At 44.9% G+C, this 55,652-nt stretch carries 45 protein-coding genes, 3 tRNA genes and 2 pseudogenes; 29 read left to right on the forward strand and 21 right to left on the reverse strand.

Going from position 1 to position 55,652, the window contains the following annotated elements:
* Window positions 1-1,583 (reverse strand): retention module-containing protein (locus tag L4D76_RS20470; RefSeq protein ID WP_428442729.1); only part of this gene is annotated, 1,583 nt, incomplete at its 3' end.
* Between the two features lie 360 nt (window positions 1,584-1,943).
* Here L4D76_RS20470 and L4D76_RS20475 point away from each other — a divergent pair.
* The 5 genes from L4D76_RS20475 (at window position 1,944) to L4D76_RS20495 (ending at window position 9,496) form a co-directional block, all read left to right on the forward strand.
* Window positions 1,944-3,338: an HlyD family type I secretion periplasmic adaptor subunit gene (locus L4D76_RS20475; protein WP_428442730.1), complete on the forward strand. Its 1,395-nt coding sequence runs from the start codon at window positions 1,944-1,946 to the stop codon at window positions 3,336-3,338.
* 5 nt (window positions 3,339-3,343) lie between these two features.
* Window positions 3,344-4,657, forward strand: coding sequence for a TolC family outer membrane protein (locus L4D76_RS20480; protein ID WP_428442731.1), 1,314 nt, complete (start codon window positions 3,344-3,346; stop codon window positions 4,655-4,657).
* Between the two features lie 15 nt (window positions 4,658-4,672).
* Window positions 4,673-5,263 (forward strand): OmpA family protein, encoded by a 591-nt coding sequence (locus L4D76_RS20485; protein ID WP_428442732.1) that lies wholly within the window; start codon window positions 4,673-4,675, stop codon window positions 5,261-5,263.
* A gap of 163 nt (window positions 5,264-5,426) precedes the next feature.
* Window positions 5,427-7,373 carry a bifunctional diguanylate cyclase/phosphodiesterase gene (locus L4D76_RS20490; RefSeq protein ID WP_428442733.1) on the forward strand — a complete coding sequence of 649 codons (1,947 nt, stop codon included), beginning with the start codon at window positions 5,427-5,429 and terminating at the stop codon, window positions 7,371-7,373.
* Window positions 7,370-9,496 (forward strand): type I secretion system permease/ATPase, encoded by a 2,127-nt coding sequence (locus tag L4D76_RS20495; RefSeq protein ID WP_428442734.1) that lies wholly within the window; start codon window positions 7,370-7,372, stop codon window positions 9,494-9,496. Before L4D76_RS20490 ends, L4D76_RS20495 begins: the two co-directional genes overlap by 4 nt.
* Window positions 9,497-9,620: 124 nt before the next feature.
* Here L4D76_RS20495 and L4D76_RS20500 read toward each other — a convergent pair whose 3' ends face one another.
* Complete coding sequence (locus L4D76_RS20500; RefSeq protein WP_428442735.1) at window positions 9,621-10,001, reverse strand: VOC family protein; 381 nt, start codon at window positions 9,999-10,001, stop codon at window positions 9,621-9,623.
* 594 nt (window positions 10,002-10,595) lie between these two features.
* Between L4D76_RS20500 and L4D76_RS20505 the strand changes: the two genes are divergently transcribed.
* The 3 genes from L4D76_RS20505 (at window position 10,596) to L4D76_RS20515 (ending at window position 15,441) form a co-directional block, all read left to right on the forward strand.
* Window positions 10,596-12,530: a PrkA family serine protein kinase gene (locus L4D76_RS20505; RefSeq protein WP_428442736.1), complete on the forward strand. Its 1,935-nt coding sequence runs from the start codon at window positions 10,596-10,598 to the stop codon at window positions 12,528-12,530.
* A gap of 47 nt (window positions 12,531-12,577) precedes the next feature.
* Window positions 12,578-13,849: a YeaH/YhbH family protein gene (locus tag L4D76_RS20510; RefSeq protein ID WP_428442737.1), complete on the forward strand. Its 1,272-nt coding sequence runs from the start codon at window positions 12,578-12,580 to the stop codon at window positions 13,847-13,849.
* A 62-nt stretch (window positions 13,850-13,911) separates the two neighbouring features.
* The gene (locus tag L4D76_RS20515; protein ID WP_428442738.1) at window positions 13,912-15,441 is read left to right on the forward strand and encodes a SpoVR family protein; all 1,530 of its coding nucleotides are present in this window, start codon (window positions 13,912-13,914) and stop codon (window positions 15,439-15,441) included.
* A gap of 201 nt (window positions 15,442-15,642) precedes the next feature.
* Here the strand turns inward: L4D76_RS20515 and fadR are convergent, their stop codons facing one another.
* Window positions 15,643-16,494 (reverse strand): fatty acid metabolism transcriptional regulator FadR, encoded by an 852-nt coding sequence (fadR, locus tag L4D76_RS20520; RefSeq protein WP_428442739.1) that lies wholly within the window; start codon window positions 16,492-16,494, stop codon window positions 15,643-15,645.
* A gap of 499 nt (window positions 16,495-16,993) precedes the next feature.
* Here fadR and nhaB point away from each other — a divergent pair, with 499 nt between their 5' ends.
* The 4 genes and pseudogenes from nhaB to L4D76_RS20540 all read left to right on the forward strand — a co-directional run bounded on the left by nhaB (window position 16,994) and on the right by L4D76_RS20540 (window position 21,141).
* A complete protein-coding gene (gene nhaB, locus L4D76_RS20525; RefSeq protein ID WP_428442740.1) occupies window positions 16,994-18,586 on the forward strand; it encodes a Na(+)/H(+) antiporter NhaB in 1,593 nt (530 codons plus the stop codon).
* Between the two features lie 73 nt (window positions 18,587-18,659).
* Window positions 18,660-18,753 (forward strand): annotated as a pseudogene (locus L4D76_RS20530) (DDE-type integrase/transposase/recombinase); the annotation flags it as partial.
* A 195-nt stretch (window positions 18,754-18,948) separates the two neighbouring features.
* Window positions 18,949-19,659: an ion transporter gene (locus tag L4D76_RS20535; RefSeq protein WP_428442741.1), complete on the forward strand. Its 711-nt coding sequence runs from the start codon at window positions 18,949-18,951 to the stop codon at window positions 19,657-19,659.
* Window positions 19,660-20,562: 903 nt separating this feature from the next.
* Complete coding sequence (locus L4D76_RS20540; RefSeq protein ID WP_428442742.1) at window positions 20,563-21,141, forward strand: TetR/AcrR family transcriptional regulator; 579 nt, start codon at window positions 20,563-20,565, stop codon at window positions 21,139-21,141.
* A 92-nt stretch (window positions 21,142-21,233) separates the two neighbouring features.
* Here L4D76_RS20540 and L4D76_RS20545 read toward each other — a convergent pair whose 3' ends face one another.
* From L4D76_RS20545 to L4D76_RS20570, 6 genes are all read right to left on the reverse strand, one after another.
* Window positions 21,234-21,440: a hypothetical protein gene (locus L4D76_RS20545; RefSeq protein WP_428442743.1), complete on the reverse strand. Its 207-nt coding sequence runs from the start codon at window positions 21,438-21,440 to the stop codon at window positions 21,234-21,236.
* Window positions 21,433-22,689: an FMN-binding protein gene (locus tag L4D76_RS20550; protein WP_428442744.1), complete on the reverse strand. Its 1,257-nt coding sequence runs from the start codon at window positions 22,687-22,689 to the stop codon at window positions 21,433-21,435. The genes L4D76_RS20545 and L4D76_RS20550 overlap by 8 nt, the downstream gene beginning before the upstream one ends.
* Window positions 22,690-22,930: 241 nt before the next feature.
* Window positions 22,931-23,230: a hypothetical protein gene (locus tag L4D76_RS20555; RefSeq protein ID WP_428442745.1), complete on the reverse strand. Its 300-nt coding sequence runs from the start codon at window positions 23,228-23,230 to the stop codon at window positions 22,931-22,933.
* Window positions 23,231-23,248: 18 nt separating this feature from the next.
* Window positions 23,249-24,721 carry a reductive dehalogenase gene (locus L4D76_RS20560; protein WP_428442746.1) on the reverse strand — a complete coding sequence of 491 codons (1,473 nt, stop codon included), beginning with the start codon at window positions 24,719-24,721 and terminating at the stop codon, window positions 23,249-23,251.
* Window positions 24,722-24,774: 53 nt separating this feature from the next.
* Entirely contained in the window at window positions 24,775-25,404 is a 630-nt protein-coding gene (gene bamJ, locus L4D76_RS20565; RefSeq protein WP_428442747.1) for a BamJ family beta-barrel-assembly machinery protein, read from the reverse strand.
* A gap of 55 nt (window positions 25,405-25,459) precedes the next feature.
* Complete coding sequence (locus L4D76_RS20570) at window positions 25,460-25,969, reverse strand: cytochrome c (protein WP_428442748.1); 510 nt, start codon at window positions 25,967-25,969, stop codon at window positions 25,460-25,462.
* Between the two features lie 647 nt (window positions 25,970-26,616).
* On the opposite strand from L4D76_RS20570, the gene L4D76_RS20575 reads away from it, so the two are divergent.
* The 3 genes from L4D76_RS20575 to L4D76_RS20585 all read left to right on the forward strand — a co-directional run bounded on the left by L4D76_RS20575 (window position 26,617) and on the right by L4D76_RS20585 (window position 29,133).
* Window positions 26,617-27,195 (forward strand): TetR/AcrR family transcriptional regulator, encoded by a 579-nt coding sequence (locus L4D76_RS20575; protein ID WP_428442749.1) that lies wholly within the window; start codon window positions 26,617-26,619, stop codon window positions 27,193-27,195.
* Window positions 27,196-27,769: 574 nt separating this feature from the next.
* Window positions 27,770-28,714 carry a phospholipase A gene (locus L4D76_RS20580; RefSeq protein ID WP_428442750.1) on the forward strand — a complete coding sequence of 315 codons (945 nt, stop codon included), beginning with the start codon at window positions 27,770-27,772 and terminating at the stop codon, window positions 28,712-28,714.
* A 149-nt stretch (window positions 28,715-28,863) separates the two neighbouring features.
* The gene (locus L4D76_RS20585; protein WP_428442751.1) at window positions 28,864-29,133 is read left to right on the forward strand and encodes a LysR substrate-binding domain-containing protein; all 270 of its coding nucleotides are present in this window, start codon (window positions 28,864-28,866) and stop codon (window positions 29,131-29,133) included.
* A 107-nt stretch (window positions 29,134-29,240) separates the two neighbouring features.
* Here L4D76_RS20585 and L4D76_RS20590 read toward each other — a convergent pair whose 3' ends face one another.
* A complete protein-coding gene (locus tag L4D76_RS20590; protein WP_428442752.1) occupies window positions 29,241-29,816 on the reverse strand; it encodes a hypothetical protein in 576 nt (191 codons plus the stop codon).
* Window positions 29,817-29,941: 125 nt separating this feature from the next.
* On the opposite strand from L4D76_RS20590, the gene L4D76_RS20595 reads away from it, so the two are divergent.
* A complete protein-coding gene (locus L4D76_RS20595) occupies window positions 29,942-30,394 on the forward strand; it encodes a BRCT domain-containing protein (protein WP_428442753.1) in 453 nt (150 codons plus the stop codon).
* Between the two features lie 355 nt (window positions 30,395-30,749).
* On the opposite strand, the gene L4D76_RS20600 is transcribed toward L4D76_RS20595, so the two are convergent.
* The 3 genes and pseudogenes from L4D76_RS20600 to L4D76_RS20610 all read right to left on the reverse strand — a co-directional run.
* Entirely contained in the window at window positions 30,750-32,045 is a 1,296-nt protein-coding gene (locus L4D76_RS20600) for an OmpP1/FadL family transporter (protein WP_428442754.1), read from the reverse strand.
* 501 nt (window positions 32,046-32,546) lie between these two features.
* Entirely contained in the window at window positions 32,547-32,753 is a 207-nt protein-coding gene (locus tag L4D76_RS20605; protein ID WP_428442755.1) for a type 2 periplasmic-binding domain-containing protein, read from the reverse strand.
* A gap of 84 nt (window positions 32,754-32,837) precedes the next feature.
* A pseudogene (locus L4D76_RS20610) lies at window positions 32,838-32,921 on the reverse strand (IS6 family transposase); the annotation flags it as partial.
* Window positions 32,922-33,293: 372 nt separating this feature from the next.
* On the opposite strand from L4D76_RS20610, the gene L4D76_RS20615 reads away from it, so the two are divergent.
* The 13 genes from L4D76_RS20615 to L4D76_RS20675 all read left to right on the forward strand — a co-directional run bounded on the left by L4D76_RS20615 (window position 33,294) and on the right by L4D76_RS20675 (window position 46,038).
* Window positions 33,294-35,669 (forward strand): DMSO/selenate family reductase complex A subunit, encoded by a 2,376-nt coding sequence (locus L4D76_RS20615; protein ID WP_428442756.1) that lies wholly within the window; start codon window positions 33,294-33,296, stop codon window positions 35,667-35,669.
* The gene (locus L4D76_RS20620) at window positions 35,666-36,334 is read left to right on the forward strand and encodes a DMSO/selenate family reductase complex B subunit (RefSeq protein ID WP_428442757.1); all 669 of its coding nucleotides are present in this window, start codon (window positions 35,666-35,668) and stop codon (window positions 36,332-36,334) included. The genes L4D76_RS20615 and L4D76_RS20620 overlap by 4 nt, the downstream gene beginning before the upstream one ends.
* Window positions 36,327-37,175 (forward strand): dimethyl sulfoxide reductase anchor subunit family protein, encoded by an 849-nt coding sequence (locus tag L4D76_RS20625; RefSeq protein ID WP_428442758.1) that lies wholly within the window; start codon window positions 36,327-36,329, stop codon window positions 37,173-37,175. The genes L4D76_RS20620 and L4D76_RS20625 overlap by 8 nt, the downstream gene beginning before the upstream one ends.
* A 15-nt stretch (window positions 37,176-37,190) precedes the next feature.
* Window positions 37,191-38,090: a 4Fe-4S binding protein gene (locus L4D76_RS20630; RefSeq protein ID WP_428442759.1), complete on the forward strand. Its 900-nt coding sequence runs from the start codon at window positions 37,191-37,193 to the stop codon at window positions 38,088-38,090.
* Between the two features lie 27 nt (window positions 38,091-38,117).
* A complete protein-coding gene (locus L4D76_RS20635) occupies window positions 38,118-38,717 on the forward strand; it encodes a molecular chaperone TorD family protein (RefSeq protein ID WP_428442760.1) in 600 nt (199 codons plus the stop codon).
* A 234-nt stretch (window positions 38,718-38,951) separates the two neighbouring features.
* Entirely contained in the window at window positions 38,952-39,443 is a 492-nt protein-coding gene (locus L4D76_RS20640) for a PadR family transcriptional regulator (RefSeq protein WP_428442761.1), read from the forward strand.
* A 470-nt stretch (window positions 39,444-39,913) separates the two neighbouring features.
* Complete coding sequence (locus tag L4D76_RS20645; protein ID WP_428442762.1) at window positions 39,914-40,885, forward strand: AraC family transcriptional regulator; 972 nt, start codon at window positions 39,914-39,916, stop codon at window positions 40,883-40,885.
* A 302-nt stretch (window positions 40,886-41,187) separates the two neighbouring features.
* Window positions 41,188-41,439: a hypothetical protein gene (locus L4D76_RS20650; protein WP_428442763.1), complete on the forward strand. Its 252-nt coding sequence runs from the start codon at window positions 41,188-41,190 to the stop codon at window positions 41,437-41,439.
* A gap of 445 nt (window positions 41,440-41,884) precedes the next feature.
* Window positions 41,885-43,462, forward strand: a complete 1,578-nt coding sequence (locus L4D76_RS20655; protein WP_428442764.1) for a reductive dehalogenase — start codon at window positions 41,885-41,887, stop codon at window positions 43,460-43,462.
* A 12-nt stretch (window positions 43,463-43,474) separates the two neighbouring features.
* Window positions 43,475-43,753 carry a hypothetical protein gene (locus L4D76_RS20660; protein WP_428442765.1) on the forward strand — a complete coding sequence of 93 codons (279 nt, stop codon included), beginning with the start codon at window positions 43,475-43,477 and terminating at the stop codon, window positions 43,751-43,753.
* Window positions 43,754-43,880: 127 nt separating this feature from the next.
* Window positions 43,881-45,140, forward strand: coding sequence for an FMN-binding protein (locus L4D76_RS20665; protein WP_428442766.1), 1,260 nt, complete (start codon window positions 43,881-43,883; stop codon window positions 45,138-45,140).
* Window positions 45,140-45,340: a hypothetical protein gene (locus L4D76_RS20670; protein WP_428442767.1), complete on the forward strand. Its 201-nt coding sequence runs from the start codon at window positions 45,140-45,142 to the stop codon at window positions 45,338-45,340. The genes L4D76_RS20665 and L4D76_RS20670 overlap by 1 nt, the downstream gene beginning before the upstream one ends.
* The gene (locus L4D76_RS20675) at window positions 45,337-46,038 is read left to right on the forward strand and encodes a hypothetical protein (RefSeq protein ID WP_428442768.1); all 702 of its coding nucleotides are present in this window, start codon (window positions 45,337-45,339) and stop codon (window positions 46,036-46,038) included. Before L4D76_RS20670 ends, L4D76_RS20675 begins: the two co-directional genes overlap by 4 nt.
* 133 nt (window positions 46,039-46,171) lie before the next feature.
* Here the strand turns inward: L4D76_RS20675 and L4D76_RS20680 are convergent, their stop codons facing one another.
* The 8 genes from L4D76_RS20680 to L4D76_RS20715 all read right to left on the reverse strand — a co-directional run bounded on the left by L4D76_RS20680 (window position 46,172) and on the right by L4D76_RS20715 (window position 54,573).
* Complete coding sequence (locus L4D76_RS20680; RefSeq protein ID WP_428442769.1) at window positions 46,172-47,464, reverse strand: rhodanese-like domain-containing protein; 1,293 nt, start codon at window positions 47,462-47,464, stop codon at window positions 46,172-46,174.
* A gap of 396 nt (window positions 47,465-47,860) precedes the next feature.
* A tRNA-Cys gene (locus L4D76_RS20685) sits at window positions 47,861-47,934 on the reverse strand.
* 47 nt (window positions 47,935-47,981) lie between these two features.
* A tRNA-Leu gene (locus L4D76_RS20690) sits at window positions 47,982-48,068 on the reverse strand.
* Window positions 48,069-48,187: 119 nt separating this feature from the next.
* Window positions 48,188-48,261 (reverse strand) — tRNA-Cys (locus tag L4D76_RS20695).
* 225 nt (window positions 48,262-48,486) lie between these two features.
* Complete coding sequence (locus tag L4D76_RS20700) at window positions 48,487-48,735, reverse strand: hypothetical protein (protein ID WP_428442770.1); 249 nt, start codon at window positions 48,733-48,735, stop codon at window positions 48,487-48,489.
* A gap of 177 nt (window positions 48,736-48,912) precedes the next feature.
* Complete coding sequence (nspC, locus tag L4D76_RS20705; RefSeq protein WP_428442771.1) at window positions 48,913-50,046, reverse strand: carboxynorspermidine decarboxylase; 1,134 nt, start codon at window positions 50,044-50,046, stop codon at window positions 48,913-48,915.
* Between the two features lie 293 nt (window positions 50,047-50,339).
* Window positions 50,340-51,584, reverse strand: a complete 1,245-nt coding sequence (locus L4D76_RS20710) for a carboxynorspermidine synthase (protein ID WP_428442772.1) — start codon at window positions 51,582-51,584, stop codon at window positions 50,340-50,342.
* A 100-nt stretch (window positions 51,585-51,684) separates the two neighbouring features.
* Window positions 51,685-54,573 (reverse strand): pyridoxal phosphate-dependent class III aminotransferase, encoded by a 2,889-nt coding sequence (locus tag L4D76_RS20715; RefSeq protein ID WP_428442773.1) that lies wholly within the window; start codon window positions 54,571-54,573, stop codon window positions 51,685-51,687.
* Window positions 54,574-55,652: the final 1,079 nt, after the last annotated feature.

Genomic DNA, 55,652 nt, shown 5'->3' on the forward strand with positions numbered 1-55,652 from the left:
TCCACGTCGCTGATCGCAATGCTGCCGCCGGTTGTTACCGGCGCATCACCGATATTGCCTTCGGTCACCGCCCCGGTGAAAGTACCGGCCACTTCAGGTGCATCTTCGGTGCCGGTGATGGTCACTGTGATCTGCTGCTCGGTGCCGTCGGTCGCGGTAAAGGTGATGGTRTCTKTAACCTCRTCGCCCTGATCCAGCTGCTGCACCTTGGTTTGATCCAAAGTGTAGGTCCAGTTGCCGTCGACCAGCTYGAAGCTGCCGTAACCGTWRTCGCCGGCGGTGCTGTCCACATTATCAAAGCTTGGRKTGTCGCCGTTGTCCACGTCGCTGATCGCAATGCTGCCGCCGGTTGTTACCGGCGCATCACCGATATTGCCTTCGGTCACCGCCCCGGTGAAAGTACCGGCCACTTCAGGTACATCTTCGGTGCCGGTGATGGTCACKGTGATCTGCTGCTCGGTGCCGTCRGTCGCGGTAAAGGTGATGGTGTCTGTAACCTCATCGCCCTGATCCAGCTGCTGCACCTTGGTTTGATCCAAAGTGTAGGTCCAGGTGCCGTCGACCAGCTCGAAGCTGCCGTAACCGTTGTCGCCCGCGGTGCTGTTGACGTTGTCAAAGCTTGGGTTGTCGCCGTTGTCCACGTCGCTGATCGCAATGCTGCCGCCGGTTGTAACCGGTGCATCGCCGATATTGCCTTCGCTCACCTCACCGCTGAAACTGCCGCTCACTTCCGGTGCGTCATTAGTACCGATAACGGTGATCGTAAGAGTCTGAGTATTTTTTCCCCCATGTCCGTCATCAACCTGGTAGGTCACCTGAACATCTGTCGTTTCGCCTTCTTTCAGGCTGTTATAAACATCATGGGTCGGATCGAATGTGTAGGTGCCATCTTCATTAAATGAGAGGCCTGCGGGAATCACTTGATCCACCAGCTTATAGGTAAGAGTATCGCCATCAGCATCTGTGGCGGTGACTTTGCCGCTGACGATTTCACCGCCTTCTATCGCATTATCGGTCTTGGCTTGTGCTACAGGCGCTTCATTAACCATTAACGGAGCAGTTTCTACCGTACTACCTCGCTGTTCTTCCTCATCCAATCCCAAATCATCATTAAAGGTGGTATCGAATCCGGCTTCAGCCTGTACCTTGTCATAATCATAGTTAACAACCACAAACCCCTGATTCGAAGCACCAACGTTCGCAGAACCTGCTGCCGTTGCCTCTAAAATCTGAGTCGGATCCTGATCGGCTAAAATCGCCTGCTGAATTGCAGCCACATCATCGGCACCAAAGCTTGTTGCTTCGGCCACTTCCGGGCTAAATGAAACGGTGCTATCCAGCTTCGTAACCTTCACGCCGTCACCTGATAACATAATACATGTCGGGCATGGTTCATGGACAATGACAGGAACACCTTCTCGCAGCACCACAAAATTAGCGCCTGAATTAGCGACCACAACTTCATCAAGCTGCATCTGATACTCTGCTTTAACGGCAACCACCTGATTATCGCCCTTAATAACAAATGCAATTCCATCTAAAACCTTCACATCAGCTACTTTATTATTATCAATTTTTTCCATATCTGAATCTGACCACCAAGTAAGTATTCATCATTGCACCAATGCGCCACGACCATGATTGTGAACGTTGTATTATTTGTTTCTGTTCTTCGTGTGAAAATATGTGTCAACAGCTACCTTAATCATAAAAAACAGTATTTTTAACTGCACATATGAAACGTGATGACATCATCAAGCACCCTATTAATCAGCAGGTAATCCTGTCTTTTTACTTACAAAAGAAGTAAATAACACTTTACGTCAATATTTTGTCAGCTTATCATTTGAATTAATTTGTTACAAATATCCTATGAATAGCAAAATATTCACATGTCAGACGGCATATCAAAATATTAAGCTGCGAGCACATGAAAAGCATTAATGAATAAAAAACTTAACGCCATCTCAATATCTCATCTCGATTTTGTTGATGATAAAACAGCAGCACTGCTACTTAACACTCCGAGAAGTTCCCGCGTAATGCTTTGGGTAATCATTTTATTTTTTATCATTGCCATCGTATGGGCATCATTTGCAAAACTCGATAAAGTTACTGTTGGAGCAGGGAAAGTTATTCCTTCCTCCCAACATCAGATCGTCCAGAACCTTGAAGGCGGGATAGTCAAACAGGTCCTTGTTAAAGAAGGCCAGCAAGTCGAGAAAAATCAAAAGCTGTTGTTAATTGACGACACCCTCTTTCGTTCTGATTTTCGAGAAAGGGTATTGGATCTTGCCGGTTCTCAAGCAGATTCAATGCGCTTACGTGCGCTATTAAACAGCGTGACCGTCGATAAATCCAAGGCGAAAACCAACTGGCAAAACAGCGTTACTGTTACCAATCAAACACAGGTATTTGAGTCTGAATTTGCTAACGATCATCCAAAGCTAGTTCGTCGCCAGCGTAACGAATATGAAGATAAGATCGCTAACTTAGAGAACCAGTTTTCTGTAATGGCCGAACAAATAAACCAGAAAAAAAGAGAATTAATCGAAACCAAATCTAGAATCAGTAACTTACGTCGTAGTTACAACATCGCAAATAAAGAATATGCCATCACCAAACCACTGGCTGATGAGGGTGTTGTACCCGAAATCGAATTACTCAAACTGCAACGCCAGTTAAACGATACAAAGCGTGAGCTAAATTCGACTGAATTACAGATCCCAGTGATTAACGCCGCCATTCAAGAAGTCGTTTACAAACACATCGATATTGCATTGAAATTTCGTTCTGAAGTACAGGCAGAGCTCAATGAAACCAGCGACAAGCTGGCACGTTTATCTGAATCACAGATTGGACTTGAAGACAGAGTTAACCGAACTGTCGTTGTCTCACCGGTAAAAGGGACGATTCAGAAAATTCACGTCAATACGGTGGGTGGCGTCATTCAGCCAGGTATGCCCTTGGTGGAAATTGTACCCACTGAAGACAACCTGCTGATAGAAGCCAAAATCGCACCGCAAGATATTGGTTTCTTAAGACCAGGCCTAAAAACCGTCATCAAATTTAGTGCTTATGATTTCACTATATACGGTGGCCTGAATGGAATATTGGAGAACATCAGTGCTGACACTATTCAGGACGAAGAAGGTAACAGTTATTACCAGGTACGTATTCGTACCATTCAAAATAATCTGACCGGAGAAAATAGCGATCCTTTACCTATTATTCCGGGCATGACCGCATCGGCCGATATTATTACCGGTAAACGTACCGTTCTGGAATATCTGCTTAAACCTGTGCTCAAAGCGCGCCAGACAGCGTTAAGAGAGTGATGAGAATGAGAACCAAACAGCAAATTAAAAAACTAGCACTGCTTATCGGATTGCAGTGTATAACGATGCCAGCATCAGCTCAGTCTCTTGAACAAGCCGTAGCTCACACTCTGGCGTCAAACCCTGAGATCAAAAGTGCCTATAACGAATTCATGAGTCAGTACGAGTTGATTGACGCATCAACCGGAGACTATTTACCTTCGGTAGATCTGGAAGCCGGTGTTGGCTATGAAAACTACGACAATGAAGTGGGCAGCAAAGGCGATTTTAACCCCAGAGATGCGAAAATCAGTATTCGCCAACTTCTTTGGGACGGATCAATTACCTACAATGACATCCAGCGTAACAAAGCTGAAGCCGAAGCGCAGCGTTATCAACTGCTCTCAGACGCTCAGGATAAGGCGCTTGAGGCCACCGAAACTTACCTTGATATCCTCCGTGCACAAGAGGTGCTGGCACTATCAGAAGCCAATTACCAAGTACACCGGAAAATATTTCAAGACATCAAGAAACGTGCAGACTCCGGTATAGGTTCAACTGCAGATCTGGCACAGGTAGAAGGCCGTTTCGCACGTTCAAACACCAACTTGCTGTCAGCGCAAAGCAATCTCAATGATAAAATCACAACCTTTTTACGCACCGTTGGCACATATCCGGAAAATCTGATGAAACCGGAAGTGGATAGTAATTATGTCGCCACTTCTCTTAACGATGCACTGGAAAAAGCAAGAAAAAACAACCCGGTTGTACATGTAGCCACTAATGATATTGACGCTGCCCAGGCTCAATATAAGCAGGCAAAAGGTAACTTCTATCCAACCTTTACTGTCGAAGCCTCACAGCAATGGGGAGAAGAGCTGGACGGTTCTCGGGGAGATACTGACGAATTTAAAGCCATGCTAAAAATGCGCTACAACCTCTTTAACGGTAATTCAGATGTAGCGAAAAGCCGTCGTGCCGCCTACCAGCTGAATAAGTCTAAAGACATTCGTGACCGTGCCCACCGCATGCTTGAAGAAGGTACCCGTTTAGCCTGGAGTGCCATGGAGCTGGCCAACAATCAAACCCAGTTTCTGCAACAGCACGTCGATGCTTCAGCCCGTACGGTTATCGCTTATGAAAAGCAATTTAAAATTGGCAAGCGTACCCTGCTGGATGTACTAAATACTGAAAACGAACTGTTCGAAGCAAGAAAATCGTACTTACAAGCGCACTACAATGGGATTTTGGCTAAATACCGCCTTCTCAATGCTACCGGCCTGTTACTGTCAGAGATGCGTGTTGACGTTGCTGAAAGCTGGTCAAATACTGTCAAATAATAGGAAATAATGACAATGAAACGAACTGTAATCGGTTTATTAACCCTTTTCCTATTCGGCTGTTCTGTTCAGCCGGCGGAACAACCCGTCGCGGAGCAATCACAAGACCTGAACGATTTAGATAGTGATGGCGTTATTAATGCCCGAGATAACTGTGCCGACACGCCATTATCTTCCGTAGTTGATAATAATGGCTGCCCCGTTCATGTGAACCGTGAAGAAGAAAATGGCGTGCAGGTGTTGTTTGCTAATGACTCAGACATTACTCCAGATTCTTTCTTACCTGAAATCAAGCGAATGAGCCAGTTTCTGAATCAATACCCAGACACTTTCATTGAGCTTAAAGGCTATGCCAGTCCAGTTGGACGTCACGACTATAACATCACCCTGTCGCAGCGCCGTGCAAAAAGGGTTCGTAACCAGCTTATCGCCGATGGCATTGATCCTAACCGGATACAAACCGTGGGCTTCGGGGATGCTGAACCAATAAAAGCGGATTCAAAAGAAGCGACAAATACCCTGAGTCGCCGGGTGGTAGCTAAGGTAGTTGGCTCAGAAAGCAATGTGGTTGAAGAGTGGACTATTTTCACTGTACGTGACAACTGATCTCCCAGAATAAACAGAGGGCCGAGGACGAAATTACAACCTGGGGCTTTTGCATATTGCTCTCAGTTAACGCCATTGCGCTGGCTGAGAACAATTTGAATCGAATCAATAAAACCACCCCATCAGCACACAAACCACAAATTAACTTTGATGAATAATCACGATGACACTATACCGAAAACTCCTGATATGGATGCTGATTGTATTTTTTGCACTTATCACCTCCGTGTTTGTTATCCAATTTAATACGACTCGTGACTTTCTGCGTGAGCAGCAGTCAACAGAAATAGAGAATGCTATCAGTGCTATTGGTATGGCGCTGTCACCAGCTCTGGCATCTGACGATAAAGTCTTGGCTGAATCCGTTATCAATGCAGCCTTCGACAGCAGTTTTTACAGCGACGTCACACTGGAAATGTTGCAAGGCAATGACGAATACAAGCGTACCTACCCTTCGGCAGTCACCGATATTCCGGAATGGTTCCGTTGTATTATAGTGCTCCATCCCATCATCAAATCAACAATGCTTACCAGCGGGAGAGTGCAACTTGCTACGCTTTCTGTAACCAGCAACCCCACTTATGCCTACCTTCAGCTCTGGCAAACAACACAGCAACTAGCCATTGATTTTCTGGTGTTCTTCCTGCTCGGTGCTGTCGTTCTTGCGCTTATTCTGTCGAATGTATTAAAACCGTTAAAAGCCATTCAACAGCGTGCCAATGAAATATCTGACAACCGATTTGATCAGCTTTTATCTATTCCTCATACCCGTGAGCTGAGGGATGTTGTCAGGGCCTTCAACCATATGAGTGCCCAGCTCAAAGTGCATTTTGACCAACAAGCCCAGGAGGCAGACAAACTCCGCGTGCGTGCTTATCAAGATCCCGTATCGGGCCTGGCTAATCGTAGCTACCTGATCACCCAGCTAAGCTCTTGGCTTTCAGTACCTTCTAAAGGTGGGGTGGCCTTGCTAAAAGTGGATTTGATCAAAGACAGCTACCAGAACAGAGGCTATGAAGCTGGCGACCAACTGGTACAGAAACTGGCTGGCCGAATGAAAGATCTCGCTACCGATGACTATACCATCGCCAGACTTAGCCAATCTGAGTTTATGCTCATGGCACCGAATATCTCGGCGATTGAACTGAAAAAGATTGGCCGTTCCATGCTATATATGACTTCAGAACTTCAGCACGACCCGCTCGATGTTGCCCCTGTTCAGGCAGCCGTTGGCCTTGTAATGCGACGCGTTAACGACAATATCACGACCATTCTGGCTCAGGCCGATAACGCTTTAATGCAAGCCAGACAACAAGCTAAAGAGCCATTGATGCTGTTTGATGCCATGCAACCATCATTAATGGACAAGCAGCAATCAGCTATGGGAAAACAACAATGGAAAGCGCTGGTTGATGAAGCAATCGCCAACAATCTGTTCAAGTTTAACTTCCAGAAAGCAGTCAACAACAAAGGCGAGTCTTTACATCAGGAAGTCTTTGCCTATATCCAAAAAAGCCATCAACGTTATTCAGCGGGCCAGTTCTTAGGGGCTGTCGAACATTTTAATGCTGGTACTCAGCTGGATATGCACATCCTCGAGCATATGTTCAAGAAACTCATCACCGACCCTGAACTGGGGCCAGTAGCCGTCAACATTACCCAGAGTAGTATCAACGACACTGGCTTTATGCGCTGGCTGGCCAATAAAATGCAGTCTTATCGCTCATTGAGCCACCGCATTCTCTTTGAGCTGCCCGAAATTAGCTTTCTCAAAAACAGTGATAACACCAGCCTGCTGTGTGAAATCATCAATCAAAATAACTTCCATTTTGGTATTGACCATTTTGGCCATAACTTCAGTTCGATTGGTTACCTGAGCAAATTCCGACCGGCTTATGTCAAACTGGATTTTGCCTACACCAATCAAATCGATGACCAGATTAAAGCAGACGTACTGGCATCAATTACCCGTACTGCCAATAATTTGTCGATCACGACCATTGCATCACGGATCGAAACAGCAAGCCAGCAAGAGAAACTCGCACAGCTGATGGTAAAAGGTTTCCAAGGTTATGTTGTCGATAACATAAAGAGCGAGAAAACGGTATGAAAGACCCCCTACTGCAATCTTTAGTCTACGTGAGCCGCTATTACGGACAGGCCAACTCGCCTGATGCATTGACTGCGGATTTGCCACTGGCTGACGGGCTTCTGACCCCGTTCTTGCTGCCAAGGGCCGCTGAAAAAGCCGGTCTGCAGGCTAAAGCCAGCAAGATGGCACTGACTGAGATCCCCCCGCTGCTGTTTCCGGTTGTTGCCCTGCTTAACGGGGGCGATGCTTGCGTGATCCTCAGTATTGATACCGAAAAAAACGAAGCAGAAGTGGTCCTGTCTCAAGCCGATAGCACACAGCAATGGATCAGCCTTGAGGAATTGGACAATCAATACTCCGGTCACCTGTTCCTGATCAAAAAACGCTTTCAATATGACGAACGTTCACCGGAAATTCTGAAAACCCGTGATGGTCACTGGTTCTGGAGCACCCTGTGGGAATCTCGTTCAATTTATCGTGATGTCTTTATCGCTTCCATACTGATCAATATCTTTGCGATTGCAGCACCATTGTTTACTCGTCTGGTTTACGACAAGATCGTACCCAATCTTGCCTTCGACTCCTTATGGGTACTGGCTATCGGTATCACCGTCATCTTCGCCTTCGACCTAATACTGAAGTCAATGCGAAGTTACTTTATTGATTTAGCAGGTAAAAAATCTGACCTGCTGATCTCGGCAAAAATCTTCAGCAAAGTCATGGGCATCCGTATGGAGGCCAAACCGCCATCAGTGGGTGCTTTTGCCCGTCATATGCAGGAGTTTGAGTCCATTCGGGAGTTTTTTACCTCCGCGACTGTTTCTTCATTAATCGACCTGCCATTTGCCCTGATGTTCTTGCTATTCATCTGGTTTGTCGCCGGGCCATTAGCATTCGTGCCACTCATTGCGGTAGCGATTCTGGCACTCTACAGCTTGCTTATCCAACGTCCGTTACGACGTACTATCGAAGAAGGCTCCCGTTTATCTTCACAAAAACACGCCAACCTGATTGAAAGTCTGAGTGGTTTAGAAACCGTAAAAATGTTCGGCGCTCAAAGTCAGTTCCAGTACCGCTGGGAAGAAGCCGTTGCTCATATGGCAAACTGGGGCATTAAATCTCGCCGCCTGACCGACTCAGTGCAAAATACCGCAGGCTTCCTACAACAGTTTGTATCTGTTGCCATGATTGTCTTTGGTGTCTACTTAATTGCTGACGGCCTGTTAACCATGGGGGGATTAATTGCCGCAACCATGCTAAGCGGACGTGCCGTGGGGCCAATGGTTCAGTTATCTTTGCTTTCAACTCGCTACAATCAGGCAAAATCAGCCATGACGATTATCGAACAGCTGATGCAGATGCCAACCGAACAAGAAGACGGTAAACGCTATATTCACCGCCCGGTGATCCAGGGAAAAATCGAATTCGATAAAGTCAGTTTGACGTACCCAAACACCCAGGTTGCAGCACTGAAAGAGATCAGCTTTGCCATCAACCCCGGTGAAAAAGTCGCCATTATCGGTCGTATCGGCTCAGGAAAAACCAGCATTGAGCGCCTGATTATGGGGCTTTACCGGCCGACAGAAGGCTCGGTACGCATTGATGATACCGACATCAACCAGCTCCATCATATCGATGTTCGTCGTAATATTGGCTGTGTTCCGCAAGATATCATGCTGTTCTTTGGCTCAATTCGCGACAACATTACCCTGGGTCGCCCACTTACCAGTGACAAGGAAATACTTCTCGCAGCTGAACGTGCAGGCGTGACCAGCTTCACCCAACAAGATCCGGCCGGTTTGGAAAAACAAGTGGCTGAAGGTGGTAGTGCTCTGTCTGGAGGTCAACGCCAGTCAGTCGCTATTGCCCGCGCACTCGTCGGAAACCCACCAGTCCTGGTGATGGATGAACCAACCAGCAGCATGGATAACCGCTCTGAAATGTTCATCAAACATCAGCTCAACAGCCTATCGAAAGATGAGACCCTGATATTGATCACACATAAAACCAGTATGTTGGATATCGTCGATCGGCTGATTGTCATGGAGCAAGGGCGCATCATCGCCGATGGACCGAAAGAGCAGGTATTGAATCAGCTACGTGAAGGCAAGGTTACTCGAGCAAAAGCGAGTAACGAGTAACGAGTAACGAGTAACGAGTAACGAGTATTGAGTATCGAGAAACTAGAATAAAAAAATGTGAAACACTTTCGCAGATAACGTTGGTGTTTCATCCTTTTTACCATCACTACGACAATCTTTTGGGTTACGCCAGCATATGCGAATTCGCTTCGATGAGTACCCAACCATTACCATCAGGATCGGCAAAAGTGGCAAATCGTCCCCCCATCAAGGTGACAATTTCTGATAATGTCACGCCCCTACCCGTTAATTCGCTATAGGTAGATGAAATATCGTCGGTTTGTACCACCAGCCCCTGAACAGATCCCGCTTTCATACCCGCAAAAGGGATAACTAAACTAATCATTGTTTCCGCCCCTTTCGGCGCCAACTGGATCCAGCGTTTGTCATTTGTTGTCTGATGATCACGAATTAATTCAAAGCCCAATGCATCACGATAAAACAACAATGCCTGGCTCTGATCGGACACAGGGATCGAGACAGTGTCAACGCGTGAAATACTCATAAATCCAGCTCCCCCTCACGATTATTTTTTCCGCTGCTACTTATCAAGCTTAAATCAGAGGTGTTGATTTCGCTTACAAATAACGCTCATTTCTTGGCCTTTTAGCCTCGATTCTCTGAATTAATATACGCCCCTGATCTGCAGATTAACCAGGTTCGAATAACAGGGCTAATCATGATTGCAGAATTTGATGCGGTCAAAAAAAAGACCTATCACTCTAAGAAATCGTACTGTTTCATCTCAATAATAATGTCTACTCCTATGTATTTCAGCTAAGTATGCTCATTTTGAAAGATTATGCGGTTATAACGACTAGTTCTGATTTTAACGATCAAACTCGCATCTTTTCCAGAACAACCATGAACAATTTTTTAACTAACTCCCTTGCACACCCCATTTTTTAGGAGGATAGTAAGACTGTGTTTAAAAAAACACCACATTAATAAGACCAGTACAAAAAGGAAATTTATTTATAAACCAACAACTCAGTGAACCAAATTGATCAGTTGCGTCTAGGCTTAAGGTGTAAGGGATGTGAAAGTAATTCTTATTCATCCTTTCTAATTGATCAAAGAATGATTCAGGGGGCATACCATGAGTATTTTTGACCACTATCGTCAACGCTATGAAGAAGCCAAGGATGAAGAGCTTTCATTGCAAGAATTCCTTGAGATTTGTCGTAATGACCGCAGTGCTTACGTCAATGCGGCAGAACGTTTGCTAATGGCAATCGGCGAACCCGAAATGATTGACACCGCTCAGGATCCAAGTTTGAGCCGGCTTTTTTCTAACCGCGTCATCTCTCGTTATAAAACTTTCGAAGATTTCTACGGCATGGAAGATGCCATTGAGCAAATCGTATCTTATTTAAAACATGCCGCGCAGGGGCTCGAAGAACGTAAGCAAATCCTGTACTTGCTAGGCCCTGTCGGGGGCGGTAAATCCTCTCTGGCTGAAAAACTAAAAAGCCTGATGCAGAGAGTGCCAATTTATATCCTGACGGCCAATGGCGAACGCAGCCCTGTTAACGATCACCCATTCTGCCTGTTTGATAAAAATGAAGACGGAGAAATTCTCAATAAAGAATATGGCATCCCTGATCGCTACCTGAATCCCATTGTCTCACCCTGGGTGGCTAAACGCTTACACGAGTTTGGCGGTGATATTAGCAAGTTCAGAGTGGTCAAAGTGCGTCCCTCTATCCTTGACCAAATAGGTATCGCCAAAACAGAACCCGGAGATGAAAATAACCAGGATATCTCATCACTGGTGGGTAAAGTCGACATTCGTCAGCTGGAACATTTCGCGCAAGATGATCCGGATGCATACAGCTATTCCGGTTCTCTATGTAAAGCCAATCAGGGTATGATGGAATTTGTCGAGATGTTTAAAGCGCCATTAAAAGTGCTTCATCCTCTGTTAACGGCAACTCAGGAAGGTAACTACAACGGTACTGAAGGCCTGTCTGCCCTACCGTTTGAAGGTATTATCCTGGCGCACTCCAACGAATCTGAATGGCTCACCTTCCGAAATAACAAGAACAATGAGGCATTCCTGGATCGTGTGTACATCGTGAAGGTACCTTACTGCCTACGCGTCTCGGAAGAAATCAAAATATATGAAAAGCTGTTGCAGAACAGTGAACTGTCATCGGCACCATGTTCACCAAGCACCCTGGGAATTCTGGCTCGCTTCACCACTCTTTCGCGCCTGAAAGAGCCTGAAAACTCAAGCTTGTACTCGAAGATGCGTGTTTATGATGGTGAAACGCTGAAAGATACCGATCCGAAAGCAAAATCGTACCAGGAATACCGTGACTATGCCGGTGTTGATGAAGGCATGAACGGTCTGTCGACGCGCTTTGCCTTTAAGATCCTTTCCCGTGTATTCAATTTCGATCACTCTGAAGTTGCAGCAAACCCTGTTCACCTGTTCTATGTACTTGAACAACAAATTGAACGAGAGCAGTTCCCGCAAGATCTAGCTGAGAAATACCTTGAGTTCCTGAAAGGTTACCTCATTCCTAAATATGTCGAATTCATTGGTAAAGAGATCCAGACTGCGTATCTCGAATCTTACTCTGAATACGGCCAGAATATCTTCGACCGTTATGTCAGCTATGCCGACTTCTGGATTCAGGATCAGGAATTCCGTGATCCGGACACCGGTCAGTTGTTTGACCGCTCAGCATTGAATAACGAACTGGAAAAAATCGAGAAGCCAGCCGGTATCAGTAATCCGAAGGATTTCCGAAACGAGATTGTGAACTTCGTGCTACGTGCCCGGGCAAACAATGCCGGTAAGAATCCGAACTGGACCAGCTACGAAAAACTGCGCACGGTTATCGAGAAGAAAATGTTCTCGAATACCGAAGAACTGCTTCCTGTTATTTCATTCAATGCCAAAACCTCTACTGATGAGCAGAAGAAACATGATGATTTCGTCGCTCGCATGATGGAAAAAGGCTACACCCGCAAGCAAGTACGCCTGCTATCTGAATGGTATCTACGCGTACGTAAATCTTCATAACGTTGGGATGAAGACGCGGCGGAATAAATAAACAGGGGGGAGAGCTTATGGCGAATTTTATAGACCGCAGGCTCAATGGTAAAAATAAAAGCACGGTGAACCGTCAGCGCTTTTTGCGCCGCCACAAACAGCAAATTAAAGAATCCATTGCTGATGCGGTAAACAAGCGCTCCATCACCGATGTTGAGAGCGGGGAAGATATTACCATCCCTTCTCGTGATATCAGAGAGCCCAGCTTTCACCAGGGCCAAGGAGGACAACGTGAAGTTGTCCATCCGGGCAACGACCAATTCAGTCCCGGAGATCGCATTGAACGCCCCCCTGGAGGGGCGGGATCTGGCGGTGCCGGTGAAGGTCAAGCCAGCCAAGATGGTGAAGGTGAGGACGAGTTTGTATTTCAGATTTCCAAAGATGAATATCTTGATTTGTTATTTGAAGATCTCGAATTACCAAACCTAGAGAAGAACCAGCTAAATAAAATTGTGGAATGGAAAACCTTCCGCTCCGGCTACAAGTCTTCAGGCGTACCGGCCAATATTGCGATTATAAAATCGTTGCAGAATTCATTGGCACGTCGTACTGCCATGACGGCGGCAAAACGGCGTCAGCTTCGGGAATTTGAGCAAGCCTTAGAGTTGCTGCAAAGCACAGAACCCGCGCAACCGTTTGAAGAAGAAAAAGTTAAACAGCAGATCCAGGCCCTGCGACAAAAAATCAGCAGTGTGCCGTTTATCGATACGTTTGACTTGCGCTACAAAAATTATGAGCGTCGACCTCAGCCCACCAGCCAGGCGGTGATGTTCTGCCTGATGGATGTATCAGGTTCGATGGATCAGGCCACCAAAGATATAGCCAAGCGCTTCTACATTCTGTTGTATCTGTTCTTAAACCGAACTTACAAAAATGTCGATGTGGTGTTTATTCGCCACCATACTCAGGCAAAAGAAGTGGATGAGCATGAGTTTTTCTATTCGCAGGAAACGGGTGGCACCATAGTATCGAGTGCGCTTCGCCTGATGGATGAGATCATCAAGAAGCGCTACTCTCCTGCCGAATGGAATATTTACGCCGCCCAGGCGTCTGATGGCGATAACTGGGCTGACGATTCACCGGGTTGTCGCGAACTGCTGAACAAGCATCTTCTGCCGGTCACCCGCTACTACTCGTACATTGAAATCACACGACGGGCACACCAGACACTGTGGCGAGAATATGAAGCACTGCAGACAAGTCATACCAACTTTGCCATGCAGAACATAAGGACTGTGGATGACATCTTCCCTGTGTTCCGGGAGCTATTCAAAAAACAAGTCAGCTAGCGGCTTAGTTTTTCCAGACTCATAGCCTTAGATGTCAAGAAGCCTTAGGGGGAGTGTGTTATATGGTTACAACCACAAAGACAAAAACACTCAGTGATGGTCCTGATTGGACATTTGACCTGCTTGAGCAATATCACAAGGAAATCATACGTGTTGCCAAGCATTATCGGCTGGATGCCTATCCAAATCAGATTGAGATCATCACTGCAGAGCAAATGATGGATGCTTACTCAAGCATCGGTATGCCTATCAATTACCATCACTGGTCATTTGGTAAACGCTTTATTGAAACGGAACGCGGCTACAAGCATGGTCAGATGGGGCTTGCTTATGAAATAGTCATTAACTCCGATCCATGTATCGCTTATTTAATGGAAGAAAACACCATCACAATGCAGGCGCTGGTTATGGCGCATGCTTGCTATGGCCACAACTCGTTCTTTAAAGGCAACTATTTATTCAAAACATGGACAGATGCCAGTTCAATCATTGACTACTTACTGTTTGCCCGTAAATACATCACAGAATGCGAGGAAAAGCACGGCGTGGAAGACGTCGAGAGACTAGTTGACTCTTGTCATGCATTGATGAATTATGGCGTCGACCGCTATAAGCGTCCGCAAAAAATCTCGTTAGTCGAAGAAACCGCACGCCAAAAAGCACGTGAAGATTACCTGCAAACCCAGGTTAATGCACTGTGGCGTACTATTCCGACTCAAGAAGATAAACAAAGTCAGTCAGAGGAGATACGTTTCCCCTCTGAGCCACAAGAAAATATTCTCTATTTCTTCGAAAAGCATGCCCCTCTGCTGGAGCCCTGGCAGCGGGAAATTGTACGTATTGTACGTAAAATCAGCCAATACTTTTATCCACAGAAGCAAACTCAGGTAATGAATGAAGGCTGGGCCACCTTCTGGCACTACACCATTCTTAACCACCTGTATGATGAAGGTTTAGTGACCGATCGTTTTATTATGGAGTTTCTTCATAGTCATACCAATGTGATAGCACAACCTGAATACAACAGCCCTTACTACAGTGGCATTAACCCTTATGCGCTCGGGTTTGCCATGTTCCAGGATATTCGGCGGATCTGTGAACACCCCACCGAAGAGGATAAACAGTGGTTTCCAGATATTGCCGGAAAGGATTGGTTAGAGACCGTTCATTTTGCGATGGAAAACTTTAAAGATGAAAGCTTTATCAGTCAGTTTTTATCGCCTAAAGTGATGCGGGACTTCAAGCTCTTTGCTGTGAATGACGATGACCGACATAACTACGTGGAAGTTGATGCTATTCATAATGAAGAAGGCTACCAGGCCATTCGCGAGAAACTCTCTTCCCAATATAACCTCAGTAATAACGAACCGAATATTCAGGTCTGGAATGTGGCTTTGAAAGGTGACCGCTCGCTGACCTTGAGGTACATCCCGCATAATCGCGTGCCACTGGCAGACAGCTACCATGAGGTAATAAAACACCTACACCGGATATGGGGGTTTGACGTCACGTTAGAAGAAGAGATGCCAGATGGCAGAACCCAAATTTTAGCGACCTGCCCGAAACGTAATCAGTACAATACGGAGATCTAGAGTTGAGAGTTGAGAGTTGAGAGTTGAGAGTTGAGAGTTGAGAGTTGAGAGTTGAGAGTTGAGAGTTGAGAGTTGAGAGTTGAGAAGTATGAAAACAAAATGGAGAGGCAATGCCTCTCCATTTTTATCTGTTTATTAGATATTCGATTCTATGAATCGCTTTGAGTCGCCTCTAGGATCTAGAAACTCGTGCCTAATAAATTATTGCTCTTCTTCATACATATAATGTGCAATTTCAATGCGATTACTGTACCAAATCACACCACTGTCACGGCCATACTTCTTAATACGATCAGCGACAAGTTCCGGCTGATTGTTATCACAGTATGATTTTATCTCGCGGTAGAAATCCAGTGCTAACTGGCAAGCTTCTGAACTCATGAAGTAGTAACCACCAACACGGGTATAGATCTTACGCAGACCATTAATGGTTAGCACATACAAGGTATTGCCAGATTTCCCGGCCATACCCTGGAACATCTGGTAGTCAAAGTAGTTAAAAGCACGTGCCCGGCAAATCGCTTCACACAGTTCAGGCTGATCTTTACCGTACTTATCATTGATTTTTTTCACTTCTTTCATCAGCTCGATTTTTTCATCTCGGCTTTCGACAAAATCGATGAAGCTGTCAGCCTCAAGAAGCTTTTCACAAGAATGGATGACATAATCAAGGAGCTTACTGGACTCTTCACTGTTACCTTTTATCGCATAACGCATGTATACGCTACTGATATCGGTACGAGCAGACAGCAGATCTTCAAGAACGCTCTGAACATCCTGACCATCCAGGGTGATCAAAGTATCAAGAATACTCAGACCTGAGGTATCCATGTAATTATTTACCCGCGTAGGCTTACCATGTTGAATGGTCAGCCAGCCATCACGCGCCAAGCGCTGTAACACCTCTCGCAATGTGGTACGGGTTACGCCAATCAGTTCTGATAATTCACGTTCAGCAGGAAGAATAGAGCCCTGAGGGAAGTGACTATTCCAGATACTTTCAATGATGTATTTCTCAGCAAATGTTGCTGGGCTATCAGCCTTTATAACCATCTAATTACTTTTCCAATTTGCTTCTTGCTATATTTTATGAACTCATCATACCACTAGTTATGCAATAGACGAAACCATGGCGAAAAATGATCCCTATCTTCTAATCAAGTTAGGCAGCTAAGTTTGATATTGCGCAACATTTGCTTACAACTTTAACGGTAAATTGCGTTATTGGTTTTCTGGCACATCAGTTCTCCCGTTTTGCGATGAAATGTTACTAAAACTAACATTTCATTTCTCATGACTTGACTGAGCCGGATCAAACTGTAGAGTTAGCATCAAATAAATACCGGGAGCTGAACGGAAGCTGCTGCCTGCTTTAAGTTAAACACCATCCTAGCCATATCTTTTACCTGGCTATGGTTTTTAGCTTAAAGAGTCTCATAAAGAACACGTTAACCAGTGCAACAATTAGATGGTTATCCCGATCTCAGACTGCAAAGGCAAGCCAGCAGACAGCTCAATACATTAATTTGCGTATTACAAGAGATCCAAAAGCATGGCTATTTCGTTAGGGAACGCCTTTATAAAGAACTTTTTAGGTAAGGCACCTGATTGGTACAAAATTGCAATCATTGCATTTCTAATTATCAACCCTGTTGTTTTCTTCCTCATCGACCCTTTTGTTGCGGGTTGGTTATTAGTGATTGAGTTCATCTTCACTCTGGCCATGGCATTAAAGTGTTACCCATTACAACCCGGTGGTCTGCTGGCGATTGAAGCCGTCGCTATCGGTATGACCAGCCCAGCTCAGGTTAAACATGAGCTGGTTGCAAACATCGAAGTAATACTACTGCTGATCTTTATGGTAGCGGGTATCTACTTTATGAAGCAGCTGCTACTGTTTCTTTTTACCAAGATGCTGATCGGTATTCACTCGAAAACCCTGTTATCGCTTTCCTTCGTGGTGATGGCTGCATTTTTGTCGGCATTCCTTGATGCACTGACGGTTATTGCCGTTGTAATTAGTGTAACCATTGGTTTCTACAGCATCTACCACAAGGTCGCGTCAGGACAAGAGCCTCACGCATCTCACGACCACACAACCGATTTACATATTCGTGAAGTGAGCCGTAATGACCTTGAGAACTACCGCTCATTCCTTCGCAGCCTGCTGATGCATGCTGGTATCGGTACCGCGTTAGGTGGGGTTATGACCATGGTTGGTGAACCTCAGAACCTGATCATTGCCGACCAGGCTGGCTGGCAATTTGGTGAATTCGTTCTCCGTATGGCACCTGTCACTGTACCTGTTTTCTTCTGCGGTCTACTCACTTGCGTGCTTGTCGAAAAATTCCAGATTTGCGGCTACGGTACTCGCCTGCCAGAAAACGTTCGCAAGATCCTGGTTGACTTTGATAACGAAGAACGTAGAAACCGCACCAACATTGATTATGCAAAACTGACTGTTCAGGCGTTAATTGCAGTATGGCTAATCATAGGTCTAGCATTGCACTTAGCCGCTGTTGGCCTGATCGGCCTGACGGTTATTATTTTCGCCACCTCCTTTACCGGTATCACCGAAGAGCACGCATTAGGTAAAGCGTTTGAAGAAGCACTGCCGTTCACCGCATTATTGGCCGTYTTCTTCTCGATTGTCGCGGTTATTATCGACCAGCAYCTATTCACGCCTATTATCACTATGGTGCTGAGCCTGGAAGGCAGCGCCCAGATGACAATGTTCTATATTGCCAATGGCCTGCTGTCGATGGTGTCAGATAACGTCTTCGTCGGTACGGTTTATATCAACGAAGTGAAAACAGCGCTGGTTGACGGTGTGATCACTCGTGACCAGTTCGATATGCTGGCAGTCGCGATTAACACTGGTACCAACCTTCCGTCAGTGGCAACACCGAACGGTCAGGCGGCCTTCCTATTCGCGTTGACCTCCGCCCTGGCTCCGCTAATTCGCCTGTCTTATGGCCGCATGGTGTATATGGCACTGCCTTATACCATTGTTCTGTCACTGGTTGGTCTGGCGGGTATCGAATTTATGCTGACGCCGATGACTGCATGGTTCTATGACATGGGTTGGCTAGCTCACCATACAGCAGAAGCCATGTCGACTATCGCACCTGCTGCCGTACATTAATTGAATCTTTCACGAGTATATTGAATCGCTGAGTGATTCAATATGCGCACTGCCAGAACATTGAGTTCACAAAAAGAAGAAGCCAGTGGCTTCTTCGTGGCGAATGGATCAGATTTATATCAACGTCAAAGATCAGTGGAAGTATTGCTATCGAGCTGTTGATAAATATGCTGATGTGATTGAAAGAACCCTGTTACCTAAACGTGGGAATGTGTCTGAAGTAAGGTATACGATTTGGTTCTAAATTTTTTTCGTATATTTTTCGATTATAGAGGATATATTAAAGGCGTTCTTATAATAAAGTGTTATATGCTTTGTCTACAGTCATCTGAATTTATGGTACTTAAAATAGGTGTATTAAATTGATTCAAAAAGCAATGGTTTGGCGATTTCTATATGATTATGAATACATTTATGGAAAAGTCTTTGCATCCATAATTCAAGGGTTGATATTAATATCTTTAGTCGCTTTTTCTATTGGCACTCTTCCTGATTTGTCATCTGACACTAAAGATGTTTTGTATGGGATTGAAGTTTTTACGGTAATTATTTTTACAATTGAATATATTTTACGTTTCATTGTGGCTGAAAGAAAGTTTGAATTTGTTTTCAGTTTTCATGGGTTAGTCGATTTGGCCGCTATATTACCTTTCTATATTTTTACCGGTCTAGATCTTCGTTCTGTAAGAGTCTTTAGATTATTTCAATTGGTTAGGATATTAAAGTTATTCAAATATAGTAAGGCTTTTAATCGCTTTCATCGGGCGTTAATTATAGCAAGGGAAGAACTGATATTATTTGGTTTCATTGCTATGATTCTGCTTTATTTGTCGGCAGTTGGCATATACTACTGTGAATACGCAGCTCAGCCTGAGAAGTTTAAATCTGTTTTTCATAGTTTATGGTGGGCTGTTACAACTCTAACAACCGTAGGGTATGGTGATATGTTTCCTGTAACTTCTGGCGGAAAGATTTTTACGTTTTTTGTGTTGATAGTCGGTCTTGGAATCGTAGCTGTACCAACAGGTTTAATTTCAACAGCATTATCTCAAGCAAGGGAGAGAGATCAATAAATCCGACTGAATTTGTTGAAACGCTCATTTAACTGGGGTGCCCATATATGCCCCAGTATGTGTTAGAACTGCCATGGTTTACACACCGTTTTTAGCCTTTTCGTACTTTACAGGCAAAAAAAAGCTGAGCATCCTGCTCAGCGAAAGGAATAAATAATAATACACAAAATTAGCAGTGGTTCGCATTGAACCATTGATATGAGTATAACCTTGGAATATTGAATCTGTGCTGAATGTCATGGAGCTTAATATAAAAAGTGTAATTGTTGGTGCGATGTGTCTAATTGGATTGGACGATTTTTCCATACGTTGCAGGGTTATGATTTTGGTTACCGGTAATGCCTGCCCCGGAGTTGGTTATCTACTGGTTCTGAATTTCAGGCAAAAAAAAGCTGAGCATCCTGCTCAGCGAAAAACAACAGTTTTAGATATGGTTAACTAATGAAATCATTGATTATAATTATAACTCGAATTACTGAATCCCCGCTTAATGCGAGAGGCATCGGCCATTAAATGGTCGCATCTGTTCAGTACCGATTTTACGTAACACCCGTAAACCGAATCACATTTGTAAGCACAATATAGTGATGTCACATCTCCCTTACGAGGTCATACTGCTTACCGGCCAACACGGTATCGATGGTAGTCATTTCAACGCGTTAGTACTTCAACATTTTATTGCGACAAAACCGTTTTATGTATTGCAACAGAACCGTTTGCGCCACAACCCCAAAAATGAGTTAACCATCTGTAACTTATAGTGGATAATGAACTGATATGTTTACCAAATAGGATAGGTACCAATCGGTACACAGACATAACTCCAATAATTGACATTTAGTTTAAAAACGATCTTTTTGCTTTAAATAAATCTAAAAACATTTTTGTGGCATGGATATTGAGATGACGGATAAAGTAAAACGTCAGCGTTTTTCCAAAGAAGAATGGCTGGAAGCCGGATTAAAGGTGCTGGCCGAGCAAGGGGTGGACAAGCTCACCATAAATAGCCTGTCGCGTACAGTCGGCGTTGCCAGAACCAGTTTCTACTGGTATTTCAAAGACCGGCAAGATCTGCTGAACCATATGCTAGAGTATTGGGCCTCAGTGTTCACCCTTGTGGTGACGGAAAACCCGCAACTGTTGCAGCTTGAGCCGGCGGAACGTTTACAAACCATTATTAATACCGTTATAGGACAAAAACTGCTGAAATATGAGTTGGCAGTCCGCGCCTGGGCTAGTCATGATGAATCGGTAAAGGCGGTATTTGACCGTATTTATAGCCGACGGATAGCACTACTTCGTCAGACTTTTGCTGATGCCGGTTTTGATGGGGACGAGCAGGAAAAACGTGCCCAGACCTTCCTTTGTTATCTTCTCTGGGGCGGAGTAATGCAGGGTGACCCTCATTCACATAAGAAAATAGCTGAAAAAATGATCCCCACACTTCTTAAAAAACAACCTTACACATCTGTTACCAATTAAACAGAGAGCCGCACTTTATGGGGGCGGCTCTTTGTTTTTAATCCCCGAAGCTCATTACTGAACCAGTCAATAAGGCAACAGTTTCGCATTGGTTAGTTATCGCCTTTGTCATTACTTTCCAGTTGAACTTGTTGTTCGTATCTGGCAATGGCGGTGTCGATCGGATGTTTCTTGATAATGGCCATTGCCGATTGAATAAAGTAGATCAACACCAGGCTAAAGGTGATAGCTGCTAATGCTGTGCTGAAATTCTGCTCGCTCTTTCTGGGCTTTTTCCGCGTTCTGATTATTTTAGCCATTTTTCCTCCGGGCATTAAAATTTGGTTGGTTAGCGGTTTTAACTTCGATAGGTTCAGCTTTAACCAATTTAAGGCCACTGAGTTTATTGCTCACCCGATTACGGGAACGAACCATACTGTTTAGGGTAAACCCTACCGGGCAGAACAAGCGACACCAGAAATCTGGCACAAACAGTGCGCCGAACAAGGATAACGGCAACACATACCATTGCATCCCCATGCCCTCCAGCGAAAACATCATCGAGAAAGGTTCGTAAGAACCCATTGCCGGGTGATGCGACAGAAAGATCAGCATCATAGATGCCCAAATCATAAATAAGATCACCCGACGTGAATGCTTCGCCGCTTCCCGGCTGACGGTAAATTTAAAACCGCTTATTTTGTGCAGCAACATCTGCACCGTGGAGAACGGGCACAATTTATTACAGTAGATGTTTTTACCCAGGAACAAAATTGCGCCCAAGACGGAGCCCATCAGGATCCACCAGGTAGGGTATTGCTTCGGATTAGGGATATAACCCATGACCAGGCCCGCCAGTGAACCGATGCTCAAGGATGAGTTGATGTAAAAACCGATAAAACCCATACTTACAAACGGAATAAGCCACCTGAGCTTGCCGCTGAACTTGTTATTGGTATAGCTCGTGTATAGCACTGCCATAATCAGCAATATAAGCAAGCCATCATTGAGGTGGAACTGCCATTTTTCAGCCTCCCAGCTAGGCTCCAGCCCCAGGCGCTCAATCGCACTGAGATGCATGGCTTCCTGTACCGCCTTGGCAACACCGCGAGAAGAGATGGTTGCCCCCGAAACCCCGTCGATATCATCCCCCAGGACAAAATTATCGGTGACCGCCATGTTGTTGAACTCACGGTAGAACTGGTGCTTTGTAAGACGTGCTATAAATGGGGGAGTATCGCGATCGGAAAGCAGAATCACCTCATTGATGTAGGCATCGGATTCAGTTTCGGTGGTTTTCACCGCCAAGCTGAGCGGACCGCCGAAGCCTTGACCTTCAGCAATCAAGATCAACTCAGGTTCACTCAGCTCTTCATGATGTCGCAGGAATGCTCGCGGACCATTCCCGTTACCGGGGGCATGGGTAAATGTGGAATCAGGAAAGTGTTTTAATAATAAATGAACATAGTTGGTTTTTGCAGCGAAATGGCCAACCAAAAATGCAAATAATAAACTTAGCCAAGCAAACAAGGTTATTAGCTTGGAAGTTCTAGACTTGGAGTAACTCATACTCAATTTCCTAGGAAAAACTATTATTTTAAGGCTAACCTGCAGTGAACAGACAAGATCACGAACGACTTCAATCAGTTCAGCTCCCTCGTAAGCCCCTCGAATCCACCGTCAAATGAAAGTACCGCCAGGATATTGCAGGATCACCGGAGCTCTGAAATCGATTCATTACATTAGACCCCAAGGAAAGTGCCAGTCTGCTTAACTTACTGGCACTGCCCTGAGGGGATTCAGGTTATTATCACTCAGGATTGAATTGCTTTGCGGCTTTAAGGCCTGGTGCAACCAGATGACGCCAGGTCATAATGATGATCAGCAGGCCAGATCCGGTAAAAATAGACAGTCCCATCGCCCCGGATTGCGGGTAGCCTTCGATAAATGAAGATCCGCTCCAGGCGATACCAAAAAACATATCCAGAATACCGGCCAATAGTAGTGGCAGGGCGTACCACTTAAGTTGGATCACCTGATGAGCATACACCATACCGTTAATTGCCAGCATGCTGATAATCCCCAGTGAAAACCATTGTAGTGCTTCCATTCGTTATTCTCCTTAGACTTAACCGGCAGTACCGATGTTGTTTTTTGTAGAAGTGTTGATGCGCATATTTTCACCGGATTGCCAGAATTTCTCCACCTTGGCCGGGATAGGTGTCGCGCTTTGACCACCGTAACCAAATGCAGGGTGCGCTTCTGCCATCAGAGAGTGCATAAATTTTGGCATCATAGGGCTGATCGACATGATGAACCAGTGGTGCCAGTAATCGGGCTCGTTAAAGGTACAGCTGGCGACACAGTTCAGGCATGAGGTGTCATTCTCCATCCAGAAGTTGAAGCACCGTTTAGAATCGGAATGCCACTTGCTGACCCCCAGATGGCTATTCCAGGTGTAGCCGGGCTCATCGCTGAACTCGTAAGTCGGGACGAAGCTTGGCTCTACATCTTTACTTATCGCACCGGAAGGACATGCATCGGCACACTTCATGCATGTCTTACAGAAATCACGGATACCCCAGGAATGGGGTTTATCGTAAGCCTCTTCAAAATCAATATTGGTGAATACTTTACAGAGTCGAACACGCGGTCCCACACCGGGCATGATGCAATTGCCGTGGCGACCACCTTCGCCCAGTCCCGCTAAGATAGCGTAAGCTACAGAGTTGGCCAGATCGTTTGCGGCGCCCACCGCGTTGTAACCACAGCCCCGAATAAACTTAGCAACCTGACAGGCGATTTTACCCATGTCGCTATAACCGTTACCTGTAGCACCTTCGGAAGTCCAGGACGGTGCGGTAGCTACGTTATCGTAGTCCATCGGGGTGGCGATAACGATCACCGACTTCGGCTCAAACGGGAAGTCTCTTTCCCAAGACAGGGTGCGATCGTCAACAATGTCATACAGTGGATCGTAAACAAAACGTTTGTCGAACTTGGCGATACCGACACGTACGGCACCAAACAAGCGAGCGGTCGAGCGGATCATATCCGCAGCACGTTTGCCGCTTCCCCAGTCAAATTGCTCTTCATCTACGTCAGCCTGATCCCAGCTAAAAAGCGGGGTGTTAGGCTGGGTAAAGGCTGCAGCCTTTGATTTGGCAACGATCAGCGGAAACCAGGCGGCGTGACCGATAGCACGGTCAGCCTGACCGTAACCCGGCTTGTTGTTATCAAAGTGATCGCGATATTCGTGTATCTGGAGCGCATCATTGAAGTTAATATCTTTCTTCCACAGGCGCGCATATTGCTCGGAACRTTCCGGGTTTCTGACTTTTGACAGGTAGGGACTCGTTGCATGACACAGCATTACATCGCGCTGGTCTTTTGGTTTAAAGATGGTTTCGTCAATTTCAATTCCCGGCGTGTCGGTCGACCCCTCCAGGGATACTTTCGAGGCTCCCAGAGCCGCACCGCCGGCAAGCATCGCTGCACCGCCGCCAACCACTGTTCTTTTAAAGAAACTGCGACGAGACATGTTCGGCAGATCATCTTCTGTCTGAACGACCACTTGCTGGTTTTCTACTTGTTTTGTCATAATGCTCAATCCTCTTTAGGTAAAAAGGGAATAAAAAACGGGGTAAACAAAGATCAGACAACTTCGATTAATTCGATATCAAAGATCAGGGCTGCATTTCCGGGTATTTGGGGTGGTTTGCCCATTTCGCCGTAGGCCAATTCCGCCGGTATATATACCCGCCATTTGGATCCTTCTGGCATCATCTGTAATACTTCGGTCCAACCCGGTATCACACTTTGGATTGGAAATTCAGCTGGCTTACCACGCTCAATAGAACTGTCGAAGACATCACCGGTGATCAGCATACCGTGATAATGAACGATAACGTTCTCGACCAGGCCCGCCTTACGGCCCCCCCCCATTTCCACGACCTTGTATTGCAGGCCGCTTTGGGTAGTGATCACCCCTGGTTTCAAGGCATTTTCCGCCATAAAAGCATGGCCTCGTCCGGCAAGTTCAGCCGCTTCCTTCTGGCGAGCCACTTCAACACGAGCGGCGATGGTTTTAAATGCGGTTTCCACTTCCTGATCAGTTATTGGAGCGGCTTTATCGTTGAAGCTGTCCAAAATACCGGCGAAGGTGGCTTCCATATTCAAACCGTCAAAATTGTGGGTCAGCAGATGGCGGCCAAACTGCCAACCCATGCCGTAACTGACTTTTTGCTCATCAGTTTCAAGGGATACTGGCTTAATCTCTGTCATGGTTATTCAACCTTTTTTTACAACTTAGATGGGTTTATTTAAATCACTGAGGATATTAATGCGCTGTACTTGAAGCCGGCAGCGGTAAGATCACCTCAGTGCCAGGTTTCATAAAGGTCTGGTGACAGCTATTACACGCATCAATAGTGGCCACAACACCTTTCATGCTGGCTCGAGGATTGTGGCTACGAACCGCCACACGCAGACCGTAAGTTGCATCTTGCAGTGCTTTTGAACTGCTCATAAATTCCGATTTACGCTCAAGCAGATCATCAACGGTGTTGCTCTTTTCGAATGAACCTTGAATAAAGAAGAAGTCGTCGTACATCTGAGAAACCTGTGCCAGAGCATCAACGCGGTTCAGCAAGGTAAAGCCGTTCCACTTTTTCTGCCCTGTGGCGATAGCACCTGCATCCATCAGGGTCGCGCTCATCAGTTGGTGGACGCCCTGGCGAATTTGAATTGCTGGTTCGGCTTCTGCGTAGGGATCTGGCATTTTATTTGCGGCGGCAGAGCCACAGAATGCGGTTGCTGCCAAGGCAAGAGAAAGAACTGTCTTTTTCATTTTTAGATTTCCTGACTACATGCTTCAAAGGGTGAAAACGCTTCGGTCCATCTAGTGCCGGCTGATGCCGAATAATGAGTTAACCATCAGCAACTACTAATAGAGAATGGACTGATACGCTTACCAAACAATATGGGTACGTCACTGCACTGCGCATGAGGCATAGTGACGCTTATGTGCAGGCTTGTACATAGTGGTGGTTCAAAAAATTGACATTTGGTTTGAAATAACACAATCTTTTGATTTAAAGCAATAAAATTATTTGTGGTACGAATATTGAAGTGACGAATAAAGTAAAGCGTCAGCATTGTTCCAAAGATGAATGACTGGAAGCAGGGGTAAAGGTGCTTATCGAGAAGCTCCCCTTTGTTTATTGGTGTATATTATTGATATTGAACGGTTTAATTTAGTTGCGCTTTTTCCGGTAAAATTAAACTGTCAATAGGTTGTGATTAATAAAGGCAAGTTGTGGCCAAGAGACAAGCTTACTATTAGTCGCCTGTCGTATATGGTCTGCATCGCCAAAACCAGTTTTGCTGACATTTCAAAAACTGAAAAGTACGGGTCATGTACACTGGTGAACATAGCTGCATGGAAATTGACGTTTGATTTAAAGCAATAAACATTTTGGTGGTAATGGGGTTGAGATGACGAATAAAGTAAAACGTCAGCATTTTTCCAAAGAAGAATGGCTGGAAGCAGGATTAAAGGAGCTGGCCGAGCAAGGGGTGGAAAAGCTCACAATAAATAGCCTCTCGCGTAAAGTCGGTGTCGCCAAAACCAGTTTCTACTGGCATTTTAAAGACCGGCAAGACCTGCTGGACCATATGCTTGAGTACTGGGCTTCGGAGTTCACCTTTGTGGTGTCGGAAAACCCGCAACTGCCGCAGCTTGAACCGGCGCAACGTTTACAAATTATTCTTAATACTGTTATCGAACAAAAACTGCTGAAATATGAGCTGGCAATCTGTGCCTGGGCCAGCCATGATGAGTCGGCAAAGGCGATGTTCGATAGTATTTATTGCCGACGGATGGCAGTGATCCGTAGGGCTTTTGCCGATGCCGGTTTTGATGAGGACGAGCAGGAAACACGTGCTCAGGCCTTTCTCTGCTACCAGGCCTGCGGCGGGGTGATGCAGGGTGATCCTCATTCACATAAGAGAACAGCTGAAAAATTGATTCACACATTGTTCAAAAAGCAACCTCATGCGACTGCTATCAATTAAATGGGGCCTGTTGTAAAAAATGGTTCATTACATCAGAGCTTGTAACTGTATGTTTCTCAATATTTAATTGAAAGCCGCGGCAACATACGCGGTTTTTTGCCTGTAACGCGCGAAGTCCAATACGGCATTGTTATACCACTTCTTACATTTGTTACATTAAGTTATCTAATATTCAGCACGGATTCAATATTCCCAAGTTATGCTTATGCCAATGGTTTAATGCTAAACCACTGCTAATTATGTGTACTTATTATTTATTCCTTTAGCTGAGCAAGATGCTCAGCTTTTTTTTGCCTGTAATCTAACAAAACATGTTGATTTGGTTTACGGATGTTATGTCGAATTATGTGGTTCTACGGTACAACTGATACAACAACTATTGGTTACAATTACAAGAAAAGAAATAACCAGTTAGTACATGGTACTCGCGAGAAAGAAGGCAATGATCTTAGCGGAAGGACGTAGTCAGGTATATGGTGCCAATGACACGGATATTTTTCATCGTCAGTGCCTTCAGTGCCAAAGTAGCCAGCCTGACATTGATTGCTAGCTCATCACAAACGGAGGGAAAATTATGTCAAAAAAACTGATAATGGGCATGATGGTAGCATACTCGGCCAACAGCCTCGCCATGCCCGATTGCCGGGAAATCGTCGATGAACATGAGAGACTAGCCTGTTACGATAGTTCTCTAAACAGGCAGCAAGCACCGGCAGACTTTAATCTTGACGCAATGAGCATGCCCGAGATTGTCCGCTACTTTGACGAACGAGAGCTATTTCGATTGTCACCTCACCAGCCAAATTACATACTTCCTGTCTCCTATAATGATAACCCCAATGAGGCAATTTGGCAGCAAATCAAACCCGGTGCCGAGATCAATCATACGGAGGTCAAATTCCAAATCAGCGGCAAGCTCAAGCTTTGGGATGACCTGTATAATAACAACTGGGATCTCTGGTTTGGCTATACGCAAACCGCCTGGTGGCAGCTATACAACTCAGACGAGTCAGCCCCCTTTCGTGAGACCAACTACAGTCCCGAGATGTTTACAAGCTATTACTCCAATATTAATATCCTGGGATTTACCTTGTTACAGACGGATCTAGGATTTATTCACCAATCCAATGGGCGGGCAGAGCAGCTATCTCGCAGCTGGAATCGCATCTATGCTAATTTTGAACTCGGTAAAGACAACTTCCGGTTGTCACTCACACCCTGGTATCGCATTCCGGAAGACGAGAGTGATGATGATAACCCTGATATTGAAAAATATCTCGGTTACGGTGAAGTCAGACTGAGCTACAAGAACGACCAGCATCTCTACAGCTTACTGTTGCGTAATAACTTGCGCAGCAGTGATAACAAGGGAGGTGTGGAATTCAGCTGGGCCTTCCCTATTCATGGCGGACTAAAAGGCTATTTTCAGTATTTCAACGGTTACGGTGAAAGCCTGATAGATTACAACCACAATGTGAATCGAGCGAGTTTGGGAATACTTATCTACGACTGGTTGTGACGGTTACCAAGCAAACCAGAATATGACAGCTCTAAATTGGGGCTTTATTGCAGTACTAAAGCTACTTGGTCTTTTGATATGGTTAAACGACTCGGTAGCTATTGGGTATCCTGAGCTGAGTGAACAATATAAGATAGAACAACCAAGGGTTGTGTCACAAAGTTTATATTGAACCGCGATTACAGTCCAATAATAGTAAACTGTTTTATGATGCCTTATTGGCGGGGCAGGGCATCGCGTTGCTCCCTGATTTTGTCGTTGCCGATGCTCTTGCTGGTGGTCATTTAGTGCCCATATTAGCTGCTTTTGACACGGCAATTCTCAATCTCTATTCCCTCCGGCCCAAAGACCATATGGCCTCGCACCGACTGAAGCTGCTGCATGATTTTTTGCATCAGCATTTGAATAGTTGTGAATAATGTGGAAGTTCAAATTTACCGTCAGGCCTGGTCGTCAATTCGTGAGTTGTAGTTTTGCTTGTTATTTGAGCGTTTCAACACCCCCCCCCCTGATTTGAGGGCGGAAATTAAATCAGTAGTATTCGGATATCTTCAGGTTCGCTAATAATCGACGAGTGTTGTTCATCTAGCAATGCTTGGCACTTAAAGCGGCCCTCCCAGAAATGACCGGTACATTTATCTTCTTTATTTGCCTGTGTGGCGATATCTAAATTGAGTTCACGCTTAAACCAGCAGAGGTTAGCGACTCTAGAACGCCACTCGTCGATGATGGTTTTGCAGGCGTTGAATTCGGCGTCGCTTTTGGTATCACCAGTCAGCAACCGCTGGATCAGTACCGGTTTGTTATGAAGGGTACACAAGCGTTCAATGACTTCCTGATCTGTTAACGCTTGTGCTTTCTCTTTATCAATATGCACTACCAGGTGGTAGTGGTTACTCATTACGGAGTAGGCACAAATATCAATGCAATAGATACTGCTGAGTTGTTTGATCTTCGCTTCAATCCACTCGCGACGGTGTTCAAAAGACGTTTCTGTTGCTTCATCGTAGCCACAGAGAAAGGTGCGCCGCACACAGCGTGAAACACAGTGGTAGTAGTGCGTTGATTCTAAGCATATTTGTTGTTTTCTGGCGGTGGTCATGAGTCAATCCTTGCTGGTGGAATAATGACCATAGTTCATATATCAGACTTTAAAAGGGGCAGAGGATCAGATTGGGATTGGTGTTGCTATGCAGTGAAACTAACAGGATTGATGGTTTCTTAAGTATGCCTGTCCTCTTTCTTATTTCTTATCTTCAACATCATTCTGTAACGGAATTATTCGACCTATCGGTAGAAGAGATAGTTAAAATTGATGGGTTCGCACGACTTAGCGCAGAAGCAATTGTAGAAGGTTTGTCAAATATTAAGGAAGAGTTCTTCAAGGTCTACAAACTCGACTTTAACTTGGCTATTACACCCAAAGAATCAGAGAATAAGATGTCTTCTTCATCTATAGCTGGTGCAGTAATTGTATTTACTGGCACTATGCTTCAAGGTTCTAGAAGTGATATGGAAAAGCATGCTAAGTCCTTAGGGGCTAAAGTTGGAAAATCAGTGACAGGTAAAACAACTTATCTAGTAGCCGGAGAAAAAGTTGGTGAAACTAAGATAAATGGAGCTAGAGAAAAAGGTGTCAAGGTGCTTTCGGAGCAAGAGTATCTTGACTTGATACATTAAAGTGTACTGACTGATACACGATCTGAAATTTTGGCAGGTACAACTCAACTTGGCCTGCCTTTTCCAACTTACTTATGACCCAAACCGAGTTAGAGTCTCGACTCATTTATACTCTGTTAATACCGATTTACCCTAATTATATTCATGTCTAGCAGAGTCAAGGATGAGTGAATGATTATTCAAAAAGGCCGCATCAGCGGCCTTACATGAAATGAAAGGTGCTCAATAATGGTCATGTGCTGCTCGGGTCAAGGCTGGGAGGCCAATTAGATCACAGCCGATCCACTCAATCAAATTTTGTTAACAAAATACGATCCCGCCCTGACCCAAAAGGAGGTGTAAGCCAGAAGCGCTGTTAAAAGCGGTAACCAAGTCCCAGGTTGATTATATGACAATGCGCTTCACTGCTTCCCTTAACGACATAAGGCCCGACGGACTGGTTGACGGTCACGTCACCAAGATCCAGATATTGATAGCTCAAATCAAGACTCCAGTTCTTTTCGGTCGGCGCATAGCCCACACCAAAGGCATAGCGTACCTGGCGATCCAGTGGCGGATCCACCTTATGGTCTTTTGTCGCCACCGGCGACTCATCATAACTGATGCCGGCCTTAAGGCTAAGCGCTTCGCTCTGCTGGTAGGCAACGCCAACAGCGCCTCCCCAGGTATTGCGCCAGTTTCTGTCGATCACACCCGTCGTATCACCCACGGTCAAGATATTTTCCTCCATTCTCGACCACTCATTCCATTTAATATCCGCCAGCAGTGACAGGCGCTCAGACAGTTGGTGATCGATACTGAACGACAGCAGATTTGGCATATTAAAGCCAGTCAAACCGGCATCGGTTGTTACCTCTTGGCCGTCCAGAACCATGTTGTTATCACCACTTAACTCAAAATCCGCACCAGAAAGATAACGCAAGCCCATCCGAGTAGTATCTGTCGGCAGATACATCACACCTAATTGCCAATACGGCTGAAAATCTTCGAGTTCAAAGGAGTTTGTCGAGTTGGGTGCATCGTTAGCCGGCACTTCACTATCCACCTCCCAGGACATATAAGCCACTCCCACTGACGCGCCCAGAGACCAGCTATCATTGATGCGGTGCCCCACTGCGGCAGATAAACCTACAATCTTAACATCTGCCGAGTTGACAAAATTGGAGCCAACCCAATCAGAACCAAAGTCTGCTTCACCACCGGACATGGGGGCAAAGGAGATGCCATAAGCCAGGTTGTCGTTAATAGACGAGGCATAGAACAGTGAAGGAATAGCCGTTAGTCCACTACCCGAGTAGTCAATATCCCGAGCTCGCGCATCAGCGTCGGGGCCAGTGGAACCTTCATCGTAAAAGTGCAGCGAGTCCTCAAGTACAGTGACACCCGTGTATAACTCTCTGCCTTGGAATAACCCCAGACCGGCGGGATTATTGTAAGAAGCGGTGGCCCCGGTATCTGTGGCATGGCCCGCGCCTGCGGTTGCTGTATACTTAGTAACCGCAACCATGGTGTGGATACCACCACCAGCCTGTGCAAATAAAGGAGCCAGTAGTAACGCCCCTCCTGCCAAGTAACAAGATAAGCTATGACGACTCATTAAATGACACTTCGTGATTTCTAAACTGTGCACTGCTAAATTATTTAATTTCATTTTGTTTTTCTTTTATCAATGGGTTTATTTATTAGCCGGGGCGATAAACAGGCCCCATGTACCGGCACCGATTTTAAACAGGTTGCGACGGGATTTATTTACATCTTCTCCATCAGTAATATCCTTAATTTCAATCTCTTGCTGATTATCCAGGTGGGGTGTTTTTTTCTAGATCATTACTTAATTCTTTATCCACAGGGCAAAGCCACATGGCGAGTAAGGATATGATATGGAAAGAAACCAATCGGATAAATAAAGCCATTGTTCACATACTATTACCAATAAGGAGGACAATACTAAATGGGTAGCCATCGGGACGTTTAGGATGCCACGGAAAAATGACCCAGATCATAATAAATAGTTACAAACAGTGGTGAGAGCGGTTCGTTTGTCAAAAAGTTAACCTATGACCGCCGAAAGGCATGACCTTAGATTTTTGAACAAAAGTGTGCACGAGATCTTATTAGTGTGTTGGGCTCTTACTTTAGTGCCTCAAGGCAGCTAAATGCCATTATTTTGAGGTGACAGCGGCAAGCCAAACAGCTTGTTGTAACGCATAAAGTGAATAAAGGCCTGGGTTGTAGACGGGCAGCTTCTCGGGTAGATGGCGTAAGTCGGAACCACATGTGCAAACTTGCCGTCAAACAGGACAACCAAGCGCCCTTGTGCGACATATTGTCGGCATAGAAAGTTCGGGGAGCCAGGCAATGCCGTAATCGTTCAGTGCCATATTCATGGCTACTTCCATCCCAGTCCCAGATGCATTTTGCCTTTCACTCTTCGATGACTTTATTCGACAATATTTTTCAGATGATTAATTGAAAGGATCTCAATAAGGCTCAGCATGTGGCCGTTATTCCAAAACTCAACGTTAATGAAAATCATAACCTACCACCCCTGTTTGCGACTAAAACGTTTATTAACTGCTTAAGATTCAGTGATAACCACCTTGATACGGAGGATCCCAAAAGGGACAAGTGAAGATACGGATTCTTAGGTTATCAGGAAACAATCTAAGGTGTTTGAGCAAAATGCAATCACTAATCGCCTGTATAGGAATGTGACAATTCTGGTGAGCTTAAATGATATTTAATTGGAAAGAGAGATTGGTGCCACATCGTTTAATTTACATGATTGTAACATTTGGCGTTTGTATTTTTCATGGCTTGTCTCAGATCAATTTTAGAGCGGGGGTGCTTAGTATGATGGTTGTTATCTAACCAATAGACGCTCTACGCAAGGTGTAAAATGAACAACATGAAACAACCTTTGTTGTCTCGTCGAAAATTTCTTAAGGCCAGCGGAACAGTTACTGCGGCAGTTCCATTTATAACGTCAAGTGTGGTCTCTGCAAAAGAAAGTGGCAACGCAATCCCTTCAACTAGTATCGAAGAAAAAATAGTTCAGACATGCAGTACCTTTGACTGTGGCGGCAAATGTGACATTCGAGCTCACATTCAGGATGATAGGCTCGTACGCATTAGTACGATACCTGACGATGACGTTGATGAAGAAATGCCTCTTATGCGTGCCTGCGTTCGTGGCAGAAGTTATCGTAAATTTATCAACCACCCGGATCGTCTGAAATATCCAATGAAGAGAGTAGGGAAGCGAGGTGAAGGTAAGTTTAAACGTATAAGTTGGGACGAAGCCACTACTCTGATCGCGAGCAATATCAAACGTATTACTGAGGAATATGGTCCAGATAGTCGTTATTTGGTCGAAGGCTCTGGCGTAGCTTTTGGTGCGTTAAATGGCCATGCAATGGCCAAACGACTAATGAACCTTACTGGTGGATATTTACCTGCTCACGGTGGCCCGTCTCATATCAATGCCCTTATTGGTACATTACACAGCTACGGTGGAATGCCACTGGCTGCTAGTTCTTTGGAAACCTTACATGACTCAGAGTTGATTATTTTGTGGGGGCACAACCCAGCGGAAACCATATATGGCAACTCTAACCATTTCTTCCAGCAGCTCAAGCGTGACGGGAAGCGTATTGTAGTCGTCGATCCGAGATTTAGTGATACAGTAGCGGCTTATGCTGATCAGTGGATACCACTTCGTCCAACATCGGACAGCGCTCTAATTGAAGCCATGCTGTATGTCATTGTCACAGAAAACCTGCATAACCAAGCATTTATAGACAAATATACTCACGGTTTTACCGAAGACTCTCTACCTGAAGGCGTGCCAAAAGGTGAGTCTATGATGGCATATCTGATGGGAGAAAAAGATGGCGTTAAAAAGACACCGGAGTGGGCAGAATCAATCACAGGTGTAGAAGCTGGTGTTATTCGTCAGTTAGCAAGAGATTATGCGACTGCGAAACCTGCCGCTCTGATTATGGGGTTAGGACCTAGCCGTCACTACCGAGGTGAGCACGTTACCCGCAGTACCGTATTGCTACCTGCTATTACTGGAAACATTGGTGTGAGTGGCGGATGGGCCGGGGCCTTAATCATGCCAGCAAGCTTCCGTTTTCCTGCTCATACCGATTCACTTGAAAATCCCATTAAACATGCGATGTCGTTTACCACATTAACGGAGGCGATAGCGTCACCGGAAAAAGTAACCTCAGAAACGGGTCTTCAAGGCGCAGAAAAACTGAATACGCCAGTGAAAATGATCTTCAGTTTGGCTAGTAACTATTTAGCAAACCAGAACCAGAACGTAAACCGAGCGGTTAAAGCACTTGAAGACGATTCTTTATGTGAATTTATCGTAGTTAGCGATCTGTATATGACCCCATCCGCGAAGTATGCTGATCTGGTATTGCCGGAAACTTCATTTGCAGAACGTTGGAATGTTGCGTTTCCATGGGTTTTTGGAGACTACGCAAAAATATCCAAACCAGTTGTCAGGCGAGAGTTTGAACGTCGTACAGACTATGAATGGTTAGCGGAAGTAGCAGACAAATTGGGCGTTGGTGAGAAGTTCACTGAAGGCAGAAATGAAGAAGAGTGGGTTCGCCATTTCTGGGAAACGTACCGAGGTATGTATCCGGATGAAAAACTACCGGACTGGAATACTATGGTAGAAAAAGGCACTCATCTTATTAAAAGTAAGATCAATACCGTTGCCTATCAGGCGCAAATCGAAGACCCCAAAAATAATCCATTTCCAACGCGCTCAGGAAAGATAGAGATTTTTTCCAAATCGCTATTTGACATGAAAAATGCCGAAATTCCAGCACTTTCTCACTATCAACCTTCTCTTGAAAGCTTTGCAGACGAGAGTATGGTCAAGCAGTTTCCGCTTCAACTAATAACGTGGAAGCCGATCAACCGGGCTAACTCAACTTTCTATAACAATCCGTGGTTGCAAGAAGTAAAACGTCAGGAGCTTTGGATTAATCCTATCGATGCGCAAGCTCGCGGAATTGAACACGAACAGACGGTCCATGTGTTTAATGAGCGCGGTACCGTTGAAATTCCTGCGAAAATTACACCGCGGATTATGCCTGGTGTTGTGGGTTTAGCAAATGGTGCTTGGCGTGATGTAGATAAAAATGGTGTAGATAAGGGTGGTTGTGCCAATACCTTGTCGGGGCATCTTCAGTCGCCGATTGGTAAAGGCAATTCGCACAAGACCATGTTAGTTGAGGTGAAAAGCGTATGAGTTCAAGTACAAACAACAAACACTCATTCTTCGGTGAGAAAATTCCTTTCGTTGAGTACGAACCTGTTAGTGATGAGCAGCTCGGCTTCTTCATCGATTCATCACTATGCTCGGGCTGTAAGGCCTGTCAGGTAGCCTGTAAAGATAAGAACAACTTAGAAGTGGGGCGGCGTTTTCGACGCGTTTACGAAGTTTCAGGCGGAGGATTCGAGAAAACCCCAACTGGTGCGTACAAGAACAATGTATTTGCGTATACATTGTCGATCTCATGCAATCATTGTGACGACCCTATCTGTACTAAGAACTGTCCGACTCAGGCGATGCATAAACGCCCGGGGGATGGCATTGTGCGCGTAAATACTGATCGCTGTGTTGGATGCGGTTATTGCTCTTGGTCGTGTCCATACGGTGCACCGCAAATGGATCCAGAAGCTGGACAAATGAGCAAGTGCGATATGTGTATAGACAGACTTGCGGAAGGAAAAATGCCGGTATGTGTTGAGACCTGTCCGCTTCACGCCATTAAGTTCGGAAAAATTAGCGAACTTCGAGCCAAATATGGTCAATTAAGTGAAGTAAAAGGAATGCCTTCAGCATCGATTACTAAGCCCAATTTGGTGATTAAACCAAATAAAGGTGCGATTAAGGAGAACAACAATGAATGAGTTAAGCCTGATCATTTTTTCAATACTGCTTCAGTCGGCAGTTGGCTTTAGCATTATGTTTTTTTTGTATCGGAGAACCATATTAGCCGATGTTAAGGGTGATTTTCTGACATGGACGATGTTTGGTATAGCGGCAACAGCCGCTGTCGGATTGTTGATTTCTTCAACTCATATGAACTATCCATTGAATGCACCTTATGCGCTCACCAATTTTTGGACGTCATGGCTGAGTCGTGAAGCGATCTTTGCACCAGCATTTATTGGCCTTGTTGGGATATTGTTTTTAATGAGCTGGTCCAAGAGAGTAATAAATTCGCACATACTTGGTATTGCCGCTGTAGCAGGGGCTTTTGATGTATTTTGTTTGGCGAATATTTACCGCTCGTCGTCGATTCTAACCTGGAGCACTAACTACAGTATTGCACTTCATGTTGGTGGTATGCTGCTGCTTGGTTCTTTAGTTGCTATTGTGTATTTATCACGTCTCAGCCAAACGCAGAGTAAGGTTATCACTCAACTGTTGCTAATGATCCTCGTGATAATGGTCATTAGAGCCATCACTCAAGTCGATTTACTCACAAATCTAGACGTTCGTCAGGCTGCGCAGGGTCTCATGTTTCCCTGGGACTCCGTCAGCGCCTTCTACCATTATTTTCCAATCCTACTGGCAGGTTGGATTTTTGGGATAGTCGGAGCTGTATTGATTGTGTTCTACCTGATTCACGACGGATACCCTCGTACTAAAAAAACGTTTTTTTCACCTGTGCTGGTTGCGATTATTGGAATGGTTACACTGTACGAATTGCTGTGTCGTGTGCACTTTTACTTGTTCAATATTTAACAGAGGCGAGGTTGGATGCGTTTGCTTGCAAAGACTGCGTTAGAGTTTGTCGAGAAACGTGAATTACCACATATAGATATGACAGACTGTGCCGATGAGCAGTTCTCGATGATTTCTTGTAGTGCTTGCGAGAATGTGTGTCCGACAAATGCTATTAGCAATCACCGAATTGATGCTGATAAGTGTATTAGTTGCGGAACCTGCCTTCTAGTCTGTAAATCAGGTGCAATCAAAGGGGTGACTATGCCAGTCCGTGATCTTCGAGATAGCTGGCTTTGTGTTACCCCTGGCATGGTCCTTAGTTCTGGGGAGTTGATACTTTGGGTGAAACAGAAGCAAATTAAAGGTTTGCTTTGTGAAGGAGATAACCCTGAGCATGTAACATCCTTACAGCAGCTCCTTGAACGGGTAAATCGAGCGTTGCCTAAGAGTTGTGAGCCATTAACAATTAAGTTCGAGCACCAAGTTAGTCTCAATAAACGCCGACTTTTAACAAGATTAGGTGTGGTAGGAGCCCAATCGCAAAAAAAAGAAAAATCAACAAACGGTAGCGGCCAATTAGCAGCAACAGCACTTGAATCTCACACTTATGAAGTATTGATAGATACAGAAGCCTGTAACAGTTGCCTTACGTGTACCAGAGTGTGTAAACAAGGTGCGCTGTCTTTGACCAGGAGTGACGAGAAAGCCTCTCTTGTAATAGACTCATCACGCTGTAACAACTGCAAGCACTGTTTGGCAGCTTGTTTGCCACAAGCACTTACTGTTAACCGAGGAGAGAAGTCGAACACCAGTACATTAAAATTATATTCCCTTACTTGTGAGCATTGTCTAAATTCATTTTACTCTCAAGATCAATCACAAAAACAATGCTTTATTTGCACTAATGCTAGAAGCGATCGCATGAAAGAGTAATGCAATCAATTATTACCGGAGAAGATAATGAAAGAGTCTTTATTCGATCCCATTCCACACTCGTTAAATACGCTGGCGTTACTTTACCGTTACGCACCGGGAAGTGATGAGTTTGGTGCCGTGGCCAATTACTTTGCTTCTGATAGCTGGCATAAAACTTGGGTGGATATTGAAAATATTCCAAGTTATCAATTGCAAGAACGTGATAAGGTTTTGAACAAGCTTAAAACATTATCACTGTCAGATTGGAAACAGTACTTTGGGTTGGAGTATTCACTTCCCGTTCCTCCATGGGGAGCTGTCTATATGGATCCTGAACAGGCGATGAATACCGAAACGACGATAGCGGTTGAGAAATTCTTAGCACGATATCAAATTGAACTAAATACTGGTGCTCAGGAACCGGTAGACCACATTGGTTTGATGCTGATGATAATGGCTCACTTAGCTCATGTAGATAATTATCCTTTGTTAGAAGAGTTTTACCGTAGCCATATGGCACCATGGGTGTATATCTATTTGAGCAAACTGCAAGAACTTCCGTTACCGGATGTAATAGATAGTTTTGTGAAGCTTACTGAATGGACACTTTCTATTATCTTTAACGAATCGTTGTCATCTAATTAGAATGTCTTTTCTCAGTTTTGTACAAGTTCTCATTTCAATACAATGTTGGCTTAACATCAGGGCAAGAGCATGAGTTACCAGCTTGTTAACTTAACCTTTGATGGCCAATATTCATACTTGCGTCCTGACTATTTGATAATGTAGTTAAGCAAATAAGTTAACGAAGAAATCTGGAGGGGGCTATCTTTATTTACCCTGATAGCACTGAAACAACGTTGATAATAGAAAAGCAAAATGAAATTAAATAATCTAGCAGTGCACATTTTATTTTTGTTGCAGAATGGAAATGCAACTGGTTATGAATTAACTCGGTCTATGTCAAAAAGCCACGTATGGCGTTCATCTCATCAACAGGTATATCGTGAACTGGTCAAGCTGAATAAATTGGGGCTGGTTACGTTCACAACCGTCCTGCAAGAAGGCAAGCCAAACCGTAAACCGTATTCAATCACGGCTGCTGGTCACGCTGCTATTGAGGCTGCAAAAGACACGACTCCGATCATTTCTCCGGTTCACAGTATCCACACGGTTATGATTAAATCTGGCAACAAAAAATATTTTGAAACACTCGCTGAGCAACTGACTGCAGCGATATTATTGATTAAAACAAAAATGATAAAAGAGGATTGCCCTGTTGAGCATCTATGCATGTTCCGCGAGATTTATCATCATACCACTGAACTGGACTATTGCGCTGACGTGATAAAGCATCTTGCCAAAAAGTAGCTTAAATGGAAAAAATGATACTGTAATTTGTGGTTACAATATGGGAGTAATATGAAAAAAATCTCGAGGCTCTAAATTGAAATTTATTAACGTAGAATAAAACAATTTAAATTCGCCCATAGAGAACACCACTGGAAGCCAATTTAGGTGTATAGCGATTTCAAAAGAGAACCACTTTTCTATCAATCGCCATCCTTGAACTTTACTCCCAGTGGTGTTCTGAATGGTTAAATAATTAATAAAATTGGCATAACTCGTAATAATCGCTCAAAAATAATTCGCGATCTCATCCTGAGATTAACATTTAATAAATATGGACTATCGTTCAGGTATGGAAGCTGTATTCGCTAGAAGAATAACGAGTATAATGGGATATTAGCTTACATTTCGAGTAGCGTGACGTGGATCATTTGGATAAGAATTGTAATGTACTAGTTGGAAGCAACCTTTTAATTCAGCTGGTAAAAGTGATGGAAAAGGAAGGTTTTGACCTTAACGACTTGTTCACGGAGTCCGAATTAGACAGGGAGGCATTAGAAGCAAAACCTGAAATGATTCCAATAAAGTTGTATTTCTGCTGTGTTGAAAAGTGTTTAGCAGCAACAGAAATTGAACATTTTGGAATCATTTGTGGGGAGGGGTTCAATTTACTTTCTCCCGGAATACTCAGCTATGTGATTCACTTTTCGAGAGATTTTATTCAAGCATTAGACAATTTGCTGAGGTATTGGCCTTTAGAGGGGCCATTTAAAGGGAAAATTCACTTAGGGAGTGAAGTTAGCTTTGAACTGTTTGATATTCCTGCGACTAGTGATGTTTTAAAACGTTTTTTTGCTGAATCTATGCTTTTGTGTCTGGCTAATCTATTGAGCTTAAACTGGTCAAAGAAAAAATTATTGAAAAAAGTCTGTTTCAAGTTTGATGCTTCCCATAACGCTGCAACTTATGAAAAAGCGTTTCAATGTCCGGTTGAGTTTAATCAAACATCGAATCAACTATTTTTTCGAGATTCTGCATTAAAACTTGTTCAAACACACTATAATCCGGAGCTTTACAAAGTGGTTGAAAAACAGTGTGTACAACAGCTATCTCTATTAAAAACAAAAGAGAATACCACTGGGAATATATATAAAATACTATTTAAGTATAGTGGTGAATTGCCCAATCTAGAGCAAATCGCCTCCATGTTTGGTACGAGCTCTGCCACGCTAAAAAGATGGCTAGTTGAAGAAAATACGACTTACAGAGAAATCGTTACTTCTTATCGCATTGAACAAACATCTCGACTGCTAACAGAAACTGATATCGCTATTCAGGGAATTGCGAGCATTGCTGGTTACAAGAGTCCAACTAACTTTAGTCGCGCCTTTACAAATAGAATGCATGTCTCCCCTAGCCAATATAGAAAGCAATATAAAGTCGATAAAAAAAATAAAGCCTGAACTATGGTTCGGGCTTCAATCGTCTTCACATTAAGTTTTTTGACCAAATAGTTATTAACTGATGGAGTTAGCTGCACTATTGTAAGCGCTCCATGATCACCACATTCAAATAGCCCTTCAACGTGTATATCATCATATTTCCCTTAATGAACCGGAGATATGGTGAATGTCGAAACGTCGGAATGGCAAGCGCTGATCCTCGAGTATGAAAACAGCACGCTCACCCTCAAAGAGTTTTTACCGTCAACATCGACTGGCCACTTCCACCCTTTTAGCTAAGTGCAGCTTGATTAAGCGAGCCGGTGATAATGTCGAGCAGCTTTGTTCGGGCGCAAGTCGTTGAGAGCACCACCGAGTATCATTTTGCCAGACCTAAGTTGGCTAACATGACGTTGTCGTTTAACGAGATCGAGTTGAGTATCCCTCAGGGCATGTTGCCCGAGTACCTTGTAAAAACTACGGAGATAGCTGCAGTCATGATAATCCCGCCGGCCATTTATCTCTACCGTCACTTTGTCGACTTCCGCAAATCCATCAACGGACTGGCTGCGTAGGTTGAAAGCTAAACGACATTGGCATTGTACTCCGGTGCGCTATCATGCTCTGCAACAAAATCTAACTCTGATCCCCATTCCATGAGAGGTTATGTCATCACATAAATCTTCAATTTAAAGTGTTAACACTATCACAAAAGACGCAGAAAACACCGCTTTCACGACGACTGGTGCTCTGTCATGGTTAGGCTGTTTTTTTGTGTAATATCAAACTTGCCACTTAAAAACCACTTCTTTTAATGATCGAAATCATTTTACGACGCCCAGTCATCACCATCCAAACCAAACGCCCGGAATATTATTTCATTAGATGAACATAGTCTAATACCATTTAGTGACACTTTCCTGGCAGTTTTTAGGTCTATTATCCCACTCACAATCTAATGGCCCGGCGCATATCACGCGACGAGCCATTTTTAGTTTTGATTGCTGACCTGGAAGAGCCATGACTACAAAAAATATTTCTCAGAATGATACCGCCAATGAGCAGCTTGGCGCAGACTTAGATAATCCGGCCCGCCGAACGTTTTTCAAACGTGCGGCAGTCGGAGGGGGCGCCGCATTAGTGGCAGGCATAGGCAGCTATGCCGCAGGCAAAGGGTCCGTTCAAGGGCAAGAAGATCCCAACTGGCCTGAAGTTACCGATGATTTCAAGCCCTTTGCGCAACGTAACACAGTGTGGTCTTATGCGATAAGTCCACTGATGATGATGAAACACCCCGAACGCAATGAGCAATTTGGCCGTTTAAACAAAGACAATCCCCACTATAACTTCCAGTTGCAGGTGCCTGGATATGAATTCAAAGGCTGGGACAATACCCGCCCGGGTTTTACCCAACTGGATAATGCCCTCCAACATTCATCTTGGTTCCCCCCTTACACGACAGAGCTGCACTTGGCCGCCATTGGTGTGCCTAATAGCCGTATATACTCGTGGGATCAGTCCGATGTAGAGCACGAACAGTATCAATTCGGCTCAGAAAAAGAAGCTTCTGATGCGATCCGTTCTGCTGCCCGTTTGTATGGTGCGGTGCGCTGTGGTATTGCTCGTCGCGATACACGCTGGGATTATAACCCTATCTATGATGCCGGTGTAACCCCTGAAATGCTGGAGACGATGGAGAAACAAGGGGTAAACAAGATTCGCGATCAGAAACAAGTGGCCGGAGCGATGAAGACGGCGATGGAGCACTTCAAAGTTCAGGACCGAGAGTTGAGCTGGGAGCATGATTTTCCTTTTGTGCCCAAGACCGTCATCGTCATGGCCGTGCCTATGGATTACGACAATCTGGCAACGGCACCGAGTAAAACCTGTGCAGGTACGGCCGGTGATGGTTATACCAAAATGGCGACGCTGGCCTCAAGTATGGCCAAATTTATCAGAGGACTTGGTTTTCAAGCGGTGGCCTGCGGAAATGACCTAGGAAATTCAGTTGCTTATGGCATCGCGGCCGGTCTGGGCGAAGGCGGGCGTAACAACCAGTTGATCGTACCAGGTTATGGCCCTCGCGTACGTCTGTGCAAAGTGTACACCGATATGGATTTTATCGAGTACGACGGCCCACACAGCTGGGGGATCACCGATTTTTGTAAGAGCTGTAAAAAGTGCGGCGACGCATGCCCTAGCGGCGCCATTGACATGGCCGATGACACCCACTTTAACTTCGAGGGAGAGCATTCAGAACAACCAGGCTACTCATGGTCCAACCACGAAGGGATTAAGAAGTTTCATACCGATGCCAAAAAGTGTTTGGACTACTGGTTCGAAAGTGATACTGACTGCGGTGCCTGCTCCGCCTCCTGTACCTTCAACGAACCGGACTATTGGCACCATTGGTTCATCATGGCGATTAACCCATACACACCAAAAATTATTCACAGCATGATGGCAGAACTTCACCCGGCCTTCGGTTACGGTTCGACCCAGAACCCGGAAAAAGTGAAGAAATTCTGGAAAACAGGTGAAGGCATGCGGGTCAACTCAAGCAACCGCAATGTGTTTGGTGCGGTAGGCAAGGCATAAAGGAGCGCAAATATGGAATTAATACAGTGGTTTTCTATGGGTATCCTGTTCACTTTATCGGTGCTGGGGCTGGCGTATCTTTCTCTTAAAGTGAAGCTTCCCTGGTACGGCTGGGGAATAATGATCACAGGCTGTTTGGCTATCTTGTTCGGTATCGGCTGGGCCGGCGCCTCTTTCTTTGAAGGCGTCGCTCAATCTGGTTCGATGGGGCTGATGTTCTTCAGCATACCTGGTTTGTTGATGATCATTCTGGCCTGGCGTAAGTTCGTGCCGAAAGGCGCAATGTTGTAAACACCTATATACCCAAGTAACTCAAGCACCTTGAAATCACTTGGGTATAGAACCATAAAAATGTAATCAGCGTTGGCGGTGATCCCTCCAACGCTGATTTGTTTAACACAGTAACTCGGAGTAGGTAATGCGAGTAACTCATTCCCGTACGATAACCCTTTTAAAAACGCTGGCCTGGCTTAGTTTGCTGGCTGCCTTCGTGATCGGACAGCTTGCTTCCCAGCCAAATCACCAAGCGATGCTATCCCACTATCTGGGAGATTTARAACTGGARCGTGCGGATCACCAAAGTGAAAAACCKATTGTTTTTAACCTGGTAAAACAAAAAACTGATGACGCAGACGTGGTAGTACTAGGAGAAGGCGAAGGTTACGGCGGCCCGATGATGGTCGGAATCCTTGCGCATCATACTGATACCGGTCCCCGGATCCAGAAGYTGGTCCTGCTTTCCAACACCGAAACACCTCCCTACATAGAGCGCTTGAAAAAAAAGCACTTCTTTAACCAGTTTAACAACAAGTTGATCACCGATGATTTTCTGATTGATTCAGACATTGATGGTTATTCCGGCGCCACAATATCGGCACGCGGAATCACGTCGGCGGTGCGTCAGGCTGTTCATCTCGGCGCAGTGAACCACCTGAAAATGCCCTCGGTCTGGCAAGAAGAGCAGTGGCAGTTTGGCATAAAAGAAGCGGGCCTGTTGTTATTGGTCGCTTTGGTGGTATTTGCCAACCAGTATCAAAGCAAGCTAAGCCGGATCCTGAAAGCAATCATTCCCCTGTTGTCATTGGCATATGTGGGGATCTATACCAACGCCTCGATCAGTTTTGGCAGCCTCAGTTCAATTCTGCTGGGCTATTTCCCCAGCCCCAAGCATCACCCTATTTGGTGGATTATGATGCTGAGCGTTTTTGGCGGGATCATATTTCTTCGTCGCAACATCTACTGCAACAATCTCTGCCCTTTTAGTACTGTACAGGGGTTATTGCATAAGATAAGCGGGATCCGTCTGAATCTGACACCACAAGTCACTCGTAACGCCAGAAGCATCATTCTGACGCTGATCTGGATGTCATTGATGCTGATTTTCTTATCCCGACACCCGGCGCTCGGCTCCTACGAACCCTTCTCCATGATGTTCGCTTTAGAAGGTATGGGAATGCAGTGGTACATCTTGCCCTTCTCGTTACTGGGTGCACTGTTTATTCCTGATTTCTGGTGCCGACTGTTTTGCCCCGTGGGCTTTACGCTCAATGAATTAGTGCGCATGCGCACCAAAGCGGTGAAATCTTTCAAGCGCCCTAGCAGACTGAAAACACAATCAATTCCAGCTATCGATATAACGGAAAACAACGCTCGACAAAGCCCGAGGAGATCTAAATAATGGCCACCACTAAAAAGAAAAAGCAGCCGAACAAGTTCGCGCTAATGCTGTTCGTCGCTACAATGGCGTTGATCATCATTTTTTTCCTCCAGTCAGCACTGAAAATCGGAGAGAGCCGACTGGTAGGCGGGGCCATCGACCAAGTTCAGGCAAAAGTACAAACGTTTCAAGAAAACCAATCGCAGGAGTCCGGAAAATGACAAACACATGGCAAGTTGAGAGCGATAAAGCATACGCAGAGCTGGAGTTCGGCACGGCTGTTTATAAAGCTTGTACCCATTGTCAAAGTGCAATCGAAATTATCCCTTTGCTGTCAGGCAATACCCTGGGAGGCACGCTCTGGAGCGATGGTTTCCTGGAAACCGATCAGATGCCCAATCAGGATTTACTGGGCCGATGCCGCCACTGTAACAACATTGTTTGCCTGTCTGATCTAAAACCCTATCCGCAGCAAGAAGATCCCGCTGACACGGGTGATCACTCTTATTTGTCATTAACCCTGGCAGATTACGAGATGCTATTGCAGCAACTCGGCAACATTGCCGAACACTATCACCCCTATCTGCGACTCAAGTTCTGGCAAAGAAGTAATGATCAACGCCGTTATTCAGATCCAACAGTCCTGTTCACCGAACAAGAACAGCAAAACCTGCAGGCGCTGCTGCCCCTGCTTGGCGATGAAGATGCGGGTCGATTGCTTAAAGCGGAAATTTATCGGCAACAGGGAGAGTTTGAGCACGCTCAACGCGTGCTATCTGACCCGTTCGATCATCGTGTAAGCGAAGTGGTGATGCGTTTAAAGCAACTCGTACGCGAAAAAAATCAATTCCTTACAATGATTTTTTCCGGCAAGGCTGAAGGCAATTCAGCAACCTGCTGTAACACAACAACGAGCTGAAAAACCTGAGGCTACATAGACGGCTTGGCTAGCAAAACATATCGCATTACATGACCAAGAAAGTCTCAGTATTCCTAAAAAAATGCCTGTCAGCATCGCTGACAGGCATTCGTCCTCTGAAAAACATCATTTTTTAAATCAGTTTAATTCCGTTTTCTTTGGCGATGTCCTCTAATGAATCATCGAGGAATTTAACGTTGGAATAACCTTTATTGGTCAGCGTGGTATAGGCAATTGCTGCTCGCGATCCCCCCATACAATGAATAACCACTAAACCCGTCTTGGGGATCTGACTCAAGTGCTGATCAAGCTCTTCAAGGGGGATATTAATTGATTTTTCCAAGCGGCCTTTGCTCACTTCATCTGCAGAGCGAACATCGATAATCGTTACTTTACCGGCTTTAACTGCCTCAACAAAAGCGGTTTCTTCAATTGCCCCTTTAGCAAGCTTCTTCACATAATCCAGATTGGTAGCAATCTTTCCGGTTCCCAGAGGAAGCTGATCACTACTCCACGACGCCATTCCACCACTTAAGATGGCAACATTTTTGAACTTCCAGAATGTCAGTATCTCAAATGCTTCGATCGCCTCTTCACTGGCTTCACTGTTTGCAACGATGGTAATAGGTGCTTTCTTGTCTCTCAGCCCGTAGATGGTGCGTTTCTTCGTCGGGAATTTTTCTTTATTCCACTTTTGGTGCATTTGCACAAGCTGGGATGCAGGAAGGTGAACAGCACCTTTGATGAAGGTATCAGGAGCATCTCTGACATCAAGCACGACGTGATGCTTGTCGAGGTTCTTCTTCAGCCAACCACGATTGACATGAACGGGGTAAACCTCTTCTTTCCACGCAGGGAAGCCGTCAACATAAGCTCTTACGTTTTCATAACCGTTCATCTTGGCGATCTTTAACGCTTTAGGGCTTAGCGGACATGTTACGCCTCCGCAATAAAATACCAGTGGCGTCATTTTGTTTTCTGGTAACCAACCAAGATTTTTTTCAAGCTCACTAGCTGGCGTTGCCTTCGAACCTGGAATATGTCCAATGTTATATTTACCCTGAGGACGAGCATCACCGATGAAAAGAGGCTGACCGCCCTCAATCATTTCTTCGAGTTCGTCAGTTCCAATGATCTGTTCTTTAGGCAGTTTGACCAAAATTCGTTTGATCTTGCTGGCAAGCATGTTGTCATCAACCGTTACTTTAATCTTGGTATTAACGATAAAGTCTTCGAAAGATTCTGCGCTCTCAAGTTTTGTCTCATCGTTAAACTTGATGACGGTAACTGTTTTTGTCTTAGGGTTAACGAACTGAATCACTTTGGCTTCTAGAGAAATTGACTGGATTTTGCCACCCATTTCTGCCGCCATCAGTGAGAGCGGCATAAGAAATAGGGAAAATAATATGACTGCTTTCTTAAACATATGGATCCTCCAATGAAAAAGTTATGCATCCACTCATAACAACTCTTATAAAGAGTGAAATTAATCAGGGAAAAGTCGCGAACATGCATCGAACGTTCAAGTTATAGCATTCCATTTAGCGCCTTTATTAATTAGTGTATCCTTATATTCGCAAATGCTAATAAAAAAAACTTGAGCTTATCCACATTTTCTAAGGATTTTTATCCTTAATAAGGCTCAAACTGCAGCAAAAAGAAAAATGGGAAGGAAATCAGGCGGAAATTCTTCAGGTTTCAGGCACAAAAAAACCAGCGTTAAGCTGGCTTGATATGATTTCGATGGTCAAACACCATCTTTGAATAACGAGCAATTAATGATATTTATCGTCATTTCAAAAGGATTTAATCTAAGAGATTATGGAGGCGCGTCCCGGAGTCGAACCGAGGTACACGGATTTGCAATCCGCTGCATAGCCACTCTGCCAACGCGCCATATTTGATTGCGTACTTCTGCTTCTATGGTAAAGACAAAAGTAAGATGGTGCCCCGGGCCGGACTTGAACCGGCACAACGCGAACGTCGAGGGATTTTAAATCCCTTGTGTCTACCAATTCCACCACCAGGGCACGCAATTCTTGATTGCGGTGCTCGTAACTGATTTAAGTTAGACACCATCTAAGTACTGATTTCTTAACTGGAACATCAATACTGCAAATTATTCTTTGTTCCGATTCTCAATAGAGAATGGAGGCGCGTCCCGGAGTCGAACCGAGGTACACGGATTTGCAATCCGCTGCATAGCCACTCTGCCAACGCGCCATCGTGTTACATCTACAAGTAATCAGTTGATTACTCACCGCTTAACAGGCTCTCCCGCTGCGGTATGAAGTGTAATTTACTGATTTTTAAAAATGAGTCAATAAAATATTGTTACTTTTCAATTGAGTGGTTAAAAACCAACAAATGCAGTTAAAAAGCGTTCCATTATCGATTAAATCAACGCCACAGCCTGAATCAATGTGAAGTTACTCTAATGCGCAGATCTTATTTTTTAAGTGAGCGTATTTCTTCATCTAGTTGGTATTTTCGGTCAGTAACAATCTTTTCTAACACATTCACCCGCTCTTTCAGAGCCTGTAACTCTTTTTCCAGATCGTTATTGGTAGCCCCCGCCTGCTGATTTTTGATATGTTCAAGTTCAAGCTCTTTCATTTTAGCCATATGTTGCAGGTATCGATTAAGCCCTATAAAGGCAAAAACAATAGCAACAATCATTACAGGTAAATATCCCATCTCAAAGTTACTCCGCTAGCAATAGAACATTACCTTAATCAACCCATTGAGTATTTACAACTCATACCAATCAGGAAAAGTATATGACCAAATTCTTATTCCGATTGGTATTAGCTCACAGTAAAGAAAAAGGCCGATAATCGGCCTTTTTTAATTTGGTAACTTGGTTTGGAATACTTAGGAAACGGACCATTGGGACAAGGAACGTTTAAAGTCCTCATAGCCAAATTCATTCAGCTTTTCGATATCACCATTGGAACGCTCACAGTACACAGATGGCATTTTGAGGCCGTTGAACCAGTTCAGTTTCACCATGGTATAACCGGCGCTGTCCATAATGTGCAGGCGCTGGCCAATTTCCAGCGGCTTGTCAAATTGAGTAACGCAGAACTGATCGCCAGCAAGACAAGAGCAACTGCCAATCACGTACTGGTGTATTCCCTGCTCGCTCGCTTCAGCAATAGACGCAGGCTCATCGTAGATCAAGGTATCCAGGCGATGGGCTTCAGTCGCACTATCGACGATCGCCGTCTTGATTTCATTTTCAACCACGTCAACCACCGTCACGACAAGATCCGTCGTTTTCGTGATGATTGCTTCTCCAGGCTCCAGATAGAGCTGAACACTATGTTTTTCAGAAAACGCTTTTAACGCCGCAGCCAGTTTTTCAATATCGTAACCCGGCCATGTAAAGAACACACCGCCGCCAAGGCTAACCCAGTCTAACTGATCCAGGTATTCCCCAAACTTATCCGAGATGTCGTTCAGCAAAGCGATGAACGCGTCTTCATCTTTGTTTTCACAGTTCATGTGGAACATGACACCGTCAATCTCGCTGAAGACTGCCGGGGCAATATGATCACACTGCACGCCCAGACGAGAGAATTGACGAGCGGGATTCGCTAAATCCTGACCTGCATAGCTGACACCCGGGTTCAAACGTAAACCCAGAGATGCTTTTCCTTCAACAATATGACGGTAAGCCGCTAGCTGATTTTGTGAATTGAAGATCATCTTGTCGCAGATGTCAGCCACTTCTTTCACATCATCTTCGCTGTAGCCCACACTATATGCGTGCGTTTCACCGCCAAAGGTTTCATGGCCCAGCTTTACTTCATACGGACCGCTGCTTGTTGTGCCATCAAGATAAGGTTGGATAATGTCAAACACACCCCAGGTCGAGAAGCATTTCAGTGCTAACACCAGCTTGGCACCAGACAGCTCTTTCAGCCGTTTTGCTTTCTCAAGATTGGCAATCAACTTACTTTCATCAATCATGAAATAAGGGGTTTTTAATGCTTGCTTGTTCATCTCATCTTCCTAAAACGGAATAAAGCCGATGCAATTAACATCGGCTTAATATTTAAGTATCGAGAACCTAGGTACTTAATCACAGAAATTTTGACCAGTTCAGTCACCAATCATCGTCATTCCGTAAAGTGAGGAACGAACTTATACGGAATCTAAGGCGCACACGGTTAGAACTGGATCCCGGATATCTCGTTCCTCGATTCCGGGATGACGTGCTTCAACTAGTCAAAACCTGTGTGAAAGGGTACTAGGCACTCGATACTCGGCACTAACCACTCGATACTAAAATTCGATTACTTTAGAATCTGAATGTCTGGCTGAGCAACTTCAAGCTCCTGAACACCCCAATCAAGACCGATTGTTGGCATTAGCTCCAGGAACGGATCCGGGTTCAGCTGTTCCATATTGAACACGCCTTTACCACTCCACTCGTTACGGAAGTACATTAGTGCAGCCGTAATTGCAGGCACGCCTGTCGTGTATGAGATTGCCTGGTGTTCAACATCTTTGTACGCGACTTCGTGATCAGCATTGTTGTAGATGAATACGCTACGTGGCTTGCCATCTTTAATACCTTGCACCCAAGTACCGATACAGGTTTTACCCGTGTAGCCCGGTGCCAGTGAGGTTGGATCTGGCAAGATAGCTTTCAGTACTTTAAGAGGCTCAACCACTGTACCGTCTTGTAGCGTCACGGGATCTGGACTTAACAGACCAATATCACGCATGCAATTGAAGTAGTTCAGGTATGCATCACCAAAGCCCATCCAGAATTCAATGCGATTCGCAGGGATGAATTCTTTCATTGAACGTACTTCATCGTGCGCCATTGAGTAAACCTTGTGGCTACCCACTTCAGGGAAATCAAACTCAAGCATACGGGTGTGACAAGGTACCTGTTTCCACTCCTGATTTTCCCAGTAGAAAGAATCACCTTGTACTTCCAGCATGTTCGTTTCCGGATCGAAGTTCGTCGCGAACTTCTTACCGTGATCGCCTGCGTTCACGTCCATCACGTCGATAGTATCGATCTCATCGAACAGATGCTTCACCGCGTAAGCAGCAAATACGCTAACAACGCCCGGATCAAAACCAGCACCCAGAATACCTGTGATGCCCGCTTCTTCGAACTTTTCGCGGAATGCCCACTGTGGATCGTAAGCTTCAGGCACTTGCTGGCCTTCGCTGCACAAGTCAACCGCTACAGACGTATCCAGGTAAGAGACTTTCGCCTGGTAACAGGCTTCCATGATCGCGACATTAACCCACGGAGGACCGGCGTTGATGACGAGATCTGGCTGGACTTCTTTGATCAGTGCAACCAGAGCATCAACGTCATCTGCATTTACAGCACGCGATTCCAGTTTCTTTGATGGATCTTTCAGGTTATTGCGACCTTTGATCGACTCAATAATCTTTTCACACTTGCTCACTGTACGAGAAGCGATCGTGATATCACCTAGAACATCATTGTTTTGTGCCGCTTTATGAGCAATAACCCAACCAACACCACCAGCACCGATTTGTAAAATAGCCATAGTTATTCGTTTTCCGTATTTATTCAGAAAAAAGTTGTTGTTTACACCCCGTCGCAACGGCGACGGGGTGAATCGTTACGTTCTTTCTTAATTACCCAGCTTACTTACCTAGCGACAGTGCCAGCTGGTTAATTCCGTTCAGTAAAGACTCGAAGTCCGACATTTTAAGACAAGGGTTTAGAATCGTAAATTTAAGTGCGACCTGGCCATCGACAACCGTTTCACCCAGTACCGCAACACCCTTCACTAATGCTTCAATTCGAAGTTGTTTATTCAATTGATCTAAATCAGCAGACTGATTTCCGGTATAGCGGAACAGAACCGTTGATAACGCAGGATCTGCCAGCAATTCAAAATCATTCGAATGATTGATAAGATCAGCAACCTGCTGTGTCTGACCCAGCAAGTGATCATACATAGCACCCAGAGCCTGGGTACCCACACACTGCATCGTCATCAACACTTTCAAGGCATCAAAACGCTTAGTCGTCGCGATCGATTTATCCACCAGATTTGGCAGTAAATCATCTTCACGATTCAGATAATCGGCATGATGCAGTAAGTACTTAAAGTTCTCTTTGTCTTTAATCAATACTGCACCACAACTGATTGGTTGATAGAACAGCTTGTGGAAATCGACACTCACAGAGTCCGCTTTCTCGATACCATGCAGACGAGATTTATGACGACTCAGGATCAGAGCGCCACCGTATGCGCCATCAACATGGAGCCATAGGTTATGCTGCTCTGCAATGTCGGCCATGTTCGCCAAATCATCGATAGCACCGTGATCTGTTGTACCCGCAGTACCGACCAAAGCAAACGGCAGTAAACCATCTCGCTTCAGCGTTTCAACCGTTGTCACCAGCGCAGCAAGCTTAATCGTACCGTCTGGATTGGTATCAACACACTCAACCGCATGCTCACCCAAGCCCATCAACGATGCAGATTTCTGAACGGTGAAGTGCGACTTTTTAGAACAGAGAATACGCAGCTTAGAAGCGTAATCAGGCAGGCCATCTTTCTGGATGTTATGCCCGGAAATGGTGTCTGCCGCCCAGTCACGTGCCAGCAATAACCCCATCAGGTTACTTTGTGTGCCACCACTGGTGAATACGCCGTCGGCTTGCTCACCTAAGTTATAAACACCGCATAACCAATCAACGACCTTCTGTTCGACAAAAGTCGCGGAGCTTGCCTGATCCCATGAATCCATCGACTGGTTCAAAGAACTAATAAACGCCTCAGCAGCAATGGCTGGCAAAAGCGGCGGCGTATGCAGGTGGGCAATGCAATGTGGATGCTGAACCATGATTGAGTTCTTAGCGATCAGTTCGCCTGTCTGCTCAATAACGGTTTCCAGCGGTAACTGCTGATGATCAAGATCGATGTTGTTAATCATCGATTTTAAAATTTGCGGTTCCAGACCAGAATATGGCGCTTGTGTACCTTCAAAGACCTGCTTCAGAACTTGCGTCGTCTGATTGAGTGCAGCTTCAAAATGGTCAGCACCACCTTCACCTGTGTGAATAAAGTAAGAACGCCACTCATCTTGCTCGTTAGCAACTGCAGGCTCAACAACTTTCGCTGGACCTGCCGTCGCGATAATCGCTTTGCTTAGCGCATCGAGAGCAAAATCAATCTGCTCGCGAGTGATAATTAATGGCGGAAGGAAACGCAGAACCGAACCCTGGCGACCACCTTTTTCGATGATCAATCCACGCTCTAGTGCAGCGCGTTGAATCTTCGCTGTCATCTCCGGATCAGCTTCAGGCTCGCCGAATTTATTCTTCTGGCCGTTAGGTTTTACAATTTCAGCACCTAACATCAAGCCTTTGCCACGTACTTCTGCAATACAATCGGTGTACTGTGCAATACGCTCTAAACCTTCACGCAGGTACTGACCGGCTTGTTGTGCATGCTCAACCAGGTTATCACGGCGGATAATTTCCAACGTTTTTGCACCCGTTGCCATTGCCAGTTGATTACCACGGAATGTACCTGTGTGCTCACCCGGCAACCAGGTATCAATCGACTTATCAAAAATAAGCAGTGACATCGGCAAGCCGCCGCCAACCGCTTTAGACAGGCAAAGAATATCAGGGGTAACACCCGCTTCTTCGAACGCAAAATTATGACCGGTTTTACCGATACCGCACTGGATTTCGTCAAAGATCAGAAGGATACCGTGTTCTTTGGTGATCCGACGCAATTCTTGTAGCCAGAATGCAGGAGCCGGAATAACACCGCCCTCGCCTTGTACAGGTTCAACAATGATAGCTGCTGGTTTTTGTACACCGCTCTCGTCATCACTTAGCATACGCTCAATATAACGAAGGCTCTGTTTCGCTCCTTCCTCGCCTTTCAGGCCAAACGGGCAGCGTAAACTATACGGGAAAGGCAGAAAATGGACATCAGCCATCAAACCCTGGCGACGCGCTTTAGTATTCAGATTCCCCATCATCGCCATCGTACCGTTGGTCATACCATGGTAAGCACCATGGAAAGCTGCCATCGTATTACGGCCTGTGGTTTGCTTTGCGAGCTTGATAGCCGCTTCAACGGCATCAGCACCTGAAGGACCACAGAATTGGATACACGCGTTTTTAGCAAAATCATCTGGCAGAAAATTCATCACTTCTTTAATGAACTTGTCTTTTACAGGTGTTGTGATGTCTAAGGTCTGATATGGCAGACCTGCATTTAACTGATCGATGATCGCTTGATTAATTTCCGGGTGGTTATAACCCAACGCAAGCGTGCCTGCACCGGCTAAGCAATCAAGAAAGAACTGGCCACGGCTGTCTTCAACCATAGCACCCGAAGCTTTAACTATTGCCAAAGGCAAACGTCGTGGGTATGAGCGAACTTCTGATTCATAGTGCTCTTGGCTTAGCAATAATTCATCAGGAGTTAAATCGTATAGTTCGTGAACTACAGGGACATTTGACGCCAGCTTTAGCGCATCTAAGTCAAACACATTGTTCATGGTAATTTTCCAAAATCATTACGTCATGCACTTATCGAACGCCTTACGGCGTGAAAGAAAATCCTGAAGCCATTTCATAGCAAACAGGTACGCGCAAAATTCACATAGTCAAAATTTGACCATTCGATTTTTAATTGCACGTTCAGTATTTAACGATATTAAGTGCATACAAACACCACCGGGAATAGCCGGTGAAAATTCGAATGTTTACAGCAATAGGCTGAAATGATTTAAATCAGAAGGTTCAAGGCTCAGTAATAATACTGCAGTTAGGCAAGACAAAACTGATTTGAATAAATAAGGATTGAGTATTCACTGTTGGGTTCCTTCAATATGCGCCTGCATTATTCTTGTCAGGTCTGCGCTATTAATGCCCTTCTACTAATGAAAGTTTCATTAGTACCTACGGCACGTTGTGACATAATCGGCCTGAATTCATCACAACGCATATGTCTCAGTGATACTTCCCCTGAGATTGCGCGCAAAATATCACAATGTCGTTTTCCATGACAAGACATATTTGAAAACAAATACAACATCCGACCTCAAACAACATTATGCACCAAGTTTAAATGACTGTATTAGAAGCTAAAACTAGAAAAGCTTATTACCTCCACGTAATACTCTCATTTCTACCGAATTTCAGACATTACCCTTCAATTATTAGAATGTTCTCCTATCAAGACATGAACTAATCAGGTAAGTCCATTGTGCTGACGTTGATATCGACTACAAACAATTCTCATCACTAAACACAATGAATATCATTGGTATGTAATTCTTTAAAATTTCACTGAAAAGTTACTGGCTGATCTTCGAGGTGCAGGCGTGACCTCAGCCTTGGCAAGCTTGCGCGTTGAATTTTAGATAATAAAAAACCCCGACATTTCTGTCRGGGTTTCGTATTTGGAGCGACRCACGAGGCTCCCGATCTTCGAGGTGCAGGCGTGACCTCARCCTTGGCAAGCTTGYGCGTTGAATTTTAGATAATAAAAAACCCCGACATTTCTGTCRGGGTTTCGTATTTGGAGCGACRCACGAGGCTCCCGATCTTCGAGGTGCAGGCGTGACCTCAACCT

It is taken from the genome of Photobacterium sagamiensis, assembly GCF_050337085.1.
Classification (GTDB): domain Bacteria; phylum Pseudomonadota; class Gammaproteobacteria; order Enterobacterales; family Vibrionaceae; genus Photobacterium; species Photobacterium sagamiensis.

Coding starts and splice junctions, on each gene's coding strand:
- L4D76_RS20475 (WP_428442730.1), top strand. CDS start 1,944: ATGAATAAAAAACTTAACGCCATCTCAATATCTCATCTCGATTTTGTT.
- L4D76_RS20480 (WP_428442731.1), top strand. CDS start 3,344: ATGAGAACCAAACAGCAAATTAAAAAACTAGCACTGCTTATCGGATTG.
- L4D76_RS20485 (WP_428442732.1), top strand. CDS start 4,673: ATGAAACGAACTGTAATCGGTTTATTAACCCTTTTCCTATTCGGCTGT.
- L4D76_RS20490 (WP_428442733.1), top strand. CDS start 5,427: ATGACACTATACCGAAAACTCCTGATATGGATGCTGATTGTATTTTTT.
- L4D76_RS20495 (WP_428442734.1), top strand. CDS start 7,370: ATGAAAGACCCCCTACTGCAATCTTTAGTCTACGTGAGCCGCTATTAC.
- L4D76_RS20500 (WP_428442735.1), bottom strand. CDS start 10,001: ATGAGTATTTCACGCGTTGACACTGTCTCGATCCCTGTGTCCGATCAG.
- L4D76_RS20505 (WP_428442736.1), top strand. CDS start 10,596: ATGAGTATTTTTGACCACTATCGTCAACGCTATGAAGAAGCCAAGGAT.
- L4D76_RS20510 (WP_428442737.1), top strand. CDS start 12,578: ATGGCGAATTTTATAGACCGCAGGCTCAATGGTAAAAATAAAAGCACG.
- L4D76_RS20515 (WP_428442738.1), top strand. CDS start 13,912: ATGGTTACAACCACAAAGACAAAAACACTCAGTGATGGTCCTGATTGG.
- fadR (WP_428442739.1), bottom strand. CDS start 16,494: ATGGTTATAAAGGCTGATAGCCCAGCAACATTTGCTGAGAAATACATC.
- L4D76_RS20540 (WP_428442742.1), top strand. CDS start 20,563: ATGACGGATAAAGTAAAACGTCAGCGTTTTTCCAAAGAAGAATGGCTG.
- L4D76_RS20545 (WP_428442743.1), bottom strand. CDS start 21,440: ATGGCTAAAATAATCAGAACGCGGAAAAAGCCCAGAAAGAGCGAGCAG.
- L4D76_RS20550 (WP_428442744.1), bottom strand. CDS start 22,689: ATGAGTTACTCCAAGTCTAGAACTTCCAAGCTAATAACCTTGTTTGCT.
- L4D76_RS20555 (WP_428442745.1), bottom strand. CDS start 23,230: ATGGAAGCACTACAATGGTTTTCACTGGGGATTATCAGCATGCTGGCA.
- bamJ (WP_428442747.1), bottom strand. CDS start 25,404: ATGACAGAGATTAAGCCAGTATCCCTTGAAACTGATGAGCAAAAAGTC.
- L4D76_RS20570 (WP_428442748.1), bottom strand. CDS start 25,969: ATGAAAAAGACAGTTCTTTCTCTTGCCTTGGCAGCAACCGCATTCTGT.
- L4D76_RS20575 (WP_428442749.1), top strand. CDS start 26,617: ATGACGAATAAAGTAAAACGTCAGCATTTTTCCAAAGAAGAATGGCTG.
- L4D76_RS20580 (WP_428442750.1), top strand. CDS start 27,770: ATGTCAAAAAAACTGATAATGGGCATGATGGTAGCATACTCGGCCAAC.
- L4D76_RS20590 (WP_428442752.1), bottom strand. CDS start 29,816: ATGACCACCGCCAGAAAACAACAAATATGCTTAGAATCAACGCACTAC.
- L4D76_RS20595 (WP_428442753.1), top strand. CDS start 29,942: ATGCCTGTCCTCTTTCTTATTTCTTATCTTCAACATCATTCTGTAACG.
- L4D76_RS20600 (WP_428442754.1), bottom strand. CDS start 32,045: ATGAAATTAAATAATTTAGCAGTGCACAGTTTAGAAATCACGAAGTGT.
- L4D76_RS20615 (WP_428442756.1), top strand. CDS start 33,294: ATGAACAACATGAAACAACCTTTGTTGTCTCGTCGAAAATTTCTTAAG.
- L4D76_RS20620 (WP_428442757.1), top strand. CDS start 35,666: ATGAGTTCAAGTACAAACAACAAACACTCATTCTTCGGTGAGAAAATT.
- L4D76_RS20625 (WP_428442758.1), top strand. CDS start 36,327: ATGAATGAGTTAAGCCTGATCATTTTTTCAATACTGCTTCAGTCGGCA.
- L4D76_RS20630 (WP_428442759.1), top strand. CDS start 37,191: ATGCGTTTGCTTGCAAAGACTGCGTTAGAGTTTGTCGAGAAACGTGAA.
- L4D76_RS20635 (WP_428442760.1), top strand. CDS start 38,118: ATGAAAGAGTCTTTATTCGATCCCATTCCACACTCGTTAAATACGCTG.
- L4D76_RS20640 (WP_428442761.1), top strand. CDS start 38,952: ATGAAATTAAATAATCTAGCAGTGCACATTTTATTTTTGTTGCAGAAT.
- L4D76_RS20645 (WP_428442762.1), top strand. CDS start 39,914: ATGGAAAAGGAAGGTTTTGACCTTAACGACTTGTTCACGGAGTCCGAA.
- L4D76_RS20655 (WP_428442764.1), top strand. CDS start 41,885: ATGACTACAAAAAATATTTCTCAGAATGATACCGCCAATGAGCAGCTT.
- L4D76_RS20660 (WP_428442765.1), top strand. CDS start 43,475: ATGGAATTAATACAGTGGTTTTCTATGGGTATCCTGTTCACTTTATCG.
- L4D76_RS20670 (WP_428442767.1), top strand. CDS start 45,140: ATGGCCACCACTAAAAAGAAAAAGCAGCCGAACAAGTTCGCGCTAATG.
- L4D76_RS20675 (WP_428442768.1), top strand. CDS start 45,337: ATGACAAACACATGGCAAGTTGAGAGCGATAAAGCATACGCAGAGCTG.
- L4D76_RS20680 (WP_428442769.1), bottom strand. CDS start 47,464: ATGTTTAAGAAAGCAGTCATATTATTTTCCCTATTTCTTATGCCGCTC.
- L4D76_RS20700 (WP_428442770.1), bottom strand. CDS start 48,735: ATGGGATATTTACCTGTAATGATTGTTGCTATTGTTTTTGCCTTTATA.
- nspC (WP_428442771.1), bottom strand. CDS start 50,046: ATGAACAAGCAAGCATTAAAAACCCCTTATTTCATGATTGATGAAAGT.
- L4D76_RS20710 (WP_428442772.1), bottom strand. CDS start 51,584: ATGGCTATTTTACAAATCGGTGCTGGTGGTGTTGGTTGGGTTATTGCT.
- L4D76_RS20715 (WP_428442773.1), bottom strand. CDS start 54,573: ATGAACAATGTGTTTGACTTAGATGCGCTAAAGCTGGCGTCAAATGTC.